General features: G+C 62.7%; 59 protein-coding genes (1 of these 59 cut by a window edge). 26 read left to right on the forward strand and 33 right to left on the reverse strand.

The window, feature by feature from the left end; translation table 11 throughout:
* Positions 1–6: 6 nt before the first annotated feature.
* From AC3YOG_RS10615 to AC3YOG_RS10635, 5 genes are all read right to left on the reverse strand, one after another.
* On the reverse strand, positions 7–318 hold the full coding sequence (locus tag AC3YOG_RS10615) for an integration host factor subunit alpha (protein ID WP_127752532.1): 312 nt from the start codon (positions 316–318) through the stop codon (positions 7–9).
* A 222-nt stretch (positions 319–540) separates the two neighbouring features.
* Positions 541–1518, reverse strand: coding sequence for a beta-ketoacyl-ACP synthase III (locus AC3YOG_RS10620; RefSeq protein ID WP_489935040.1), 978 nt, complete (start codon positions 1516–1518; stop codon positions 541–543).
* Positions 1515–2585, reverse strand: a complete 1071-nt coding sequence (plsX, locus tag AC3YOG_RS10625; protein ID WP_127752530.1) for a phosphate acyltransferase PlsX — start codon at positions 2583–2585, stop codon at positions 1515–1517. Before plsX ends, AC3YOG_RS10620 begins: the two co-directional genes overlap by 4 nt.
* 86 nt (positions 2586–2671) lie before the next feature.
* Positions 2672–3217: a YceD family protein gene (locus AC3YOG_RS10630; protein WP_489935041.1), complete on the reverse strand. Its 546-nt coding sequence runs from the start codon at positions 3215–3217 to the stop codon at positions 2672–2674.
* Complete coding sequence (locus tag AC3YOG_RS10635) at positions 3214–3741, reverse strand: ubiquinol-cytochrome C chaperone family protein (RefSeq protein ID WP_489935042.1); 528 nt, start codon at positions 3739–3741, stop codon at positions 3214–3216. The genes AC3YOG_RS10630 and AC3YOG_RS10635 overlap by 4 nt, the downstream gene beginning before the upstream one ends.
* Positions 3742–3907: 166 nt before the next feature.
* On the opposite strand from AC3YOG_RS10635, the gene AC3YOG_RS10640 reads away from it, so the two are divergent.
* Positions 3908–4360: an outer membrane protein assembly factor BamE gene (locus AC3YOG_RS10640; protein WP_127752527.1), complete on the forward strand. Its 453-nt coding sequence runs from the start codon at positions 3908–3910 to the stop codon at positions 4358–4360.
* 54 nt (positions 4361–4414) lie between these two features.
* Here AC3YOG_RS10640 and nusB read toward each other — a convergent pair whose 3' ends face one another.
* From nusB to glyA, 3 genes are all read right to left on the reverse strand, one after another.
* Entirely contained in the window at positions 4415–4909 is a 495-nt protein-coding gene (nusB, locus tag AC3YOG_RS10645; RefSeq protein ID WP_127752526.1) for a transcription antitermination factor NusB, read from the reverse strand.
* A 72-nt stretch (positions 4910–4981) separates the two neighbouring features.
* Positions 4982–5461 carry a transcriptional regulator NrdR gene (nrdR, locus tag AC3YOG_RS10650; RefSeq protein WP_127752525.1) on the reverse strand — a complete coding sequence of 160 codons (480 nt, stop codon included), beginning with the start codon at positions 5459–5461 and terminating at the stop codon, positions 4982–4984.
* Between the two features lie 9 nt (positions 5462–5470).
* On the reverse strand, positions 5471–6772 hold the full coding sequence (gene glyA / locus AC3YOG_RS10655; RefSeq protein ID WP_127752524.1) for a serine hydroxymethyltransferase: 1302 nt from the start codon (positions 6770–6772) through the stop codon (positions 5471–5473).
* Between the two features lie 184 nt (positions 6773–6956).
* Between glyA and AC3YOG_RS10660 the strand changes: the two genes are divergently transcribed.
* Positions 6957–7373, forward strand: a complete 417-nt coding sequence (locus tag AC3YOG_RS10660) for a BA14K family protein (RefSeq protein ID WP_127752523.1) — start codon at positions 6957–6959, stop codon at positions 7371–7373.
* 42 nt (positions 7374–7415) lie between these two features.
* Here the strand turns inward: AC3YOG_RS10660 and AC3YOG_RS10665 are convergent, their stop codons facing one another.
* The 6 genes from AC3YOG_RS10665 to AC3YOG_RS10690 all read right to left on the reverse strand — a co-directional run bounded on the left by AC3YOG_RS10665 (position 7416) and on the right by AC3YOG_RS10690 (position 11646).
* Positions 7416–7622, reverse strand: coding sequence for a DUF6898 family protein (locus AC3YOG_RS10665; protein WP_489935043.1), 207 nt, complete (start codon positions 7620–7622; stop codon positions 7416–7418).
* A 94-nt stretch (positions 7623–7716) separates the two neighbouring features.
* On the reverse strand, positions 7717–8883 hold the full coding sequence (locus AC3YOG_RS10670) for a L,D-transpeptidase family protein (RefSeq protein WP_172122898.1): 1167 nt from the start codon (positions 8881–8883) through the stop codon (positions 7717–7719).
* A 341-nt stretch (positions 8884–9224) separates the two neighbouring features.
* Positions 9225–9734, reverse strand: a complete 510-nt coding sequence (ldtR, locus tag AC3YOG_RS10675) for a transcriptional regulator LdtR (protein WP_127752520.1) — start codon at positions 9732–9734, stop codon at positions 9225–9227.
* Positions 9735–9974: 240 nt separating this feature from the next.
* A complete protein-coding gene (gene blaOXA / locus AC3YOG_RS10680) occupies positions 9975–10787 on the reverse strand; it encodes a class D beta-lactamase (protein ID WP_489935044.1) in 813 nt (270 codons plus the stop codon).
* A 38-nt stretch (positions 10788–10825) separates the two neighbouring features.
* The gene (locus AC3YOG_RS10685; RefSeq protein WP_489935045.1) at positions 10826–11164 is read right to left on the reverse strand and encodes a DUF4440 domain-containing protein; all 339 of its coding nucleotides are present in this window, start codon (positions 11162–11164) and stop codon (positions 10826–10828) included.
* Positions 11165–11256: 92 nt separating this feature from the next.
* Positions 11257–11646, reverse strand: coding sequence for a DUF6163 family protein (locus tag AC3YOG_RS10690; protein ID WP_127752517.1), 390 nt, complete (start codon positions 11644–11646; stop codon positions 11257–11259).
* A gap of 98 nt (positions 11647–11744) precedes the next feature.
* Here AC3YOG_RS10690 and hemB point away from each other — a divergent pair, with 98 nt between their 5' ends.
* The 3 genes from hemB to AC3YOG_RS10705 all read left to right on the forward strand — a co-directional run bounded on the left by hemB (position 11745) and on the right by AC3YOG_RS10705 (position 14144).
* Positions 11745–12758, forward strand: coding sequence for a porphobilinogen synthase (gene hemB / locus AC3YOG_RS10695; protein WP_210258525.1), 1014 nt, complete (start codon positions 11745–11747; stop codon positions 12756–12758).
* Between the two features lie 68 nt (positions 12759–12826).
* Entirely contained in the window at positions 12827–13345 is a 519-nt protein-coding gene (locus tag AC3YOG_RS10700) for an RDD family protein (protein WP_489935046.1), read from the forward strand.
* 61 nt (positions 13346–13406) lie between these two features.
* On the forward strand, positions 13407–14144 hold the full coding sequence (locus AC3YOG_RS10705; protein WP_489890420.1) for an arginyltransferase: 738 nt from the start codon (positions 13407–13409) through the stop codon (positions 14142–14144).
* A 3-nt stretch (positions 14145–14147) separates the two neighbouring features.
* On the opposite strand, the gene AC3YOG_RS10710 is transcribed toward AC3YOG_RS10705, so the two are convergent.
* The 11 genes from AC3YOG_RS10710 to dapA all read right to left on the reverse strand — a co-directional run bounded on the left by AC3YOG_RS10710 (position 14148) and on the right by dapA (position 25143).
* Entirely contained in the window at positions 14148–14459 is a 312-nt protein-coding gene (locus AC3YOG_RS10710) for a Dabb family protein (RefSeq protein ID WP_489935047.1), read from the reverse strand.
* 29 nt (positions 14460–14488) lie between these two features.
* Entirely contained in the window at positions 14489–16786 is a 2298-nt protein-coding gene (gene parC / locus AC3YOG_RS10715) for a DNA topoisomerase IV subunit A (RefSeq protein WP_489935048.1), read from the reverse strand.
* A 113-nt stretch (positions 16787–16899) separates the two neighbouring features.
* On the reverse strand, positions 16900–17610 hold the full coding sequence (gene recO, locus AC3YOG_RS10720; RefSeq protein WP_172122885.1) for a DNA repair protein RecO: 711 nt from the start codon (positions 17608–17610) through the stop codon (positions 16900–16902).
* 290 nt (positions 17611–17900) lie between these two features.
* Complete coding sequence (gene era / locus AC3YOG_RS10725; protein ID WP_127752511.1) at positions 17901–18821, reverse strand: GTPase Era; 921 nt, start codon at positions 18819–18821, stop codon at positions 17901–17903.
* Positions 18818–19525, reverse strand: a complete 708-nt coding sequence (gene rnc / locus AC3YOG_RS10730; protein WP_127752510.1) for a ribonuclease III — start codon at positions 19523–19525, stop codon at positions 18818–18820. The genes era and rnc overlap by 4 nt, the downstream gene beginning before the upstream one ends.
* Positions 19522–20316: a signal peptidase I gene (gene lepB / locus AC3YOG_RS10735; protein ID WP_127752509.1), complete on the reverse strand. Its 795-nt coding sequence runs from the start codon at positions 20314–20316 to the stop codon at positions 19522–19524. Before lepB ends, rnc begins: the two co-directional genes overlap by 4 nt.
* A 29-nt stretch (positions 20317–20345) precedes the next feature.
* Positions 20346–20765 (reverse strand): holo-ACP synthase, encoded by a 420-nt coding sequence (acpS, locus tag AC3YOG_RS10740; RefSeq protein WP_489890416.1) that lies wholly within the window; start codon positions 20763–20765, stop codon positions 20346–20348.
* A 39-nt stretch (positions 20766–20804) separates the two neighbouring features.
* Positions 20805–23096 (reverse strand): RelA/SpoT family protein, encoded by a 2292-nt coding sequence (locus AC3YOG_RS10745; RefSeq protein WP_127752507.1) that lies wholly within the window; start codon positions 23094–23096, stop codon positions 20805–20807.
* A gap of 144 nt (positions 23097–23240) precedes the next feature.
* Positions 23241–23606 (reverse strand): DNA-directed RNA polymerase subunit omega, encoded by a 366-nt coding sequence (gene rpoZ / locus AC3YOG_RS10750; RefSeq protein ID WP_127752506.1) that lies wholly within the window; start codon positions 23604–23606, stop codon positions 23241–23243.
* 157 nt (positions 23607–23763) lie between these two features.
* Positions 23764–24261 carry an SsrA-binding protein SmpB gene (gene smpB / locus AC3YOG_RS10755; protein ID WP_127752505.1) on the reverse strand — a complete coding sequence of 166 codons (498 nt, stop codon included), beginning with the start codon at positions 24259–24261 and terminating at the stop codon, positions 23764–23766.
* 6 nt (positions 24262–24267) lie between these two features.
* A complete protein-coding gene (gene dapA / locus AC3YOG_RS10760) occupies positions 24268–25143 on the reverse strand; it encodes a 4-hydroxy-tetrahydrodipicolinate synthase (protein WP_489935049.1) in 876 nt (291 codons plus the stop codon).
* A gap of 240 nt (positions 25144–25383) precedes the next feature.
* Here dapA and AC3YOG_RS10765 point away from each other — a divergent pair, with 240 nt between their 5' ends.
* Positions 25384–27489, forward strand: a complete 2106-nt coding sequence (locus tag AC3YOG_RS10765) for a lytic transglycosylase domain-containing protein (protein ID WP_489935050.1) — start codon at positions 25384–25386, stop codon at positions 27487–27489.
* A gap of 68 nt (positions 27490–27557) precedes the next feature.
* Positions 27558–28493: an alpha/beta fold hydrolase gene (locus tag AC3YOG_RS10770; protein WP_489935051.1), complete on the forward strand. Its 936-nt coding sequence runs from the start codon at positions 27558–27560 to the stop codon at positions 28491–28493.
* A gap of 9 nt (positions 28494–28502) precedes the next feature.
* Here AC3YOG_RS10770 and AC3YOG_RS10775 read toward each other — a convergent pair whose 3' ends face one another.
* Positions 28503–29939, reverse strand: a complete 1437-nt coding sequence (locus AC3YOG_RS10775) for an OmpA family protein (protein WP_489935052.1) — start codon at positions 29937–29939, stop codon at positions 28503–28505.
* Positions 29940–30268: 329 nt separating this feature from the next.
* Positions 30269–31696, reverse strand: coding sequence for a porin (locus AC3YOG_RS10780; protein WP_489935053.1), 1428 nt, complete (start codon positions 31694–31696; stop codon positions 30269–30271).
* Between the two features lie 409 nt (positions 31697–32105).
* Here AC3YOG_RS10780 and AC3YOG_RS10785 point away from each other — a divergent pair, with 409 nt between their 5' ends.
* The gene (locus AC3YOG_RS10785; RefSeq protein WP_489935054.1) at positions 32106–32840 is read left to right on the forward strand and encodes an SDR family oxidoreductase; all 735 of its coding nucleotides are present in this window, start codon (positions 32106–32108) and stop codon (positions 32838–32840) included.
* Here AC3YOG_RS10785 and nagA read toward each other — a convergent pair whose 3' ends face one another.
* Positions 32841–34001 carry an N-acetylglucosamine-6-phosphate deacetylase gene (nagA, locus tag AC3YOG_RS10790; RefSeq protein WP_489935055.1) on the reverse strand — a complete coding sequence of 387 codons (1161 nt, stop codon included), beginning with the start codon at positions 33999–34001 and terminating at the stop codon, positions 32841–32843.
* Positions 34002–34304: 303 nt separating this feature from the next.
* On the opposite strand from nagA, the gene AC3YOG_RS10795 reads away from it, so the two are divergent.
* The 3 genes from AC3YOG_RS10795 to AC3YOG_RS10805 all read left to right on the forward strand — a co-directional run bounded on the left by AC3YOG_RS10795 (position 34305) and on the right by AC3YOG_RS10805 (position 35481).
* Entirely contained in the window at positions 34305–34811 is a 507-nt protein-coding gene (locus tag AC3YOG_RS10795; RefSeq protein ID WP_127752497.1) for a ferritin-like domain-containing protein, read from the forward strand.
* Positions 34812–34841: 30 nt separating this feature from the next.
* Positions 34842–35009: a hypothetical protein gene (locus AC3YOG_RS10800; protein WP_489890410.1), complete on the forward strand. Its 168-nt coding sequence runs from the start codon at positions 34842–34844 to the stop codon at positions 35007–35009.
* A 61-nt stretch (positions 35010–35070) separates the two neighbouring features.
* On the forward strand, positions 35071–35481 hold the full coding sequence (locus AC3YOG_RS10805; protein WP_127752496.1) for a VOC family protein: 411 nt from the start codon (positions 35071–35073) through the stop codon (positions 35479–35481).
* 21 nt (positions 35482–35502) lie between these two features.
* On the opposite strand, the gene AC3YOG_RS10810 is transcribed toward AC3YOG_RS10805, so the two are convergent.
* The gene (locus tag AC3YOG_RS10810; RefSeq protein WP_489935056.1) at positions 35503–36327 is read right to left on the reverse strand and encodes an MBL fold metallo-hydrolase; all 825 of its coding nucleotides are present in this window, start codon (positions 36325–36327) and stop codon (positions 35503–35505) included.
* 46 nt (positions 36328–36373) lie between these two features.
* Entirely contained in the window at positions 36374–36568 is a 195-nt protein-coding gene (locus AC3YOG_RS10815; RefSeq protein WP_489935057.1) for a hypothetical protein, read from the reverse strand.
* A gap of 114 nt (positions 36569–36682) precedes the next feature.
* Here AC3YOG_RS10815 and AC3YOG_RS10820 point away from each other — a divergent pair, with 114 nt between their 5' ends.
* The 4 genes from AC3YOG_RS10820 (at position 36683) to AC3YOG_RS10835 (ending at position 37984) form a co-directional block, all read left to right on the forward strand.
* Positions 36683–36874: a hypothetical protein gene (locus AC3YOG_RS10820; RefSeq protein WP_127752493.1), complete on the forward strand. Its 192-nt coding sequence runs from the start codon at positions 36683–36685 to the stop codon at positions 36872–36874.
* A 110-nt stretch (positions 36875–36984) separates the two neighbouring features.
* On the forward strand, positions 36985–37230 hold the full coding sequence (locus AC3YOG_RS10825; protein WP_489935058.1) for a DUF378 domain-containing protein: 246 nt from the start codon (positions 36985–36987) through the stop codon (positions 37228–37230).
* 66 nt (positions 37231–37296) lie between these two features.
* Positions 37297–37593, forward strand: coding sequence for a hypothetical protein (locus tag AC3YOG_RS10830; RefSeq protein WP_127752491.1), 297 nt, complete (start codon positions 37297–37299; stop codon positions 37591–37593).
* A gap of 10 nt (positions 37594–37603) precedes the next feature.
* On the forward strand, positions 37604–37984 hold the full coding sequence (locus AC3YOG_RS10835; RefSeq protein ID WP_489935059.1) for a hypothetical protein: 381 nt from the start codon (positions 37604–37606) through the stop codon (positions 37982–37984).
* A 3-nt stretch (positions 37985–37987) separates the two neighbouring features.
* Here AC3YOG_RS10835 and AC3YOG_RS10840 read toward each other — a convergent pair whose 3' ends face one another.
* On the reverse strand, positions 37988–38269 hold the full coding sequence (locus AC3YOG_RS10840) for a hypothetical protein (RefSeq protein ID WP_489935060.1): 282 nt from the start codon (positions 38267–38269) through the stop codon (positions 37988–37990).
* Between the two features lie 107 nt (positions 38270–38376).
* Here AC3YOG_RS10840 and AC3YOG_RS10845 point away from each other — a divergent pair, with 107 nt between their 5' ends.
* From AC3YOG_RS10845 to AC3YOG_RS10865, 5 genes are all read left to right on the forward strand, one after another.
* Positions 38377–38967, forward strand: a complete 591-nt coding sequence (locus AC3YOG_RS10845) for a cysteine hydrolase family protein (protein ID WP_489935061.1) — start codon at positions 38377–38379, stop codon at positions 38965–38967.
* A 3-nt stretch (positions 38968–38970) separates the two neighbouring features.
* Positions 38971–39948: a TIGR03885 family FMN-dependent LLM class oxidoreductase gene (locus AC3YOG_RS10850; RefSeq protein WP_489935062.1), complete on the forward strand. Its 978-nt coding sequence runs from the start codon at positions 38971–38973 to the stop codon at positions 39946–39948.
* 102 nt (positions 39949–40050) lie between these two features.
* Positions 40051–41229, forward strand: a complete 1179-nt coding sequence (locus tag AC3YOG_RS10855; RefSeq protein ID WP_489935063.1) for a zinc-dependent alcohol dehydrogenase — start codon at positions 40051–40053, stop codon at positions 41227–41229.
* Between the two features lie 133 nt (positions 41230–41362).
* Entirely contained in the window at positions 41363–43180 is a 1818-nt protein-coding gene (locus tag AC3YOG_RS10860) for a YbhB/YbcL family Raf kinase inhibitor-like protein (protein WP_489935064.1), read from the forward strand.
* Positions 43181–43239: 59 nt separating this feature from the next.
* Positions 43240–43491 carry a helix-turn-helix domain-containing protein gene (locus AC3YOG_RS10865; RefSeq protein ID WP_489935065.1) on the forward strand — a complete coding sequence of 84 codons (252 nt, stop codon included), beginning with the start codon at positions 43240–43242 and terminating at the stop codon, positions 43489–43491.
* Here AC3YOG_RS10865 and AC3YOG_RS10870 read toward each other — a convergent pair.
* The gene (locus AC3YOG_RS10870) at positions 43488–44573 is read right to left on the reverse strand and encodes an NAD(P)-binding domain-containing protein (RefSeq protein ID WP_489935066.1); all 1086 of its coding nucleotides are present in this window, start codon (positions 44571–44573) and stop codon (positions 43488–43490) included. The genes AC3YOG_RS10865 and AC3YOG_RS10870 overlap by 4 nt on opposite strands.
* Positions 44574–44800: 227 nt before the next feature.
* Here AC3YOG_RS10870 and AC3YOG_RS10875 point away from each other — a divergent pair, with 227 nt between their 5' ends.
* The 5 genes from AC3YOG_RS10875 to AC3YOG_RS10895 all read left to right on the forward strand — a co-directional run bounded on the left by AC3YOG_RS10875 (position 44801) and on the right by AC3YOG_RS10895 (position 51308).
* Positions 44801–47092 carry an FdhF/YdeP family oxidoreductase gene (locus AC3YOG_RS10875; RefSeq protein WP_489935067.1) on the forward strand — a complete coding sequence of 764 codons (2292 nt, stop codon included), beginning with the start codon at positions 44801–44803 and terminating at the stop codon, positions 47090–47092.
* Positions 47089–47880 (forward strand): formate dehydrogenase accessory sulfurtransferase FdhD, encoded by a 792-nt coding sequence (fdhD, locus tag AC3YOG_RS10880; protein ID WP_489935068.1) that lies wholly within the window; start codon positions 47089–47091, stop codon positions 47878–47880. The genes AC3YOG_RS10875 and fdhD overlap by 4 nt, the downstream gene beginning before the upstream one ends.
* 130 nt (positions 47881–48010) lie before the next feature.
* Positions 48011–48805 carry a galactosyl transferase gene (locus AC3YOG_RS10885; RefSeq protein ID WP_489935069.1) on the forward strand — a complete coding sequence of 265 codons (795 nt, stop codon included), beginning with the start codon at positions 48011–48013 and terminating at the stop codon, positions 48803–48805.
* A 116-nt stretch (positions 48806–48921) separates the two neighbouring features.
* Positions 48922–50397, forward strand: a complete 1476-nt coding sequence (locus AC3YOG_RS10890) for a lipopolysaccharide biosynthesis protein (protein WP_489935070.1) — start codon at positions 48922–48924, stop codon at positions 50395–50397.
* Positions 50394–51308, forward strand: coding sequence for a polysaccharide pyruvyl transferase family protein (locus AC3YOG_RS10895; protein ID WP_489935071.1), 915 nt, complete (start codon positions 50394–50396; stop codon positions 51306–51308). Before AC3YOG_RS10890 ends, AC3YOG_RS10895 begins: the two co-directional genes overlap by 4 nt.
* A 17-nt stretch (positions 51309–51325) precedes the next feature.
* Here AC3YOG_RS10895 and AC3YOG_RS10900 read toward each other — a convergent pair whose 3' ends face one another.
* Positions 51326–53596 carry an NADP-dependent malic enzyme gene (locus AC3YOG_RS10900; RefSeq protein WP_489935072.1) on the reverse strand — a complete coding sequence of 757 codons (2271 nt, stop codon included), beginning with the start codon at positions 53594–53596 and terminating at the stop codon, positions 51326–51328.
* Positions 53597–53936: 340 nt separating this feature from the next.
* On the opposite strand from AC3YOG_RS10900, the gene AC3YOG_RS10905 reads away from it, so the two are divergent.
* On the forward strand, positions 53937–54551 hold the 5' end (the start) of the coding sequence (locus AC3YOG_RS10905) for an FAD/NAD(P)-binding protein (RefSeq protein ID WP_489935073.1). 726 nt of this gene lie beyond the right edge of the window; 615 of the gene's 1341 nt are visible here — the first part of the coding sequence; the start codon lies at positions 53937–53939; its stop codon lies beyond the right edge, outside the window.

Consider the following 54551-nt stretch of genomic DNA (forward strand, 5'->3'; position numbering starts at 1 on the left):
AACGCCTTACTTTTCAGCGGTGACCATAGATTTGTTGATCTTGGATTTCAATACGTTGCTGGGTTTGAACACAAGAACCTGCCGCGGCAGGATCGGCACTTCCTCACCAGTCTTGGGATTGCGCCCGATCCGCTCGTTCTTGGAGCGTACCTGGAAGGAGCCAAACGAGGAGAGCTTCACATTGGAGCCCGAAATCAGCGCCTCCGAGATCAGATCGAGCACGCGCTCGACCAATTCCGCCGATTCGGTTCGGGACAGACCTACCGAGCCATAAACGGCCTCCGCCAGGTCAGCCCGCGTTACTGTCTTCTGAGTCATTCGCACCCCCGTTTGGACGTCAGGGCCGGCCCATGCAAACAGGCCGATTGCTTGCCTGCTTGTGGCGGCAGCACCCAGCGCGTTTCGCCCGGGCAGCGGCCACAGAACAGTGTTGCCACCCGCTCAGTTCACATGCTTCCAGCGATTGCCGCACCGGGCTCCTCCGGCCCGCCGTTAACACTAACGCCTTGAAACACCTCAGGTCAATGCAGCCAAAAAGGCTTACCAGCGAATAAGCGAAGCACCCCAGGTGAAGCCGCCGCCCATGGCTTCGAGCATCACCAGGTCACCCTCTTTGATGCGGCCATCGGCCACCGCAACGCTGAGCGCGAGGGGAACTGAGGCGGCCGAAGTGTTGGCGTGGCGATCGACGGTGATCACCACCTTTTCGGGGGGCAAGCCGAGCTTGGCCCCTGCCCCATCGATGATGCGGCGGTTGGCCTGGTGGGGCACGAACCAGTCGAGGTCGTCCACGGTGTAGCCGGCCTTGTCGAGCGTGTCGTAGACCACATCGGTGATCTTGCCGACGGCATGGCGGAACACTTCCGGCCCCTGCATGCGCACATGGCCGACGCCCTTGGTGGAAGACGGGCCGCCATCCACATAGAGCTTGTCCCAATGGTGGCCATCGGAGCGCAGGGCGGAGGCAAGAACGCCGCGATCGGGTGCGCCATCGGCGATTTCCACCCGCTCCATGATCACCGCACCGGCGCCGTCGCCGAACAGGACGCAGGTGCCGCGATCGGTCCAGTCCAGCAGGCGCGAAAAGGTTTCGGCACCAATCACGAGGGCGCGGCTGGCAAGGCCGTTCTGCAGGTAGCTGTCGGCAGTGGCGACCGCATACACAAAGCCCGAGCATACCGCCTGCAGGTCAAAGGCCATGCCGTGATGCATGCCCAGCTTCATCTGGACAAGGGTTGCCGCGGCCGGGAATGTGTAGTCGGGCGTCGTGGTCGCCACGATAATGAGGTCGATATCGTGCGGAGTCATGCCCGCAGCGGCCAACGCCTGCTGCGCGGCAGCAACGGCCAGATCAGAGGTGAACTGACCTTCGGCGGCGATGTGGCGCTCCTTGATGCCGACCCGCTGCTGGATCCACTCGTCGGAGGTATCCACCATCTTGGCCAGTTCGGCATTGGTCAGGATTTTTTCGGGCAGATAGGCGCCCACGCCGCGAATAATAGAACGAGTCTTGGTCACGCCGGGTTCGCCTCGGATGGTGGAGGTGGAGTTTCGGCAACGGCACTGACGGGGAAACGCTTCATGCTGTCGCCGATCTTATCGATCAGGCGGTTACGCCCCATTTCATAGGCAAGGCCCAGGGCACTCTTGTAGCCGATTTCATCGGTGCCGCCATGGGACTTGATGACAACGCCATTGAGGCCCAGGAACACGCCGCCATTGACGGTGCGAGGATCCATCCTATGGCGTAGCTGCTTGAGGGCCGACATGGCAAAGAGCGCGCCGATTCGGCTCATCAGATTGGCCTTGAGGGCGTTGGAGAGGTATTTGCCAACCTGGCGGGCGGTGCCTTCGGCGGTTTTGAGGGCGATATTGCCAACAAAGCCTTCAGTGACGACCACATCAACCGTGCCCTTGCCGATATCATCGCCTTCGACAAAGCCGTGATAGGTGAAACCGGCGCCGCTGGCATCGGCGAGGATGCGGCCGGCTTCCTTGATGGAATCGAGGCCCTTCACTTCCTCGGTGCCCACATTGAGCAGCCCGATGGTGGGGGATTCATGGTTGAATAGCGCCCGAGCGAGCGCCGAGCCCAGAATGGCGTAGTCCACCAGTTGGCGCGCATCGGCGCCAATAGTGGCGCCCATATCGAGCACGATGATGTCGGTGCGCAGCGTAGGCCAGATCGCCGCAATGCCGGGGCGCGCAATGCCTTCCATGGGCCGGAGGCAAAAAGTTGCCATGGCCATCAGGGCGCCGGTGTTGCCGCCCGAGATTGCCACATCGGCCTGGCCATCCTTGACCGCCTGGATGGCCATCCACATGGACGACGTGCCCTTGCCCTTGCGCAGGGCCTGGCTCGGCTTTTCATCCATGGCGATCACCGCTTCGCAGTGATTGACGGTGCTGACCGGCTTGAGCTCGGAGAACTCATCGAGCAAGGGGCTGATCTGTTCCTGGCGGCCATGGAAGATGAAGCGGCTATCGGGGTGCTCGCGCCAGGCCAAAAGCGCACCGTGGATCACGGCTCGGGGGGCGTTGTCGCCACCCATTGCGTCCACTGAGATGGTTATCGTGTCAGTCATTTCGGCCTATGGTTGGTCCCCGGAAGGCTCGGCGGCACCATACCCCACCATGGGGTCGGCGCAAGCCCGGCCAAGAGGGCAAGTTCTTATTTATCGTCGCCAGTCTTGAGCTGGCGCAGGCTCGCGAACGGCCCCTGATCTTCGGGGGGCGCCACAATACCCAAGGCGTCGAGGCTTTCGCCGGGCAAGCGCGGATAGGGGTCGATGGCCAAGGCCAGGGTCTCGATCAGCAAGGCGCTGAGGTCAACCTCGGGCCCGTCGATGTGATCGGGAAAATCATCATCCTCGAGGTCGATGAACAGTTCCGAGCCGGGCGTGGCCTTGTGGGCCTGATCGGGCTCAGGCAGGAAGACGCGGTCCACCGGCTCGTCGATCTCCTGCACCACTGGCTCGAAGGTCACGACGGAAGGCTGCACGATGCGCGCGGTCAGCCGTCCGAGCACCCGGATGCCGCCGCGCAGTGGGGTCGCCACCAGTTTGGCGGCGAATTGCTCCACGGCAGATAGCTTGAGTTGCTCGGCCAGCGCAGCGAGTGCTGCGGCTTGGGGGTGAACCTCGATCTCGCGGCCCGTTGCAGGCAACCGAACCACCCGGATCACTGCGTCGATAATGGGTGCATCAGTATGCTTCATGCCGCATCCTCAAAGGAAATCTTGCCGGTAGTGATCGCCTGCGTCGACTGGCCCGCGAGAGCCGCATCCTGGGCCAGCACGTAATCGGCGAGCGCCGCTACCTGTGCCGGCTCGGCGCCATCGAGCACATTGCGCGTCAGCACCGATTCCAGTTCCGCACGATCCTTGCTGTCGATGGCAACATTAAGGGCAGCCAGCAAGCCAAAGAAGATATTGCCCATTTTCTGGATTTTCTTGGGGACAGCCATGTCGCCGACGCCCATTTCGCGCAGGGAGCGGTCCATGTCCTTAAAGAACAGGTCAAACACTGCCTGGCTGAATTCCCTGGTGGGCGCATCTTCCGAGCGCAGGCGGCGAAACAACAGCGCCAGATGCAGGCTGATCATGTCGAAACGCCCGGTGACGGTATCGGGCACGCCCCAGTCGCGATAGAACAGCGGCTGCCGGGATTGAGACACAATGGCGCTATAAACGGCGTAAACGGGCTCGGCAGCAGGGTTCTTGCGGAACAGGGAGAGGATCATGGATTGCGCTCAGCGTCTTGATCGGTCAAACACGAAGCAGGACCTGCGGACGGGTGATTGCCACCTTGCCAGATTGGCGCCTTGGCAGGTACACATTTCGGCGGCCGGAAAGACCACGAATTCGTGGGGACGGCTATAATCGAGTGCCATCTGGAAAGTCAAATTCATGCCTGTGCGTTTCGCCCTCGGACCGATGATGCCGTTTGCTGCCGCCGCTGTGATTGCCGTGGCACTTGCTGGCTGTACCGGTAGCAGCACTGCCTTTGTCAAAAACCGGACCCAGGGCTATGAAATTTCGGAAAGCGCGCTGGCGCAGATCCGCGTCGGCCAAAGCAAGGAGCTGGTGACGCTGGTGCTGGGATCGCCCCAGACCACCAATACCTTTGGCGACCAGTCGGCCTTCTACTATGTCGAAACCAAGGTGCAGCAGACCAATTTCGGGCTGACCAACATCAAGTCCCGCACGGTGCTGGTGGTGTATTTCGACAAGAACAACAAGGTGGTCGACAAGGCGGTGTATTCGCTGGCCGACGGCAAGACGGTGACCATCGAGAGCCGCCGTACCCCGTCGTTTGGCGAGGATCGCTCGTTTGTGGATTCGATCCTCAATTCGTTCTGAGGCAAGGCTGCCCCAGTGACACAAAAGCCCCGGGAGACCGGGGCTTTTTATTGGCTAGAGCGTTTCGCTGAGGTTGTTGCCATGCTCGCGCGCCATGGCATCAAGCGTGGCATTGACCAGCCCGCTGGCATCGTCCTCGTAGAAGGCCTTGGCCACATCCACATATTCAGTGATGACGACGCGGGGCGGAATATCGCGGCGGCGCAGCAGTTCAAAGGCGGCGGCGCGCAGGATGGCGCGCAGCGTGGCATCGACGCGCTCCATGGGCCAGCCTTCGGCCAGCGCCCGATCAACGGCAGGATCGACCTCAAGCTGGTGCTTGGCGACGCCAACTACGATCTGGCGGAAAAAATCGGCGTCCGCGGGCAGATACTGCTCGCCCTCGATCTCGCGGCCGAGATGAAAGGCGCCGAACTGCGCGAGGGTGTCTTCCAGGCTCTGGTGCCCGACATCCATCTGATAAAGCGCCTGCACCGCTGCCAGCCGGGCAGCACCACGCTGATTGGCGGGTCGGTCGGTTTGCGGGTCGCGTTTGGGGGCTTGGGCCATGAGGGGGTAACTCGAATGGGGGGTGGCCGGTTCATTGCGCGTCGGAAAAGCGCGACCGGGTGAAACACGGGATCAGTCTTCAGGCAGTGGCGGGCTGCTGTTGGCCTGCGCCAATTCGGACAGAAACGAGCGGAAGTCGTCGGCAGCCGAGAAGTTCTTGTAGACCGAGGCGAAGCGGACAAAGGCCACGTCGTCGAGCCCCTTGAGCCCTTCCATAACATATTCGCCGATCTGGTCGGAGGTGACTTCCACATCGCCGAGCGATTCGAGCTGGCGCACGATGCCCGAGATCATGCGCTCGATGCGCTCGGGATCCACCGAGCGCTTGCGCAGGGCGGTGTAAACGGAGCGGGCCAGCTTTTCGCGGTCGAAGGGGACCTTGCGGCCACTCTTTTTGACCACGGTTAGGTCGCGCAGTTGCACGCGTTCGAAAGTGGTGAAGCGGCCGCCGCAGCCGGTGCAGATGCGCCGGCGCCGGATGGCGCCGGAATCTTCGGTCGGGCGGCTGTCCTTGACCTGCGTATCGTCGTCGCCGCAATAGGGACAGCGCATGCCTAAGCCTTACTGGTAGATCGGGAAGCGGTTGGTGAGGGCGACGACCTTGTCGCGCACCGCGGCTTCGACCATGGCATTGCCCTCTTCGGAATTGGCTTCACGCAAACCATCGAGAACCTCAACGATGAGATTGCCTATTTCCTGGAATTCAGCGACGCCAAAGCCGCGGGTGGTGCCCGCAGGGGTGCCGAGGCGAATGCCCGAGGTCACGAACGGCTTTTCCGGATCGAAGGGGATGCCGTTCTTGTTGCAGGTGATATAGGCGCGGCCAAGCCCCTGCTCTGCCCGCTTGCCCGTGGCGTTCTTTTTGCGCAGATCAACCAGCATCAGGTGATTGTCAGTGCCGCCCGAGACAACATCGAGCCCGTGGGACTTGAGCGTTTCGGCCAAAGCACGGGCATTGGTGACGACTTGCTGCGCATAAGCGCGGAACTCGGGCTGCAGCGCTTCCTTGAAGGCGACAGCCTTGGCGGCGATCACATGCATCAGGGGCCCTCCCTGCAGGCCCGGGAACACGGCGGAGTTCACCTTCTTGGCGATGTCCGCGTCATTGGTGAGGATCATGCCGCCGCGCGGACCACGCAGCGATTTATGCGTGGTGGTGGTGACCACATGGGCATGCGGCACTGGGGAGGGATGGACACCGCCGGCAACGAGACCGGCGATATGGGCCATATCGACCATGAGGTAAGCGCCAACCGCGTCGGCGATTTGGCGGAAGCGCGCCCAATCCCAGAAGCGGGAATAGGCCGTGCCGCCGGCCAGGATCAGCTTGGGCTTGTGCTCGTGGGCCAGGCGCTCAACTTCGTCCATATCGAGGAGGTGATCGTCGGGGCGCACGCCATAGGACACGACGTTGAACCACTTGCCGCTCATGTTGACGGGCGAACCATGCGTCAGGTGCCCGCCCGAATTGAGGTCGAGGCCCATAAAGGTGTCGCCGGGCTGCAGCAGCGCCAGGAACACCGCCTGGTTCATCTGCGAGCCGGAATTGGGCTGCACATTGGCAAAGCCGGCGCCGAACAGCTGCTTGGCGCGCTCGATGGCGAGGTTTTCGGCAATGTCGACAAATTGGCAGCCGCCATAGTAGCGCTTGCCCGGATAGCCCTCGGCATATTTGTTGGTCATGATCGAGCCCTGGGCTTCAAGCACAGCGCGCGAGACGATGTTTTCCGAAGCAATCAGCTCGATTTCGTGCTGCTGCCGACCCAGTTCGCTGCTGATAGCGCCCGCGATTTCAGGATCGGTTTCTGCCAGACCGGCGGAGAAGAACCGAGGAAAGAGCGGAAGAGAGGCAGCAGCGCTCATGGCGTACTCCAGAATCCAAGATATTGGGTTGTGGTGGGTGGTATGGCGCAGCCTGTAGCACAAAGCGCGGGCTCAATCCAAGGGCGCGTTAGCTATTCGCTTATGTGACGCAACTTGCGGGCCGCTGGATCATTTTAGCAGTTGGAGACCGGATAGGCCGGCCACGTGGGGGCAGGAGTTTATCATGAAAACCATCTTCAATACCGTAGGCGCCGTAGCTATGGCCGGCTTGCTGGCCTTTTCCGGATCGGTCCCCGCCGAGGCGCAGGGCCTGTTCAGTCGCCATGATCGCGGCTGGCACGATCGCGACTGGCATGATCGGGGCGACTGGCGCCCGCGTCGGCATCATCATCGCGGCTGGCGCGGTAATGGCGGTGGCGCAGTTGCCGCCGGTGTGCTGGGCTTTGGCCTTGGCGCAATCGTGGGCGGAGCGATCGCCAACGACAATCGCCGGGGTGATCGCCTGATTGGCCCAGTATATGATTACGGGCCGTCCTATAGTGCCCATGTGCGGGCCTGCTATGCGCGCTATCGCTCCTATGATGCGCGCACCGATACGTTCCTCGGCTATGACGGCTATCGTCACCGCTGCAATCTCTAGCAGCTAGCTCCTCCAAAAAGCCCGGGTTTGCCGGGCTTTTTACTAGAACAGACGTGGTGCTGCGGCGGGCGCCGGCGTTTCGGCGAGGCGCCGGCGAAGTTTGGCGAGCGCGACTTGCTGCATCTGGGTGCGGGTTGCGGCGGCCGGTGTGATCACCACGACCTCGGTCCCAGTGGCGCTGTCGATGGCCGCGACGCGCATCTGGGCGCCAACCTGAACGAATTCAAACAGAACCTGAACGTCGTTCATCTTGTCTCCGGGCGGATGCTACTCCCGCCCTGCCCTCAATTGTGGACCATACAAAAAAGGCCCTCCCGAAGGAGGGCCTCGATAAGTGCGTCGCTTAAGCTTCGAAGGTCGTCTTGCCCTGCGCGTCGAAGTTGTAAACGTCATCGCGGAAGCTGACCGTGCCCTGCCGGTTGGCCCAGGCGGTGATGTAGGTGGTGTGGATCGGCACCTGACCCTCGCACTTGACGTCGAGACGTTCGAGCGACTCGAAGGTGGCGTTGACCCGGTCCTGGGTCCAGTCACCATTGTCCCGCAACAGCCAGCTCACCAGCTGATGCACGCTTTCGACGCGCACGCAGCCCGAAGAGTGGAACCGTGCATTTTCGCCGAACAGGGCCTTGGTCGGGGTGTCGTGCAGGTAGCAGTCATAGGGGTTGTAGAAGTTGATCTTGCAGTGGCCCATGGAGTTCGCGGCGCCTGGCTCCTGGCGATACATGTAGTTCACTTCTGCATCGCTGATATTGGCCCAGTTGATCGTGGCAGGATCGATCTTGTTGCCCGAGCCATCATAGATGAAGATGTTCTGCTCGGCCAAGTAGTTGGGGTTTTCCTGCATGTACTTGGTCAGGTCCTTGCGGACCAGCGACTTGGGCACGTGCCAATAGGGATTGAAGTTGATCTGGCTGATCTTGCTGGCCATGATGGGGGTGGCGCGATCGACACGGCCGACCACGGCGACGTGGCGCTGCTCGACCATGCCGCCAGCAACCGCCTCGATGGTGGCGGCGGGGATGTTGACCACCACATAGCGCTCGGACAGGTTGGGCGCGAGGTTCTGCACCCGCTGGAAGTTCAGGTAGAGCTGGTTGAGGCGCGTCTGGGCGGGAACGTTGAGGGCGTACCAGGTGGGCTCGTCGATCTTGCCGTTGACGATGAGGCCGTGGCGCGCCTGGAAGGTGCGGATGCCGCGATCGGTGACTTCATCGACCACATCATCGACATTTTCCACCAGCGCCATATCGCCTGACGAGATCAGGCGGCGCTTGAGCGCGATGGCCGGCTTGCCTTTCTTGCCGCTGGACAGGCCATAGGCTTCCTGCGGGACTTCTTCCCAGCCGCCGGCGGCGACAAAGGGCTCATACTGGGAGATCGCCAGTTGCAGATTATAGGCCGTATCAAAGGACAGGATCGGCTCATTGGTCGCAATCAAGGCTTCGGCGGCGGCCGTGTTGCCGTCGGAGTCGATTTCGCGCAGGGTCCGATTGCCCGAGAACAGATCCAAGATGCTGCCGTCCTGCGCCCAAACGGCGGAAGGAAGGGCAGCGCTGGCTCCGGCAACGGCCATGGACCGGAGGAGTGAACGTCGATTCAACCGCATCTAAACACATCCAATTTTCCCGTCGCGAGTTGCGAGGGGTCTTACCATCGTGTTCCGCAGCCCACCGCCAGGGTCACCCGAACGGGCGAGCTTTAGAATTCAGGAACCATCATTACGCGGGAAATGGTTTCAACCGCGTAACCAGCGCTGTGTCGCCAGTTTGCGGCACAAATAAGTAAACGCCGGCCGAGGCCAGCGTTTCACTTGGTGTGTGGCACCATTGCTACAGTTTTACTAAGACGAGCCTAGAGCTTGTAGAGGATCTGATCGACCCAGAAGCGTTCGAGGCGCGCAAGGGCCTTGTTGAGGCCGTCAAACTCGTCATCCCCCAGACCACCGACCTTGTCGATGGATTTGAGATGACGGTCATAAAGTTCGTCGATCACCTCGGCCACTTCCTCACCCTTGGGTGAAAGCTTGATGCGCACCGAGCGGCGGTCCGAACGCGAGCGTTCCTGGAAGATATAGCCGCTTTCGACGAGTTTCTTGAGGTTATAGGAAACGTTGGATCCCAGGTAATAGCCCCGCGAGCGCAGCTCCCCTGCAGTCAGTTCCGCATCGCCGATGTTGAACATCAGCAGCGCCTGAACCGGGTTGATGTCGTCCCAACCCATGCGGTCAAACTCGTCCTTGATCAGGTCGAGCAGGCGGCGATGCAGCCGTTCAACGCGTGAAACGGCTTCCAGATAGAGTGGCTTCAGCCGCTTGGGCTGCTCGGGTACCATGGCCTCGCTGGCGTTCGATTTGCCTACCATTTGAGCCTCGCTGTTGCTGTCCGTGCGACTTTTCGCATCTCATGAGAGGAAAATATGGCGTCCCCCGCTAACATGCGCCTAAGCCACACGCTTAAAACTATCTTACGGGAAAACAACGAGAATTTGGCTTTATTCTTCGTTACACCCACCAACACAATTGTAACCTAAAGAGGGAGTTAAGGAGGAAAACCTCCTGAAAACGTCGGGTGGCAGTGGCTTCATGTGTCGGCTCGGCGAGCTCTACTGAGCAAGCCTCACGACAAGTTCATCCCAGTGCTCCAATACGTCGTTGCGCGCCCGGATTCCCCCTGAACTGCGCTGCCGCTCCTCGTCCTGCAGGAGGCGTGCGAAGACCAGGCGCCGAGTGTTGTGCTCGGCCCAGCCGACGAACCATCCCCAGCCCCTGGCGCGGTCGAACGAGCCATCAGCCCGGCGCGGATAGGCCGATCCGGTCTTGCCAGAAACCGTCCAGCCAGCGGAGGTCGGCCAACTCTCGACAATGGCCATGGTCATGTCGATTGCGTGCCGCTCCACCGGCAGAGTGCCATTGACGAGGTGGCGCAAGAACGCCACCTGCTCGACCGGGGCGATCTGGAGGGACGAGCTGATCCAGGCGCGCTCAAGGGCATTGTCCTGCCCGGGATCGCCGGCGAAGTCGGCATTGCCGTAGCCGAAATCCTGGGCGTAGCCCTGCAGGCGCTCGACGCCAAGCTTTGCGGCGATCTGCTGGGAGAACCAGACCACCGAATGCTTCATCCAGCGCAGCGGGTTGGTGGGCTGCTGCCACTCCGGCCCACCCCAATCGGGGTAGCCGGGCTGGAACGGGAGGGTAGGCGTAGTGGCATTGGAGAGAACGCCGGCGTCATAGCCCATCGCGCTCAAGGCTAGCTTGAAGGTCGATGCCGGGGTGACGCGGGTGCGGCAATCCCCCTCTTCCAGCAGGATGGTGCCACTCTCCGCATCGGCCACAACAGTGCAGATGGTCTTGGCCTGAGTTGCCTGCAGTGGCAGCAGCAGGAAAGCAGCGGCAAGGACAAAAACGGCGGGCTGCATGAACACTCCAGGAGATCGGGTGAAAGTTTTGGGCAGGCTCAGGAGAGCTGGGTTTGCTGATGCTGCACGATCTTCCAGCCCTGGGGCTGGCGAAGGTAAGTCGAGGTGCAGAGAGCGCGGTAAGGCGGGGCGCCGGCGCGCTCGGCCAGCGCTTCATAGGACAAAACAGCCAGAACGTCGCCAGGTTGGATGGCGATTTGACTGGCAAAGGCAACGCTGGACCAGCGCGGCGCGTGCTCGAGACTGGAAAGGATTGCCGCGTTAGCCATGGTCCCCACCGGGCCGAAGGCCATCAGGCACTGGCCGGCCATATGGGCCCGGTAAGCCTCAACGCCATCGAGCCAGAGGCTACGCTCGATCTGCCAAAGGTCATCCACTGGAAACCTCCCCCGGTTGATTGCGGTCTCGGTGCCATGGTTTCGCAACAGCGTGGCAGGAGCGCGGCATTGCCGATGGGGCGTTGCGGGCGTCAGTCGGCGGCCTGGGCGCGGCGGTGGCGCCAGTTGAGCGCAAAGAGCACGATGATGGCGGCGACGAGGAACAGGCGCACGGCAAAGCCGGGTGCGGTCATGGTGACATCGGGGTTGCCGAGCAGGTAGAGCACGAGCTCGACGCCGGTGGCGCCGACGAGGAGCACCGCGCCCCAGCTCGCCTTGATCCAAAGGCCCACTGCGGCAAAGAGCCGGGCGCCGGCGAAAATGGCGAGATAGACAAAGCCAGTGACGCCCCAGGCTTCGATCGGGCTTTGTGCCCCCAGCTGCACGCCAAGGAGGCGTGCCGCATCGTTGAGGCCGAGCATCAGGCTCACCAGGGCAATGACGCGGACATAAAGGGCGGTGGAGCGGGCGTTGAATTCCATGCGCGCAGTTCTAACCCTCTGCAAAGCACTGGACAAGGCAATGTCTTTCGGGGGAGCGCGGGCGCTGCTATGGATATGGGCGCAAAGGAGTTTTAGTGATGGCCGAGTATTGGCAGAAGCACGATATGGGGTTCCTTGACGGGCGGCGGCTGCGCCGGACAAGGCAATCGGCGTGGAGCCGGGCAATGGTGCGCGAGACCATGCTTACCCCCGCCGACCTGATCTGGCCCCTGTTCGTGATCGAGGGCAGCAATGAGCGCTCGAGCATCGAGACGATGCCGGGTGTGGAGCGGTTGAGCGTGGATTTGTGCGTGGCGGCAGCGCGCGAAGCGCGCGATGCGGGCATTCCGGCGCTGGCGCTGTTCCCCAATACGCCCGACCATCTGCGCAGCGAAGGGGCCGAAGAGGCGTATAACTCGGGCAATCTGATGTGCCAGGCGCTGAGCGCCATCAAGAGCGCGGTGCCCGAGATCGGGCTCATCGCCGATGTGGCCCTAGATGAATATTCCAGCGACGGCCAGGACGGGCTGGTGCAGGACGGCCGCGTACTCAATGACGAGACCGTATCGGTGATGATCCGCTCGGCGCTGGTGCAGGTGCAGGCGGGCGCCGACATCATTGCGCCCTCCGACATGATGGACGGGCGCGTGGGCGCAATCCGGCAGGTGCTCGATGCCGAAGGGTTCGACGACACCCAGATCATGGCTTATTCGGCCAAATATGCCTCGTGCTTTTACGGGCCGTTCCGGGAAGCGGTGGGTTCGGGCAGCCGGCTCAAGGGCGACAAGCTGACCTATCAGATGGATTACGCCAATTCGGACGAGGCGCTGCGCGAAATCGAGCAGGATATCGCCGAAGGCGCCGATAGCGTGATGGTCAAGCCGGGCATGCCCTATCTCGACATCATCCGGCGCGCCAAGGACAGTTTCAACATCCCCATCTATGCCTATCAGGTGAGCGGGGAATACGCGATGATCGAGATGGCCGCCGCGGCGGGCGCGATTGATCGGGGGGCCGCCATTCTTGAGAGCCTCCATGGCTTCAAGCGCGCAGGCGCCAATGGCGTTTTGACCTATTATGCGCTGGAAGTGGCGCGGGCGCTGGGGGACTAGGGTCCCGTCTGCGCATTCCTTGCGCCGGGGGTCTTGCACAGAGGCGCGGCTATGACAATTTGTTGGTCATGAGCCAAACTTATTCTGCCGCCCCTGCCCTGCCTGATCCCGAGACGGCCCCGGAACTGTTCCAGGGCCTCTTCACCCGGCGCGTGTCGGCTTATCTGATCGATCTGGTGCTGATGGGCGTTATCGTGCTGGTGCTGAGCTTTGTCGGGCTGATCGCGGGGTTTTTGACCTTCGGGCTGGCCTGGGGTGCCCTGGCGCTGGTCGTGCCGCTGTCCGTCATCCTGTATTATGCCGTCACCCTGGGTTCGGCCCGGCGGGCGACCGTGGGCATGCAGCTGATGGATCTGGTGCTGACGCCAGCGCGCGGGCAGCCGCTCAATGGTGGCATGGCGATCCTGCATGCCGCGGTTTTCTGGGTCACGGTGTGGATCTCCTGGCCCGTGTCGTTGCTGTTTGCGCTGTTCACGCCGCGCCGGCAGATGATCCACGATTTGTTGACCGGCACGCTGATGCTGCGTCGCTCCCCCATGGAGCGGCACTGGCGGATGCAGCGCGCGCGCATGAACCAAGCATATTGAACGATTGCAGGGCGGACGGGAGCGGATTACAGTTCCCGTCTTGGCAGCTAAAGGTCCCGCGTTGACCGACCAGACACCAGAAACGACCCAGCTCTTTTTGACCGCAGCGATGCCGTGCCCGTATTTGCCCGGCAAGCAGGAGCGCAAGCTCTTTACCCATTTGTCGGGGCGGCGGGCAGCGAGCCTGCATCACCTGCTCAGCGAGAACGGGTTCCGGCGCAGCCAGAACCTGATCTATCGCCCCGCCTGCGAGAATTGCTGCGCCTGCCAATCAGTGCGGATCGTGGCCGATGCGTTCGAGCCCTCCAAACGCTTCCGCCGCGTGTTGCGCAACAATGACGACCTCGCGATCGAAGTGCGCCCGACCACGGCGACCTCCGAGCAATACGACCTCTTCAAGCGCTATCTCGATTCCCGCCATGCCGGGGGCGGCATGACGCAGATGAGCTTTGTCGACTATGAATACATGGTCGAGGACACGCCCGTGCAATCGGTTCTGGTAGAATACCGGCTGCGCAACCACCCGGATATGCCGCTGGTGGCGGTGGCGCTGACCGATGTGATGCCCGATGGGCTCTCGATGGTCTACAGCTTTTACGATCCAGACCTGGCCCATCGCAGCATGGGCACCTTCCTGATCCTTGATCACATCGCCCAGGTGCGCGCCGCCGGGCTCGATTATGTGTATCTAGGCTATTGGGTGAAGAACTCGCCCAAGATGGCCTACAAGGCGCAGTTCCAGCCGCTGGAAGTGCAAAAAGGCACACTGGGCTGGTGCCGGCTCGAGGAAGCGGCCTAGGCCTCAGTTCATCTCCAGATCAAAGACGATGAGGCCGTCAGGGCCGCCCTGCAGGGCGGCAACGAGGCGGGCACCGGCTTGCGCGTGGTCGGGATCGACGAGGTAATGATCACGCGCCGCCTTATCGGCGAAATCCATGATGAAGCCGTCATTAAACCCCTGCCCCAGGCCTTCGGGCGAGGCATTGGGGCCGAACTGGGCGGACAAGAGGCCCGAAAGGCGGCCGACCAGCGCATTGAGCCCGGCATAGATGGCATCGCGCTCATCCTGGGGCACTTCGGGGCGGAAGCGGAAGAAGACGCAATGGCGGATCATGACCGGGCTTTCGGGTGCGGGTCGGTGTGCTAGCCGACGAACTTGTTGTTACGGGGGAAGCCGTTGGGGGGCTGGCGGCCGGCGGCGGCGCGATCGCCCATCCAGTCGGTCAGCTCTTCGGCTGGTTTGGTGAAAGTGCGCCCGGAGCTATCGGTCCAGGTCAGCCCATCGGCGATGAAGAAGCATTTGAGATCGGAAATGCCGCCATCCTTGTAGCGCTGCAGGCGCACGCCGCGACCGCGGTTCATGGTGGCGAGCTGGCTCAGGGGGAAGACGAGGAGCTTGCGGTTCTGCCCGATCACGGCGACACGGTCGCCCTCGCAGGGCACAAGGAGGCGCGCTTCATCGGGGGCGGTGACATTAAGGATCTGCTTGCCCTTGCGGGTATTGGCGATCATCTCGTCCTCACCCACGACAAAGCCATAGCCATTGGACGAGGCGATGATGCGCTTGGCGCCGGGGCGATGCACGAAGAGGGACACGATGTCCTGGTCCTCGTCCATATCCACCATGATGCGGACGGGCTCGCCCTGACCACGCCCGCCCGGCAGCTTGTCGCCGAAGAGGGTATAAACCTTGCCCCCGGTGGTCAGCATCAGGAGCTTGTCGGTGGTTTCGGCGTTGAAGGCGAGCTTGAGGCGGTCGCCGGCCTTGAAGCCCTTTTCGTCGATGGCGGCGTCATGACCCTTGAGGCTGCGGATCCAGCCTTTTTCCGACAGAACCACGGTGATCGGCTCGCGCTCGATAAAGGCGGTGGTGATTTCGGCGTGATCGGCATTGGGGGCAGCGCCATGGATGGAGCGGCGGGCGCCCAGCGGATGGGGCGAGCCGTCCTCGGAAAACAAGGGGTAAGCCTTTTTAAGCGCTTCGACCTGCTTGGCGATTTCGCCCCACTGGCGCTTGTCGGAAGCGAGCAGCGCTTCAAGGCGGCCCTTTTCGGCCGTCAGGTTCTTGTGCTCCTGGCGCAGTTCCAGTTCCTCGAGCTTGCGCAAGGAGCGCAGGCGCATGTTGAGGATGGCTTCGGCCTGGTTGTCAGTGAGCGAGAAGGTCGCCATCAACGAGGCTTTGGCATCGTCCTCCTCGCGGATGATGCGGATCACCTCGTCGAGGTTGAGATAGGCAATGATGTAGCCTTCGAGCACTTCGAGGCGGTTGGCGATCTGCTGCAGCCGGTGCTGCGAGCGGCGCACGAGCACGATCTTGCGGTGGTCGAGCCAGGCCTTGAGCGCATCGGCCAGGCTCATCACGCGCGGCAGCGTGCCGCGATCGAGCACGTTGAGATTGAGCGGGAAGCGGACCTCAAGATCGGTGACGCGGAACAGCTGCTCCATGAGGATCACGGCATCGACGGTGCCCGCGCGCGGCTCAAGGACGAGGCGAATATCGTCCGAGCTTTCGTCGCGCACATCCTTGAGCAGCGGCAGTTTCTTGGCGAGCAGCAGCTCGGCAATCTTTTCGACCAGCCGCGACTTTTGCACGCCATAGGGGATCTGGGTGACGACGATGTTGTAAACGCCGCGGCCCTTTTCTTCCTTGCTCCATTGCGCGCGCAGGCGGAACGAGCCACGGCCCGTTTCATAGGCATGCACAATGGCGGAGCGGGTTTCCACCAGCTGACCGCCGGTGGGGAAATCGGGGCCGCGCACCAGATCTTCGTTGCTGGGGGGAGCCGCGAAATCGCGATGGATCAGTTCGTCAACGGTGGCCGCCGGATTGTGGATCAGCTTGAGCGCGGCATTGCACAGCTCGACGAGGTTATGGGGCGGCACGGAGGTCGCCATGCCCACGGCGATGCCGGTGGAGCCATTGGCGAGAAGATTGGGGAAATTGGCGGGGAGCACCACCGGCTCTTCGTCTTCGCCGTCATAGGTGGGGCGGAAGTCGATGGCGTCTTCGGTAATGCCTTCAAGGAGGCGCGTCGCCACCTCCGTCATGCGCGATTCGGTGTAACGCATGGCGGCGGCGGAATCGCCGTCGATATTGCCGAAGTTCCCCTGTCCGTCGACCAGCGGGTAGCGCAGGGCAAAGTCCTGGGCGAGACGCACCAGCGCGTCGTAGATCGACTGGTCGCCGTGCGGGTGGAACTTACCGATGACGTCGCCGACGATACGGGCCGATTTCTTGTAGCCCTGATTGGGATCGAGCTTGAGCAGGCGCATGGCGTGGATGATGCGGCGGTGAACGGGCTTGAGCCCGTCACGCGCATCGGGCAGCGCGCGCTGGGTGATCGTGGACAGCGCATAGCTGAGATAGCGTTCTTCCAGCGCCTGCCGCAGATCGACAACGCGCTGGTTGTCGGCGGGCGGGAGTGTATCGGCGTCTGACATCACAGCACTTTCAGGAGAACGAATCGGGAAACACTATAGCCGCAAAGCCCCCAATGCGCAGGGTTTCTGGGGTTTTTGCCCAGACATTGCGGTGCTGCGGCCCCGCTTGGCCGCTAAGCGGCGGTGGTGAGGATTGCAACCAGGGTTTCACGAGTCGCAGGTGGCGCCAGCTGGCGGGGATACCAGACATGCAGATCGAGGAAATGGGCCGAAAGGCGAAAGGCGGCGGCGAGATCGGCAGGAGAGGCAGTGTCGTCTTCGTTCAGCAGGAAGGAGGGCAAGGGCAACAGGCGATCGAGATAGGGTTGAGCGGCGGCGCTGGAAACGGCGCGACCCGTACGCGGGGACACATGGGTCAGATTGTCCGTAACGCCGGTGGCAGCGCAGGCCGATAGGTCAAGACCGAAACCCAGTTCGTCGAGCACCGCGATCTCGAAGCGGGCGAGCGCCATGCCATCGAGCGGGCGATCGAGCAGGCGCAGCGCCATGGCGAGGAGGCGATCATGGGGGTCGCGTTCGGGCAGCAGGCGCAGCAGTTCACAGACAAGCTGGCTGAGGTAGAGCCGGGCCTTGTCGGCCATGAGGATGGCGGCGCGGCCGGTTAACAGTTCAACGGCAAAGATGCCGAGGTGATCTTCAAGACGGGCACGCCAGACCAGCTGGACGGTGTTGCCGGGCTGAAGGGCGGCGGCGAGCTTGGAGGAACGGCCCCCGCGCACGAGGCCCAAATGGCGGCCGCGCCCGGCCACCATGGCTTCAGCCACAAGGCTGGTTTCGCCGTGGCGGCGCACTCCGATCAGCAGGCCTTCGCCGGTCCATTCCATTTCAGGGGGTGGCCCGCAAGCTCTGATGAGATACTGAGGGACCCCCTCCCTTCATCCCTCCCCACAAGGGGGAGGGTGTCGACTGCGGGGCTGGTGACAAGAGAGCTTTCGCCCGACTGGGCCGTGGAAGGGCGCCGGGAACGCACTGGGCCAGCACTTCCCCCTTGATGGGAGAGGACGGGAGGGGGTGCAAGAGCCCCGGCACACTGGCCAGCCGCCCCCCACCCTTGATCCCTCCCCGCGAGGGGGAGGGTGTCGACTGAGAGCTCAGATGCAGAAAGGCGAAGCGCTCAGTTTTTCCCATGGGGGAATTCCAGGCCCATTTCGCGGTAGCGCTCGGGGTCGTCGGCCCATTTTTCGCGCACCTTGACGAAGAGGAAGAGGTGGATGGGGACTTCGTACATCGCCATCAGCTCCTTGCGGGATTCCGCGCCGATGGCCTTGATGGTTTGCCCGCCCGCGCCCAGCACGATCTTCTTGTGGCTGTCGCGGGTGACATAGACCACCTGGTCGATCTTGTAGGAGCCGTCCTTCTGGATCTTGAAGCTCTCGGTTTCCACGGTGGCGTTGTAGGGGATCTCGTCATGGACGCGCAGGAACAGCTTTTCGCGCGTGATTTCGGCGGCCGTGATCGCCATGGTCAGATCGGTCAGGTGATCCTCGGGGAAGTGCCAGGGCCCGGGGGGAATGTGCTTGATGCACCAATCCATGAAGTCGCTGACGCCATAACCCTTGAGGGCCGAAATCATGAAGGTTGCCTCAAAGCGCACCTTCTCGTTGATCGCCTGGCTGAGGGCCAGAAGAGCTTCGTTCTTGATGGTGTCGATCTTGTTGAGGATCAGGATCTTGGGATGGGTGACGTTGGCCAGCCCTTCCAGCAAGGTTTCGATCTCGGACGTCAGCCCCTTTTCGGCATCAACGATGAAGGCGACCAGATCGGCATCCCCTGCCCCGCCCCAGGCACTGTCGACCATGGCGCGCTCAAGGCGCCGCTTGGGGGTGAAGATGCCGGGCGTGTCGATAAAGACCAGCTGCGCCTTGTCGATGGTGACGACGCCGCGCACCTGGGAGCGCGTGGTTTGGGCCTTGTGGGTAACGATCGAGACCTTGGTGCCGACAAGGGCATTGAGGAGCGTCGACTTGCCGGCGTTAGGGGCGCCAACCAAGGCGATGAAGCCGCAGGAGGTGTCAGTGGGGGTAATGTCGGTCATGCGGGATCCTTCCAGACCTGCTGGCGCACCAGGAAGAGTTCGGCGGCCTTGTGCTCGGCGATCTTCTTGGAAGGGCCGGTGGCGCTGAGGGGTTCAAAATCCCCAAGGGAAACGGTGATGGTGAATTCGGGCGCGTGGTCGGGGCCGGTGCGCTCGGTCTGGGTATAGGCGGGTGGCTCGAGCCCGCGCGCCTGGGCCCATTCCTGCAGCGTCGTTTTGGCATCGGCGCGGCCGGCATTGCCTTCGCTCAGGAATTCCTCGAACAAGCGCTCGACGAATTCATAGGCCTTGCCGAGACCCCCATCGCAAAAAATGGCGCCGATCACCGCTTCGGTGACATCGCCGAGAATGGCTTCCTTGTGGGCGCCGCCGGTGCGCGCCTCGCTTTCGCCCAGCCGCAGCTCGGAGCCGAGATCGAGTTGGCGCGCGATGACGGCGCAAGTTTCCTTGCGCACCAGGGTATTGAGCGTGCGCGAAAGCTCGCCCTCATTGGCCTTGGGATAGCGCCGGTAAAGCATATCGGCCACAACGAGGCCAAGCACCCGATCGCCCAGGAATTCGAGGCGCTGATAGGAACGCTCAATCCGTCGCGAGGGGGACACGGCGCTGGAATGAGTCAGCGCCCGTTCAAGCAGGTCTTCGTCGGCAAACTGATAGCCCAGTCGAAACTGCAGCTTTTCGTGAGAACGGGCCCGCCGGCTCATTTGTCGATTTGCTGGAACATCCGGTCCCAGCGCACATTGGCAGGCCACTGCCAAAGCTGCCAGGGTGGGATATTGTCCTTGATGGAGAAGAAGCGCGCTTCAGCCTTGCCGATCAGGTTCACTGCCGGCACATAGCCGACCGAAGACAGGACGCGGCTATCGGCGGAGCGGTCGCGGTTGTCACCCATCATGAAATAGTGGCTGGCGGGAACGACATATTCCGGGGTGTTGTCGAGCGGGCCGTTATCGCCGATTTCCTGGATGGTGTGGACGTTACCATCGGGAAAAGTTTCGCGATAAACGGCAACTTCGCGCGTATCGCCTTCGCTATCGGTATCCATGGCAGTGCCGATGAACTCGCGCTCGACCATGGTGCCATTGATGTAAAGCCGCCCTTCACGCATCTGGATGCGATCGCCGGGCAGCCCGACAATGCGCTTGATGTATTCCATGTTTTGCGGCACCGGGCGGAACACCGCGACGTCGCCCCGATTGGGATCACGCCCCAGGATGCGACTGTTGATAGGCAGCTCGAAATCGAGCAGCGTGAAATCGCCGTAGCGTCCCAGCGAGAAGGAATGCTTGCCATAACCCCAGACGAATTTGTTGGCGACGAAGTAGTCGCCGATCATCAGCGTCTGCTGCATGGAGGCGGTGGGGATGGAAAAGGGCTGATACAAAAACGAGCGCAGCACGATGGCGATCAGCAGGGCCTCGACCACAACGACAATGGTATCCCACCACTCGTTGGTTTCGGCCTTCTTGACAGTTTTTCCGGCGGGCTGGCTCATGAATAATCCCGTTAAGCTACGCCGAAGCGTTAAGGCGTCGTGGTGGGTTGGTCAACCGGCACCGCTTCGATGATCACGAAGGCTTGGGCCAAGCCGGCATCATCGGTGATGGTCAGGTGGATCAGCGGCTCGTGGCCGGGGGGAACCAGACGCTCCAGCGCCCGCGCCGCTCCATTGGTGAGCTGCATTGTGGGTTTGCCCGAGGGAAGGTTCACTACGCCCATGTCGCGCCAATAGACGCCGAAATTAAGGCCGGTGCCCAGAGCCTTGGAGCAGGCCTCCTTGGCGGCGAAGCGCTTGGCGTAGGAAGCGGCACGCTCGGCGCGGCGATCGGACTTGCGCTGCTCGATTTCAGTGAAGCAGCGCTGGGTGAAGCGGTCGCCAAAGCGCGCAAGGGTTTGCTCGACGCGGTTGATCTGGCAGAGGTCCGAGCCCAAGCCGATGATCATGGCGTGGCTCCGGCGGCGACAGGGTTTGGCAAGGCGGGTTTACTCCAGGTCTTCGTCATTGCCCCTCCGTTCAACCCGGCCATCCCATTCGAGGGTCGAGATCATGCCGGCTTCGCGCATGCCGGCGCGCTGCACCGAAGACAGGCCCGGGCTGCGCTTGAGCGTGGCCAGAACATCGGTGAGCTGGGCCAGGTCGCGCACTTCGATTTCAAAGATCATCTGGTGGAAGTCGGGCGAAATCATCCGCATCACCAGATTGTTGATGTTGGCGTCGCAGGCGGCAATGGCGGAGGAAATCTGCGCCAGCGAGCCTGGGCGGTTGACCGATTCCATGGTTACCACGGTGGGGTAAAGCCGCTCTTCACCGCCACCATCGAGGTTCCAGCGCACATCCACCCAGGCCACGTCGCTGTCGTGCAGGTCGACCAGGGCTTCGGAATGGATGGGGTAAACGGTGATCGGCACATCGGGCTGCAGGATGCCGACCAAGCGATCGCCAGGCACGACCCCCTCCCCCGAAATAGTCACAGGCATGTGGAAGTCGAGCTGGGCAAGAGCGGCGCGGGCGCGGGCGCCGGCGCGCTGGCCGCCCGGGACGCGAAAGCGGAAGAGGTCAGTGGCGCGCAGAGCGAACCAGCCATCGGCAGTATCGGCGACGGGCAGATCAAGCTTGCGGCGGCGTTTGCGCAGGCCCTTAAGCGCGGCGAGTTCGGTTCCCAGCTGCTCGCTGCCGATCTTGCCTTCGCCCACCGCGATCAGCAGTTCGCGCTTGCTCGGCATATGCAGGGCTTCGGCCAGCGCCTTGGCTTCGCTTTCCTCGAGGGATACGCCTTCGCGATCGAGGAGCATGTTGAGAACGCTCTCGCCAAGCGCCAGGGCGCGCTGGGCGGCGGCGTTGCGCACGGAACGGCGAATGGCCGAGCGGGCCTTACCCGTCGCGGCAATGCCGATCCAGTTGGCGGGCGGCAGGTGGTTGCGGTCGCGGATGATCTCGACTTCATCGCCACTGCGCAGCTGCGTAACAAGCGGCAGGATGGCGCCGTTGATCTTGGCGCCTACGCAGGTGTCGCCGATATCGGTGTGGAGCGCATAGGCGAAATCGATGGGGGTGGCGCCGCGCGGCAGCGCGATCAGCCGGCCGCGCGGGGTGAAGCAGAACACCTGATCCTGGAACAGCTCCAGCTTGGTGGATTCCAGGAAATCCTCGGTGGTGGCGCCGGCGGTCAGATGCTCAATGGTGGAGCGCAGCGAGCCATAGGCCTGCGATTCCTGCTCGAGCCGGCCCATATCGGCGGAGGCGCCATCCTTGTAGAGGCTATGGGCGGCGATACCGAATTCGGCGATCCGGTCCATTTCCTCGGTGCGGATCTGCAGCTCGGCGCGCTGCCGGCCGGGACCCACGATCGTGGTGTGGATGGAGCGGTAGTCGTTGTGCTTGGGGACGGAGATATAGTCCTTGAAGCGACCGGGCACGAGCTTCCAGCGGGTGTGGACCACGCCCAGCGTATGGTAGCACTCGTCGATCGAGCCCACGATCACCCGGAAGCCGATCATGTCCGAGAGCTGCTCGAGGGCGATGGATTTGCGCTCGATCTTGGTGAAGATCGAAAAGGGCGACTTGACCCGGGCCTTGACGCGCGCGGTGATCCCTTCGCTGGCGAGGCGCTCGGTCAGCTCGGTCGAGATCGTATCGATGGCTTCGCGGTAATGGACCTTCATCTGGTCCAGCCGCTCGGTGATGGCCTTGTAATGTTCGGGCTGCAGGATCTTGAAGGAGATGTCCTCAAGCTCGTTGCGCATGTCCTGCATACCCATGCGGCCCGCGAGGGGAGCATAGATATCCATGGTTTCCTGGGCGATGCGCTCGCGCTTGTTGGCCGGCATATATTGCAGCGTGCGCATATTGTGCAGGCGATCGGCCAGCTTGACGAGGAGGACGCGCACATCCTGGCTGATGGCCAGCAGGAGCTTGCGCAGGTTTTCGGCCTGGGCTTCTTCGCGCGAGACGAGGTTGAGGCGCTCGATCTTGGTCAGGCCATCGACAATGGCGCCGATTTCGGGGCCAAAGAGCTGGTCGATCTCGGCGCGGGTGGCGTCGGTGTCCTCGATGGTGTCGTGCAGCAGCGCCACGGCAACCGAGGCATCATCGAGCTTGAGGTCGGTGAGGATCGCGGCGACTTCGAGGGGATGGGCAAAATAGGGGTCGCCCGAGGCGCGCTTTTGCGTGCCATGCTTTTGCATGGCATAGACATAGGCCTTGTTCAAAAGCTGCTCGTCGACGTTCGGGTTATACGCCTGAACGCGTTCGACGAGCTCGTATTGCCGCATCATATCAGGGCCGCCCCGCCAGCGGTGAGCTTAGTGCATTGAAACCAAATGAGAAGAGGCGTCCGACAGCTGCCGAACGCCTCCCAGTGATATAGGGATATTGCCAGATCGTGCAATCTGCAGATCCGGCTAATCGCCGCTAAATTCCTAGTCGTCTCGACGCTCGGGCGGAGCCAGGCTCTCGATGCCGCGCAGCAGCTCTTCTTCGCTGATGGTGTCGAAGTTGAGCGAATCTTCGTCGCCGCTTTCAATCAAGGGCGCAGCATGCTGCTCGGGCTCGTCGACCTCGACATATTTCTGCAGCGAATGGATCAAGTCCTCGCGCAAATCTTCTGGGGAGATTGCGCCATCGCCGATCTCGCGCAGGGCGACGACCGGGTTCTTGTCGTTGTCACGGGCGACGGTGATCTGCGCACCCGATGCGATCATGCGGGCGCGATGAGCGGCCATGAGAACCAGATCGAAACGGTTCTCGATCTTTTCAATGCAGTCTTCAACGGTGACGCGGGCCACGGACGTCTCCAAATTGGATGGGGATGAAGGGGTTGCTTACACCAATGCCGGCAACAGCACAAGGTTTGGTGCGACAGCAGAAATGCAGGTGGCGCCGAATGGTTCCGGCACCGAAAGAGCCAGCGGGGGAAAGGGACTGCCCCCCTGCCCCAGCCATTTAGCCGCGGCCGCCTTCCTTCATGATGCGGGCCTTGTCGCGGTTCCAGTCGCGATTGCGCTCGGTTTCGCGCTTGTCATAGTTCTTCTTGCCCTTGCCGAGGCCGATCAGCACCTTGGCGCGGCCCTGGTCATTGAAGAACAATTTCAAGGGCACGATGGTGTTGCCGGCGCGGGACACCTCGGCATCGAGGCGGGCCAACTGCTTGCGCGACACCAGCAATTTGCGGGGGCGGCGCTCTTCGTGATTGAAGCGATTGGCCTGGAGATATTCAGGAATATGGGCATTGATCAGCCACAGCTCGCCCCTTTCGGGCGAGGCATAGGCTTCGGTGATCTGGGCCTTGCCCAGGCGCAAGGATTTAACCTCGGTGCCGGTCAGCACCAAGCCTGCTTCAAGGGTGTCGACGATTTCATAGTCAAAGCGCGCGCGGCGGTTTTCAGCCACGAGGCCATGGCTGATCACGCCGTTCTTGGCTTTGTCATTTTTTGCGGACATAGGGGCCTAGATAAGACCTGCATGGGCCATTGCAAAGTCCATGGCCTCCTGAGCGGGCTTGCTGATCGGGCAGATCGGCAGGCGCATCTCATTGGCGCATAGATTGAGGCGATTGGCCGCATATTTGGCGGGAGCAGGACTTGGCTCGATGAACAGGTCCTTGTGGAGATAAGCCAGCTTGTCGTTGATCGCGAGCGCGGCCTTGAAGTCACCTGCTAGGGACAGCTCCTGCAGCTGCGAGCAAAGACGCGGCGCCACATTGGCGGACACCGAAATGCAGCCCCGGCCGCCATGGGCGTTGAAGCCCAGCGCCGAGCTGTCATCGCCCGAGAGCAAGATGAAGTCCTCACCGAGCTTGGCGCGCTGCATGGCCGCGCGCTCGAAGCTGCCAGTGGCATCCTTGACGCCGATGATATTGGCATGAGCTTCGCGCAGGCGCGCAATGGTATCGACGGTGAGATCGACGGTGGTGCGGCTGGGGACGCTATAAAGAATAACCGGAATGCCGATGGCGCTGGCAACAGCCGAGAAATGCTGGAACAGCCCTTCCTGGTTCGGCTTGTTGTAATAAGGCACAACCGAGAGCACCGCGTCGGCGCCGGTGGCTTCGGCAAAGCGCGCGAGCGAGACCGCCTCGGCAGTAGAGTTCGAGCCGGCGCCCGCGACCACGGGCACGCGCTTATTGGCGACCTCGACACAAATTTCGACCACACGCTGGTGTTCGGCATGGGTCACGGTCGGGCTTTCGCCGGTAGTGCCAACAGGAACCAGCCCATGCGTGCCTTCGGCAATCTGCCAGTCCACAAAGCTCGAGAAGGCTTTCTCATCCACCGCCCCGTTGAGCATGGGGGTGATGAGCGCCGTTATTGATCCTCGCAGCATTTGATGGAAATTTCCTCGTTGAGTGCCACACTTGTGACTTGGGCGAATGCAATAGACCCACTCATAGTGGGCTCCTGAGACTGGGCAGCATAGTTTTTGTCGCCAGCGACCACAAGGGAGCCTGCAAAGGCAAGCTAGCCGACAAGGCAGCAACACAGCGTTTACCCTCATAGGGCAAGCTGGCGCTTCTCGCAAGAAAGTGGCGCCGGCCAGATGTGGATCAACCAGCAAGGCACGACGATGACCGGCCATATTTATGCAAGCCTTCTGGCGATGACGCTGGCGCTGCTGCCGGCGACCCCCGTGTCACATCTGGCAGCCCACAAGGGGCAAGACCCGGTGATCACCGGCTCGGTGCCAAGTCCCCCTGCCCCCCTGCTCACGGCAGCCGCGCCACCGGTCATGGCCAGCATGGGCATGGCACCAGTTCGCCCAATGCCGAGCAGCGTGCCAGCAGCGGCTAAAGCTGACCCCAAAGGCTCAGCCGCGTTCCAGGAAACTTTAGCTGCGCTCGCCGATGGCGAGGCGCGCACTGCTTTCACGCAGGCCATGGCCCTGCCTAACCTCGCCGAGCGACGGGCGCTGCAATGGGCCGCGATCTATTTCCATCGCGGGGACGTCGGCTATAGCGACATTGCCGAATTCGCCGCGACCGCTCCGGCGTTTGCCGAGGGCAGCGTATTCAAGAGCCGGGTGGAACAAGCCCTGCTGGCGCAGAGACCCAAGGACGCGGACGTGATTGCCGCGCTCGGTGACGAGCCCGCGACGCTCGAAGCTCAAATCCGGCTGGCTCAGGCCCTGCTCGCAAGCGGCGACAAAGAACGCGGCGCGGCTCTCGCGCGGCGCGTGTGGAGTGAAAATGCGCTAACGCGCGAACAGGAATCGCGCGTGCTGGCCAAGTTGGGTTCGGCGCTGGATCGCGAGGCGCATTGGGCGCGCGCCACCTATTTGATGATGCATGACCGCGCCCAGGGCAGCGAAAGGCTGCTGCCCTATCTGAGCGAAGCCCAGAAAACCCTGGTGGTGGCGCGCGCCGCAGTTTCCCGCGATGCCCCCAATGCCAAGGCGCTGCTCGACAAGGTGGATCCTGCCGTGCGGGACCACCCGGTTTATCAGTTCTCACGGGCGCAACGGGCGCGGCAGTTCGAATTGTGGGACGATGCCGTCGCCTGGCTCAATCGCGCCAAGGGGGAAGTGCCCGAAGCAACGCTGTGGTGGGGCGAGCGGCGCGGGCTGATCCGGCAATTGCTGGCGGCTGGCAAGCCGGAGCTCGCCTTTGCGGCAGCGGCAGGGTTCACCCATGGCTCCGATGGTCGGCTCGTGGAGGCCAATTTCCATGCCGGCTGGATCGCATTGTCGTTCCTCAAGGACGCGGAACTAGCCAAGACCCATTTCAGCGAAATGGCTACTCATGCCACCCTGGCCGATAGCGTGTCGCAGGCCAAATACTGGCTTGCTCGCGCCGAAGGCCAGCTCGGCGACACGGAAGCGGCAAAAGCCGCCTTTGCCGCAGCAGCCGCTTATCCAACCGCCTATTATGGCCAATTGGCCCGGGCCGAACTTGGGCAGACCGGGGCAGGCATTCGCCCCCTGCCCAGTTGGCGCGACAGCGCTGCACTGTTTGAAGCCAATGAAGTGGTGCGTGCGATCCGGATGCTGGAAACCAATGGCCAGCACGGCATGGCCCTGACGCTGTTGCGTCAATTTGGCAGTGAACTCACTCAACCCAGCGACTTGTTGCTGGCCGGGCGTCTGGCGCAGGAACTTGGCGCACAGAATGTTGCCATCGCCATCGCTTCGGCCGCGGAGCAGCAGGGCATCGCCCTTGATCTCCTGGCCTTCCCCAAGGACGAGCGCATTGTCGAGGCCAAGCTCAAGGCCGACCCTGCGGCGGTGCTGGCGGTGGTGCGGCAGGAATCCATGTTCCAGATCGACGCCGTGTCGTCGGTGGGCGCGCGTGGGTTGATGCAGTTGATGCCGGGCACCGCCAAGGAAACCGCAGCCAAGGTGGGGGTGGAATATTCGCCCGAACGGTTGTTGAGCGATCCCGGCTATAATGCGCTTTTGGGCTCGTTCTACCTCGAGGCGCAGTTGAAGCGGTATGATGGCTCGCTGCTGCTGGCGGCGGCGGCTTACAATGCCGGGGCTGGCAATGCCAACAAGTGGATCAAGGCGTTTGGCGATCCGCGCGCCGACAATGTTGATCCGGTCTTGTGGGTGGAATTGATTCCGTTTCCCGAAACCCGCAAATATGTGCAGCGGGTTATGGGCAATTACCTCGTATATCGCGAGAGGCTCGGGCATGACGCCATTTCCGCGCAAGCAGCGCTGCGCAGCATTCGATGAGCCGCTATTTTGCTTGAGAACCGGAGGGCAGCTGGCGTAACTGGGGCCACCTCAACAGCAGAAGCTTAATGGCCCGCAAGCGCTTCGTTCCACCCGACCACCCGGCTTTTGCCGGCTTGCCGATCCAGACCATCACCGCACGCGACACGCCCATCGCCGTGCATGTGCAGGGGCAGTTGTCGAGCCGGCGGTTGCCGATCCTCTGCATCCCCGGCTTTCAGCGCAATATGAGCGATTTCACCGAGTTCGCGGCATTCTTCCGCGGGTTTGACGGGGGGCGCTGGCCAGTGGTGCTGCTCGATCTGCCGGGCCGCGGCCGCTCGGGCGATCCGCAACGCATTGCCGACTATGGCGCCGTGCGGGCGGCCGAGGACGTCGCGGGTGTTCTCGCCGCTCTTGGGATTGATCGCGCGGTGGTGCTTGGCCAGGGTTATGGCGGGCAAGTCGCCATGGCGCTGAGCGTGGCGCATCCATTACTGCTCGCGGGAACCGTACTGCTCGACGCGGGGCCGGTAACCGACGCGCGCGGGATCGTGCGGCTGCGCAACAATATGGGCCATGTGGAAGGCCTGCGCGGGACGAAGAATCTAACGGCCAGCTTCCGGCGCATGCTGGCCGGGGACTATCCCGGGCTGGGCGACGCACGGCTCGAAGCACTGATGGGCCGCACGCATTTCGTGGATCGGCGGGGCCGCGCGAAGCCCCTTTATCACGCCAAGCTGCTCGAGGCGCTCAATAGCATCAGCATCGATGATGAACTGGAGCCGCAATGGCCGATGTTCGACGCCCTGCGCTGTGCGCCGCTGCTGTTGCTGGGCACCCAGCTTACCGACCAGTTGCGCCCGCAAATCTTTCGCGAAATGGCCCGCCGCCGGCCGGACGCCCAGGCACTGACCATTGCCGGGCAAGGCTCCCCGGCCCTGTTCGACCAGAAGGAAGAGATGGAGGCCATCTGCGCCTTTCTGGTCGGGATCAGCAAACAAGCGCTCGGCAAGGCGGCCTAGGCAGCCCCGCTATTCGGGAATGGTGACGACGATACGGCGATTAAGCCGGCGGCCTTCGGCCGTGGCATTGTCGGCGATGGGGTTGGATTCCCCATAACCGACGGCATAAAGCCGATCGGGGCTGATCCGGCGCAGGATCAGTGCATCAACCACAGCCTCGGCGCGGGCGACAGACAGGGCCAGATTGGCGCGATCGTCGCCCTCTGAATCGGTATAACCCTCGATATGCACCACGGCCTCCGGACAGGCGGCGAGGTCGCCAGCCAGCTCGTCGAGCGCGCCCTCGGATTCCGGCGCGATCCGCGCGGCTCCAGATGAAAAGAGAATGGAATTGCGGGCAGAGAACTCCGCCAGCGTCGCGCGGCAAGCGGTGAGGTCTGCCTTGGTGGACGAGGGGGCGGGAGTTGGGGCGGCTGCAGCTGGTTTTGCGGCCGGTGGCGGCGTGGGCGCTGCGGGGGCTTTGGCTGGCGCAGGTGGTGGGGCGGCGGGCGCCTGCGCCGGTGCGGGCACACTCGTCGCGGGCGCTGGGCCTTGGGCCGGGGCCACTGCCCGTGCGGCAGGCGCTGGAGGGGTGGCGGGCTCCTCGACAGGCTCGGGAGCGCTGGGCGCTTTGGCTGGTGGGGGAGTTGACGGCATGGCCGTTGGTGCGGGGCGTGGCTCGGCGGGCGCAGCAGCCGCAGGCGTGGGAGACTGGGGCCTTGGTGCGGGCGCCTGAGCCAGCTTGAGTGACCAAGCCGCGGGCGGAATGCGGCCGGCATCGAGCGCCTCGGTCACTGCGGTCTCATCACGATCCAAGGGCAGTTCGCCCGTAAGGCTCCAGCCAGTGCCGTCAAACCGAACGGTGCCCGAGCGCAGCAATTGGAGGGCATCAAGCCCAGCCAGGATATTCTCGCCAAAGCCCGACGGGGCGCCTGGCGCGATGCTGGTTTGGTCAACTGCCGAGGGACCGGCATGCGACAAGGCTTCAAGACCCAGATCCCTCGTGGGCAAGGAACCCGATAGCAGCACTTCCCCGGTAGCGGACTTGCTGGCCGACCAGCTATAGGCGGCGGGTTCAGGAAGCGCGATCTCCGCCCGGGCGAGCACCAGGCCCGCCGGAAGGCCCGCAAGGCTCTGCATGATCAGATCATGATCATAGCCGGAGCGGGCCACGCCGCTCAGCGTCACAATGTTCTGGCGGAGCGCGAAGCGCCCCTCCCCTAGCCGCTCCAGCACCTTGATCCCGAATTGCAGGCCCGCGTCATAAAGCTCGGGCGCACCACTGCCAAGCTTGAGCCAGTTCACATCGGCACCGGGCACCTCAGCCAAGCGATCGCGAGTGGCCTCATCGGGAGCATAGCCATCAAAGACCAGCGCTCCACCGGGTTGCCGCGTCGCCGAGATCCAATAGTCCTCTACCCGCGGCGCGGGGAGGTCGATAATGGATTGCGAGGTTCGCGGGGCCACTTGCGCCTGAGCCAAAACGGCGGAGCTGGCCGCTATCCCGATTGGCAACGAAACAACGGTCACCAGCAGCAACGCCGATTGAAGGACCTGTTGAAGGGGAACGGATCTGCTCACGGCTGGTGCTCGCTTCCTGATAGCTCAATGCTTGCCGGTAATTACGGCCTTTTTCTGCAGCAATGGTGGGATTGGCGACTTTGTCGCGCCTGCCGCTGTCCGAATGCTGGGGGCAGCATCGGCGACACGAGTGAAGCCCCGATTAATGCGGCAGGCAAAAAAGAAAGGCCCGGCAATGCCGGGCCTTCCAAACGACTAGCCGAAGCTAGCTCAGCTTATTCGAAGGTCTTCTGTGCACGAACGGTCAGGCGGTAAGCCTCGTTCGAGTAAACTTCAGCCTGAACGCCCGAGGTGAAGTCGGTGCTCGGGGACCAATCGAGACGAGCAGCGCCGTAGTAGACATTGTCGTCTGCATCGGCAGTGACCAGCGGCAGGGTATCTTCGCCGAAGTAGCCACCGATTTCGCCGGTGAGCTTCAGGGTCTCGGTGACCGCGAAGATCAACTGAGCAGCAACCTGGAGAGCTTCGTTCTCGGTGATGCCGACGAACGGACCATCGATTGGAGGAAGCTCGAAGTCGGCGGAGAAGTAACGAGCGCCGAGGTTGATCGAGACGCCTTCGGTGACATTGGCACCAACGGAGCCGGCAATGCCGTACCCGTCATTAACCAGGCCGTCGCTCTCCGCACGCTGATATTCACCGGTCAGAGCCAGAGTGAACATGTCGAAGGTGGCAGCACCCGACACCAGGCCGTGGAACTTATCGAGGTCGATGATGTCGTTGTTGTAATAACCAGCAGCGGCGGTAACGCGGAAGGCGTCGAACTTGCCGGTGACGCCAGCATGAGCGCCCCACTCGTCGATTTCACCATCCAGCACACCGATACCGAAACCGGTCAGGTGAGCCGTGATGTTTTCGCCAGCATAGCTGACAACGCCGACCAGCGAACCGGTACGCGAAGGATCGGTATCCTGGAAGCCAGAGTCGTCCAGGCCGTCGAGGTTTTCGAGACCAACGCCAACCTTGACGCCGTTGCCGACATCCGAGGTAACCTGGATGACATGGCCGCCGAGCACGTCGAGCTCGTCGTCATTGTCGAACATCACGCCGTTATCGACGCCGCTATAGCCGAAGGTGCCCAGGAAGTTGAGCGGCTGGCTGTCGCCAAAGAAGGCGATCGAGGACTTGCGGCCGGCCATGATGGTGGTGGTGTCGCCGATCGAGACATAGGCCTCGTCGATGTGCAGAGGCTCGTTGTCGCCCCAGGTGTCGCGAGCTTCGTTGCGGTAACGAACAGCTTCAACCTGCTTCAGCGTCAGGACGGCCTTGGCAGGACCGAAGTCGCTCGAAGCGGTGCCAACGAACTTCAGCCATGCAGTGACCTTGGTCTGCCAGTCATTCGAGCCGAGCGGGCCGGAATCGGGACCGATGAAGTCAGGGCTACCGAAAATGGGCAGGTTGTAGTCGTTGCCAACTGGGGTCAGGACGATGTCGTCAGCAGCGCGGTAATCGCCAAAGCGGAACTCGTAAGCAACGCCGCCCGAGATCTGCAGGCAGTTGGTGTCGGACGAGATCGTCAGGCCGGACAGGCCAAGCGAGTCACAAACGTCGAGCGAAGTGAGAACGCCCAGGTCGGCGGCGAAGCCAGCGGTCGAGAGACCGGCAGCAGCAACAGAACCGAGGATAAGGCTCTTGAGTTTCATTGTTGTTGACCTCCAAAGTCAATTCTTGGTGCCGGTTGCCCAGCGGTGCCGTAACGCGACCACACTATCGTGGTGCAGTGTGTTGCCGTCGCGTCGCGACCGACAAACGATCCCATGCATGGATTCGCAAGACCCACTCTACGCATACGCCCAGAGTACGCAATCACAGACAGGCCGTTTTGCCGCCGCAGCAATATGGTTGCGAAGTGGATGTTGCAGATTCAGCACAGGAACGTGAACTTCCTGTTAATAGTCGTTAACATCGGGTTAAATTGCTTGCCGCGCGAGCCACTTAGCAGGGGATCGGGATAGATTTAACGAGTTGAAGCGGTGGTTTTGACTGCTTGGTGTGGCATCATGCTTTGGCAAAAGATGGCGGCATTGTGCTGGGAACTGGGCGAGGGTGAGCATGAGCAAGGTTGCGGTAGTAACGGGTGGGAGTTCGGGAATCGGCCTTGCGGCCGCCCGGGGTTTGGCAGAAGCAGGCTATCAGGTGGCGATCTGCGGACGAAACGCGGAAGCGCTGGAGAGCGTAGCCAATTCGATTGAGGGCCATTGGGGACGCTGCGATGTCACCGATGACCGGGCGGTCGCGGCCTTCTTTGCCGGCGTAGTGGAGCGTTACGGGCGGATCGACCTCGTCTTCAACAATGCGGGGCGGTTTGCGCCCACCACCAATTTCGGTGACCTGCCCGTGGAAACCTGGCGGGAAATGATCGACACCAATCTCAATGGCGCGTTCTACGTTGCGCGCGAAGCCTTTCGGCAGATGCGCAGCCAAACGCCGCAGGGTGGGCGCATCATCAACAATGGTTCGATCTCAGCCTATACGCCGCGCCCGGGCGCTGCCTCTTACACTGCATCCAAGCACGCGATTACCGGGTTGACCAAGGCGATCTCGCTGGACGGGAGAGCGTTCAACATTGCCTGTGGCCAGCTCGACATCGGCAACGCCGCCACTGACATGACGAGCGGGATGAACGGCGGAGCGCTGCAGGCCAACGGGACGATCGCGCCCGAGCCCACTTTCGATCTACGATATGTGGTGGAGGGCTTGCTCTATATGGCGAGTTTACCGCTGGAGGCCAATGTGCAGTTCATGACGGTGATGGCAACCACCATGCCGTATATTGGGCGCGGCTAGTTAAGCTCGATATTGCTCGGTGCCGTTGATCCAGGTGGCCATCACTTCTCGCGACGCGGAGAGATGGACAAAGCTGGCAACGGCGCCGGGGCGTAGATGGCCGTGCTCGGCTTCGGCCCCAATAGCTTCGGCTGGATAAAGCGAGGCCATCCGCAATGCTTCCTCCCAGGTCAGCCCGATCTCGGCATGCATGAAGCCGACGGCATCGATCATGTCGAGATCGGCGCCAGCGAGGGTGCCGTCAGCCAGGCGCAGCGCGCCATCGGCGCGATAGATGGTGCGGCCATTAAGTGTCAGCGTGCGCAGGTCGGTACCAGTCTGCGACATCGCGTCGGTCACGAGGAAGATGCGCCCCGGACCGGCCTTGCCGCGCAGCGCAACGGAAATGGCGGCGGGATGGACGTGGATCCCGTCGGCGATGAGACCCGCGAACACTGCGCCATGCATGAGCGTGGCACCGACCACTCCCGGCTCCCGATGGCCCAACTGGCTCATGGCATTAAACAGGTGCGTGGCCATGGTAGCTCCTGCCGCAAAGGCGCGCGCAGCGGTGGCATAGTCGGCATCGGAATGGCCGATGCTGACGGTGACGCCAGCCTCGGCCAGCGCGGCAATCTGCTCTGGAGTGACGGTTTCAGCGGCCACCGTGCAAATCAGATTCGGGAGAAGTGTTGCAGCGGCTTGCAGTCGCGCGAGATCGGCAGGGGTCATCGGCCGGATCAGGCTGGGATCGTGCGTGCCCTTGCGCGCCACTGCGAGGTGCGGGCCTTCCAGATGCAGCCCGAAAAAACCAGGCACCCCAGCAGAGGCGGCCTGCGCGCCGGCCGCAATGGCGCGTTCGTTGACCTCGGGAGTGTCCGTGATCAAGGTCGGCAACAGCGCCGTGGTGCCGAACTGGGCATGGGCGGCGCAGATCGTGCGGATGGCCTCAAGGGAGGGATCATTGTTGAAAAGCACGCCACCGCCGCCATTGACCTGGAGATCAACGAACCCAGGCACGACGCTGCCGCCCTCCAGCACGACGCGCTCGGCATTGCCGGGAATCTGATGTGCATCCACGATCGCGGAGACGTGGCCGAACTCCACCAGCAATGCTGCATTCTCATGCCAGCGCTCGCCATCAAAGATCGGAGCGCCGGAAATGGCCAGAAGATCGCTCATGGGCGGAGGTCCCTGTTGTTGAGCCGAGATCCACGGCTGATTGTTCGGGCAGACCGGGCTGCATCGCGGCTCATATAGCAAACAAATGGGCCGGAGCGAGCCTGCTGTAAGCAAAGCGGCGACTGCGGGAGGAGGTGGCGGCGGAAGCCGCCTTCAGCAAGCCACGAGTTGTTGCGCCCCGCCTTGATGCACTTTCGGTCGGCGGGTCACGAGCGAGGATGACTAGCCAGGGCGCCGATACGGGAACCCTCACCCCAGGCGAGAGTTGGTGTTTCGACCCTGCCATAACCTGAGGACAACATCATGAATGAAGTATCTTCCATCTTCCTGAGCGGCCTTCGGAATGCGCATGCCATGGAGAACCAGGCCCTTTCCATCATGAAGCCGCAGGTGAGCCGCATCGAGAACTATCCCGAGGTGGCACGCCGGCTGGAGCAGCATATCGCCGAGACTGAAGTGCAGCTCTCACGCCTTGACCAGTTGCTCGAGGGCATGGGTGGCGACAATTCAACACTCAAGGACATGGCATTGTCCTTCACTGGCGCGATGGCGGCCCTTGGCCACACGGTCGCGCCCGACGAGATCGTCAAGAACTCGTTTGCCAACTACGCGTTCGAGCATTTCGAAATCGCCGCCTACAAGTCGCTGCTGGCGCTGGCCAACCATATCGGCGACACGCGCGCCGTTGAGTTGCTGACGCAAAACCTGCGCGAAGAGCAGGACATGGCGGCATGGCTCGACCAGCATATCGAGCCAGTCACCCTGCAATATGCAGCGCTGCGCGAAGTGGGCGAAACGGCCAAGAGGTAATCGAGCCGGATCGCCGGCAAGGAGAAGCAAATGAGCAAAACTCCCGTAAGCCACAGCAAGACCGATGACGTCCCCGCTAAAGGGGCGGACCAGAAGCCCAAAAAAGACAAGCCCAGCGAGGGCAAGACTTCAGACCATCACGTGCCGGGGGCCGATGGCCCGATCGGTGCCGAGGCCGAAGACGACAACAATCCATGACGGCATCCGGGAGGAGCAGGCACCCTGCCCCTCCCCTTTTTCTGCCCAACAAGAGGTTTTCATGCCCATAGCGCAGCGTATTTCGATCAATTTGCTGACCCGCAATATCGCCGACAACATCGCGTTCTACCAAGCCCTTTGTGGCTTTCAGATCGTGCACCAGGAAGCCTGGTATGTGGTGCTGGCGGCAAGCCCGGACAGCCAGTTTCAACTTGGGCTGATCGACTGGGTCAGCGAGTTCGTGCCCCGCGCCGCGCGGGGTGAGCCGCAAGGCGCCTATCTCGAAGTGGTCGTCGAGGACGTGGCGGGAGCCGTCGAGGCCATTCGCCCGTTCGGTACCGAGATCATCGAGGAGCCCACCACCTTTGGCCCGCTGACGCGCGCGGTGCTGCGCGATCTCGATGGCCATGTGATCGATGTGGTTTCGCCAGGTGCACGGTACACGATCCCACCCCGCCGCACCGTCGCCTGATCTGATCCCCTGCCGCGCAGCCTATTTCTGGCTGCGCGGTACGGCAATTTCCCGGAAGTTCTCGGCAAGCTGATGCAAGGCCGCTCGCGTTTCAGAACCGCTCATGGCGCGGCCGTGCCCGGTGACCACGAGCTCGGGCTCAAGCGCCGCCAGGAGGCGCACCGATTGTTCCGCCGCGATCCAGTCCGGGGTGAAGTAACGCGGTGGCCCGTGCATTTCGGGCTCCTGCACCATGACTTCATAGGCGGATTCCTGCCCGGTGGTGATGATGGCGTCGCCGGCGATCAAGGTCCGGTCCGCCTCGCGCCAAAGCGAGATGTGGCCTTGCGTGTGCCCTGGAGTATGCAGCCAGCGCCAATCGGGCAGCATTGGAATAGCGCCACTGGGCGGCAGGAGCTGCAGCCACTGACTGACATTGACGGGATCGCGCGGGAACAGCGGTGCCAGCTTGGGCATGATGCCGCCATCGGCTGCCGCATCTGGCGGTGGATAGGCCTCTTGCCCGGAAAGGAACGGTGCTTCGAGGGCATGGGCGTATACGGGCACATTCCAGTGCCGGGCCAGATCTTCCAGCACTCCGACATGATCGAAATGGCCGTGGGTCTGGATGATGGCCGAAGGCGGCACGGCGCCAAAGCGCGACTCTGCGGCGTCCAGGATCTTGTTGCGCGAGCCGGGCAGCCCGCTATCCACCAGCACCCAGGGTCCAGTCGGGGCGCCGATGAACACCACATTGACCATGACGATGCGCAGGTAAGCTAGATCGGGCGCCAGTTCGCGCAAATGCTCGTCCTGCTTGGTTTCGTCGGCTCGAGCGTCCTGGCTCAGGGGGATCTGAACAGCCATGGTGGTTCCTTTGTGCTGCGGATGGTCAAGGCAGAGCAGTGGGCGACTAGGCGCCCCGTGTTTTCTGACCGCCCGAGGCAAAGGGCGTTCCCTCAGTCAGTTTCTGACGAGCGCGTTCCACGTCCTCGTCGCTGACATCGACCGGCAAGGAGGTATCGTCAGGAAGGCCTGCGCCGGTCTGGGCAATGGTTTCGTCCTTGGGACGGTCGTTGGCGCCGGTAGTCACTTTACTGCTGCTCATCGCTGTTCTCCCAGTTAACGCACGTTATCGGGACCCGGTGAGGCTGGTTTCCCAATGCAGAGTGGAACTGCCTAGGCCCACGGCGGTTGCAGTAGCAGCAACATGGGAGTTGAAATGGAACAGGACGGGACCCCCAGCGACCAGCCGCAGTCCGAGACTTCGGCGACCGTGACCGACCGCGGACGTGGCCCGGCGGAACGCGCCGTATTGGGCGAGGACCCACGCGGCAGCATTGTGCGCATCGTGGTGGCGGTAATCGTCTTTATCGTTGTTGCGGGGACGATCTTTTACATGTCGATGGGCTGACAAAGCCATCACGCCCCGTATTTAGCGTAATACTAAAGAGCTGCGCGGTTTTACGGAACCCAAAGGGTCCGGGCGAGCTTGTTTGTTCATAACTTGCCCAGGAGGCACTTATGAAGGCTCTCAATCTGATTACTCTACTGTTAATCATCATCGGCGGCATCAACTGGCTGTTGGTTGGCGCCTTCCAGGTCGATCTGGTGGCACAACTGTTTGGCGGCCAGGACGGGGCAATCGCCCGTATCGTTTACGTGCTTGTCGGCCTTTCGGCACTTTACCAATTGGTGCCGTTCTTCCGGGCCATGTCCACGGACGAAGTGATCGCCGAGCGCGGCACCACCACGACGACGCGCCTGTAGTTTTATGCGCCGGCGGCCGGAGCCACGCTCTGCCGCCGGTTTTTTGTGTCTAGCATGGAGGGGAAATTGAATACGGCCAATCTACAGCTCGAAGGGCTTTACCTGGCGCTTGCCGCGGTGAACCGCGCCCTGATCGATGCCGGCGTTGTCAGCACCGAGCAGCTCGACCTGGCGTTCCGCAAGACCGAAGCCATGGCCATGGGTGCCGAGCGGATGAACAGCCTGTCTCCAGCCGAGCGCGATGCCGTGTGTTTCCCCATCCGTTTGTTGCAGACTGCCCTTGAGTCTCCCGAGACGGCTGACTTCACCGAACTGGCTCGTACCGTGGGGATGACCAAGCCGCGCTACAACGATCAACAATAGGGTGGGCGAGATGGCGGGCGAACAAGGCTCTTATCGGCGGATCGCTGTTGGGGAAGACGCCGGCAATGCGGTAACGATCGGGATCGAAGCGGGTCCGGATGGGCGTCCATTTGCTGCGGTCTGGTGGCCAGCTAGCGGCGATGTGGACGGCGACGAAGCACAACATGACGATGTCGCGAGCGCCTTTGCCGCTGCCGAGGCAGCCCGGCAGTTGCATGGCTTTGCCGAAGTCGTCGTGGTGCTGCAGGACGATCTGCTTTGGAACCCGGCATGGGGCGAGATCGCGGCCGACCGAAATCGGGAACCGATTGGCGATGTTTCCGACACGGACCTTAATTCGCGCGAGGTTTACAACCTCGCGCGCGGGATTGAAGGCGAACGCGACGCCTAAGGCTCAGCCCATGGTGCCAAGCAGCGTGGCGCCGACCACCACGGCCGCACCGATCGCTACAAAGATCGCATAAAGCGCAGTGCCCGGCATCTTGGGTCCCGGGCGGTATTTCGGCCGGTTGGCGGCGTCCAGCTTGCGCTCCGAGGCGGTTGGGGGACTTCCACCTGCTTCAGCATCGGTCCCGAGCGGGGCCGCGGCGGGATCGGGGAAGCCGATTTTCTCCCCGGTCGCTCCGCTGTCGATTTCCTGGCGCAACTGGTCGGTGGTGGGTGCGTCTTTGGCCATTTGCCGTCTCCGTTTGCAACGATAATGCCGGGGGTGGAGGTGTGTTCCGTCCGGGAACAATCGCCATGGGGTGGCGTTGACGCGGCACTTACTTGTGCGGATCAACCATGAATTTCACCAATTGTGTGCATCTCTGCGTGGACATGCAACGCATGTTCGCGGAGGAGACCGACTGGCATGTCGAAACGCTTGCCGGCGTGCTGCCCGCGATCGAGGCACTGACCGAGCCTCACGCGGCGCGGACGGTATTCACCCGCTTTGTGCCGCCGGAACGGGCTGAAGACGCGCAGGGGAGCTGGCAAGAATATTACGAGGCCTGGCCCAATATGCTGCGCGAGCAAATGGCGCCTGAGATGGTGGACCTGGTCCCCTCGCTGCAGCGCTTTGTTCCGCCGGCCGCAGTGATCGACAAACCGGTTTATTCACCCTGGTGGTCAGGCGCGCTGCACCAGCAGTTGCAAGCCAAAGGGGTCGACACGCTGGTGATTACCGGCGGCGAAACCGAGGTGTGCGTGCTGTCCACCCTGATGGGCGCGATCGATCTGGGATACCACGTCGTGTTGCCCAAGGATGCGGTGTGCAGCTCGGCGGCCGAAACTCACGCCGCAATGCTTTCCATCTATGACAGCCGCTTTGGCATCCAGCTGACGGCCTGCACCACGCAGGACGTGCTCGATCAATGGCGACGCGAGGGATAATCCATGCAGATCGGCTACCACGCTTCCCACGAACAGTTTGCTCCCTCGAGCCTGCTCAAGCTGGTGCAGCAGGCGCAAGAAGCGGGTTTTTCCTGCGCCAAATCGTCGGACCATATTCATCCCTGGAGCGAGCGGCAGGGTCACTCGGGCTTTGCTTGGTCGTGGCTGGGGGCCGCCATGGCAGTGACCGATTTTCCGATCGGCTCCATTTCGGCCCCGGGATATCGCTATCACCCGGCCATCGTCGCGCAGGCCGCGGCAACGCTGGGGGAAATGTTTCCCAACCGGTTCTGGCTGGCTCTCGGCAGCGGGGAAGCGCTCAATGAATCGATCACCGGCACCTATTGGCCCGACAAACCCGAGCGCAATGCCGTGCTGGCCGAGTGTGCCGCGGTCATCCGGGCGCTGTTTGCCGGGGAAACCGTCACCCATCGCGGCAGGGTCACAGTGGTGGAGGCCAAGCTTTATTCCCGCCCCGCCCAGCCGGTGCCGCTGTTTGGCGCCGCCATTACCCCCAAGACCGCAGCGTTTGTTGCCGAATGGGCTGATGGTTTGTTGATCACCGGCGGCGATGTCGAGGAGATCCGTCCGACTATTGAGGCCTTCCGCGACAATGGCGGTGCGAACAAGCCCGTTCATATCCAGCACGCGCTGTGCTGGGCGACGACCGAGGACGAGGCGTTCGAGCAGGCGCTGGATCAATGGTCGGCCAATGCCATTGGCGGCGAGGTCAACTGGGATCTGCGCCGGCCCAGTGACTTTGATGCGGCCACGCGCTTTGTGCGACGCGAAGACATCGCCAAAGCAGTGTTCGTGTCGGCCGATCTTGGGCGGCACCGCGCCGCTATCGAGGCTTACGGCGAATTGGGGGCGACCGCAGTGCATCTGCACCAGGTTGGGCGCAACCAGGCGGAGTTTATCGAGGCATTTGGCACCAAGGTGTTGCCGGGACTGGATCGGATCACGGCGAGCGCGCGTTAACCACGCAGCAAAGGCCAGCGGGAACGAGCATCGGCTCGGTTCCGAGGCTTATTCCTGCGGAAGGCGCGACTGGCGCTGGCCGCACCAACCCTGGAGAACCCAATGAAAGCGTTGTGCTGGCACGGCAAAGGCGATGTTCGCTACGATACCGTCGATGACCCCAAGATCGTCCATGGCCAGGACGCCATCATCAAGGTGACCTCCTGCGCGATCTGCGGCTCGGATTTGCATCTTTATGATGGGTTCATGCCCACGATGGAGTCAGGGGACGTGCTCGGCCACGAAACCATGGGCGAAGTGGTGGAGGTCGGCAAGGACAACACCAAGCTCAAGGTCGGCGACCGCGTCGTCGTGCCCTTCAACATTGCCTGCGGGCAGTGCTGGTTCTGCCAGAACCAGATGTTCTCTCTGTGCGATCGCTCCAATCCCAATGCGGCGATCGCTCGCGCCGCGATGGGCTATTCGCCCTCGGGCCTGTTTGGCTATTCGCACATGCTGGGCGGCTATGCCGGCGGGCAGGCCGAATATCTGCGCGTGCCCTTTGCCGATGTCGGCCCGATCAAGGTGCCTGAGGAACTCACCGACGAACAGGTGCTGTTCCTCAGCGACATTTTCCCCACGGGCTATATGGCCGCGGAAAATGCCGAGATTGAGCCGGGCGACACGGTCGCCATCTGGGGCTGCGGCCCTGTCGGGCAGTTCGCCATCCAGAGCGCGTGGCTGATGGGTGCGGGCCGCGTCATCGCCATCGACAATGTCCCCGAGCGGCTCAAGATGGCCGAGGTGCATGGCAAGGCCGAAACCATCAATTTCGACGACGCCAGCCCCTATGACGTGCTGTTCCAGATGACCAATGGGCGCGGCCCGGACCGGGTGATCGATTGCGTGGGCACCGAGGCCCATGCGAGCGGCGCACCGGATTCGGTGATCGACAACGTCAAGCAGAAGGTGGGTCTCGGCACCGACCGGGCACATGTGCTGCGCGAGGCCATCATGTGTTGCCGGAAGGGCGGCACCATCTCGATGCCCGGCGTTTATATCGGCATGCTCGACAAAGTGCCCATGGGCGCCTTCATGAACAAGGGTCTCACCCTCAAGACGGGGCAGACCCACACCCATCGCTATCTGGCGCCGCTGCTGCAGCTGGTGGTGGACCGCAAAATCGATCCGACCTTCGTGATCACCCACCAGGCCGATCTATCGGAAGGGCCCGAGCTTTATCGCAAGTTCCGGGACAAAGAAGATGGCTGCATCAAGGTGGTGATGAAGCCCGGCGCTTAACCCAGGTTGGCGCCCTATCGGGCGCCCGCCTGCCTTCTCTTATGCCTCTGGTGCCAGCAAATTCTTGCTGGCGGGGATCGGGAACCGGGCCTGAGGAGTTGGATTAACCAAACCCCTCAGGAACGAAACCCCGATGACCCGAGCTTCTTCCGCCCTCGCCACCTCCGCAACCGTGTTGCTGGCCTTGGCCACTCCGGCCGCCGCCCAGCCGCAGGGCACTGTTGGACAATATTCCGATGTGACTATCGAGGGGTCGATCCTCGAGCCCAGCCCGGTCGAGATTGAAGACGACGCCGAGCTAGCCGGGAAGATCACGGTGCCCGAGGGTTTCACCGTCGAGGTGGTGGGCCGGGATCTCGGCAATACCCGCATGCTGGCGGTGCACGAGGACGGGCATGTTTATGCCACCCGCCGCCAGGAAAGCGACATCATTCGGCTGATCGATGCGGATGGCGACGGTAAGTTCGAGGATTTCGCCAAGCTTGCTGGCCGCCCCGGCATGCATGGCATCTTCATTGATGGCGATACCGCCTATCTCGCGACCGCGACGGAAGTTTTTACCGCTCCGATCCAGGACGATGGCAGCTTTGGCGAACTGACGCGGATCATCGACGATCTGCCCGATGCCGGCCAGCACCCCAACCGCACCCTGGCGATCGGCCCGGACGGGATGCTCTATATAACTGTAGGCTCGACCTGCAATGCTTGTGACGAGTCCAACCCGGAAAGCGCCACAATTCTGCGCGCGACCCCTGATGGCAAGACCCGCACCATCTTTGCTTCGGGTCTGCGCAATACGATCGGCTTTGGCTGGGAGCCCGGCACGGGCAAGCTTTACGGCGCCGATCACGGCACCGACTGGCTGGGCGACGAGGAGCAAAAGGAAGAGTTCAACCTCGTCGAGCAGGGCAAGCAATATGGCTGGCCCTACATCTACGACTTCTCCAACTTCAACCCGCAGGACAATCCGCCCGAGGGCATTACGCTCGAGGAATGGGCCGAGGCCAGCGAGGAACCGCTGCTCGGCTATACGGCCCATGCCGCGCCCATGCAGATGACCTTTTACGAGGGCGAGGCCTTCCCTGAGGAATATCGCGGCGACGCCTTTATCGCCATGCGCGGCTCCTGGAACCGCCGCCCGCCGAGCGGCTATGAAATCACCCGGGTCGATTTCGAGGACGGCGAGCCCAAGGACTGGACCTCCTTTGCCACTGGTTGGCTGATCGAGAACGATGATCAAAGCTATGACTTCCTCGCCCGGCTTGCCGGATTGACCGAGGATATCGATGGCTCGCTGCTGCTGGCCGATGATTTCAACGGCATCCTCTACCGCATCAGCTATGAGGGCGAGGATGGGGCAGGCAGCGATGCGGCTGCCGCGTCCAGCACGCCCAATCTGGTCGAAACACCCGCGCCTTCCGACACCGCGATCAATCTCGTGGAGGCCGATGGCACGCTTGCTGTCAGCAGCTCGAGCTTTGCGGATAATGGTGCGATCCCCATCGCCCATGCCGCCGAAGGGCATAATGCCTCCCCGGCCCTCTCCTGGGACGAGGCGCCCGAAGGCACAAAGTCCTTCGCCGTGATCATGGATGATCCCGATGCCGACGAGCCCAAGCCCTTCGTGCACTGGGTGCTTTTCGACATCCCCGCTGACGTCACGACCCTGCGCGAGGGCATCAACACCGATCCGGTGCTGCAGGACCCCGAAGGGGCCAAGCAGGGCAGCAATAGCCGCGGCCAGACCGGCTATTACGGCCCCCGCCCGCCGCTCGAGGATCCCGCCCACAACTACCATTTCCAGGTCTTTGCGCTCGATCTGGCCGAGTTGCCGGTGGAACTGGGGGCCAAACGCGAGGACGTGCTGGCGGCGATGGAAGGCCATGTGCTGGCCAAGGGCGAAGTGGTGGGCACCTATCAGCGCCCCACCGAAGAAAAACCCAAGAACTAGCTAGCTCGGATCACGCGGGAGCGCGCCCGGGCGCGTTCCACGCCAGCAAGGATCAAGCCATGACCACGCCCGACACCCTGAGCGATGCGGCCCTCGCAGTATTCGCCTTTGCCATTTATCACCAGCTCGAAAGCGGCGATCCCGTCACCAAAGTGATCGCGGATGACGGCAAGGGCCACCACGCCGATCCAAAGGCCGTTGCCGAACTCGAAGAGCTGGGCCTGGCCACGCGCGAAGACAATTCGGTCAGCTTCACGCCCCAGGGCATGGAGATGATTACCCTCTTGATCGGCCGCCTGCGCGGGCGCTAGCCCATGGCTTTGCCGAGGCCAAGCGTCGCGATTAATTCGGCCGCGGCCGCGGCGCCCGCGCGGTTGGCGCCGATGGTGGACGCCGACGGGCCGTAGCCGACCAGATGAACCCGCGGATCCCACAAGACCTGGGTGGCCAGCCGCCCGCCCATGCGGATGCCACCGCCCTCTTCGCGCAAGTCGAGGGGGGCAAGATGATCTAGCGACGAGCGAAAGCCGGTGCACCAGAGGATGACATCGGCCCGCTCTTGCCTTCCATCGCTCCAGCGCACGCCGGTTTCGGTGATCTCGCTGAACATCGGACGGCGCTGCAACACGCCACGCGCCCGCATCGCTGATATCGCTGGCGTTTCGGGCAGCCCCGTGACCGACACGACCGAAAGCGGCGGCAGGCCGGCCCGCACGCGTTGCTCCACCATAGCGACGGCGGCCCGGCCGGCTTCGATGTCGAAGGGTCCGGTGCGGAACTGCGGCTCACGCCGGGTTACCCAAAGCGTCGTGGTCACTTGCGAGATTTCGTCCAGCAGTTGGATTGCCGAAATGCCGCCGCCGACCACGACGACATGCTTGCCGCGGAAGTGCTCGGCCCCCTGATAGTCGGCGGTGTGCAATTGCTCGCCGCCGAACGTCTCGGCCCCCGGATAATGCGGCACGAAGGGCGCCGTCCAGGTGCCGGTGGCGTTGATGATGCCCCGGGCCGAGAACACGCCCCGGTCCGTTTCGATCCGCAGCCGCTCGCCACGGCTGACCACGCAGCGCGCGCTGACCGGCCGCAGCACCGGCAGCTCGAACCTGCGTTCATATTCAGCGAAATATTGCGGCACCGCCACCCGGGCCTGCACCTGCGGATCATCCAGCGCGATCGCGTCGCCAAAAGCCAGCCCCGGCAGATCATGGACGCGATTGACCGTGCTCAGGGTCAACGAGGGCCAGCGGAACTGCCAGGCGCCTCCTGGGGCCTCGGCACTGTCGAGCACGACAAAGCCGCGGCCCGCGACAATGCCGCGCTGGCGCAGGTGATAGGCGGCAGACAAACCCGCCTGCCCGGCCCCAATCACGACAATATCGGCCTTCCGAGCCACTCGGACGGAGGCGTCACCCAGTTGTGTTTGCTTGTCGGACAGTGGCCAAGCTCCAGAATTGAATCAATCAACTGCGCCAAGTGACTGCACTTGTTGGCTTCTATTCTTGATCGGCGCAAGGGAGAAAGCCGATTTTCCGTTGCGGGCAGTCTTTCCGCTCGCGCCGCAACCGGTTAGCGTCGGGGGTGTTTGAACTTAACCAAGCTGTCGATGAAAGCGAGCGTCTCATGGCCAGAAAAATCACCATCGCGCCCTATAGCGGACCGGCTGGCGGCTGGGGTTCAATCAAGTCCGTCAGTAAATATCTCGACAGCGAAGGCATTCTGGCGACGGGCCCCCTGGCGCTGCGCAAGCAGAACAAGCCCGAGGGCTTTGCCTGTGTCAGCTGCGCCTGGGCCAAGCCGGTGCCATCCCATCCCGCCGAGTTCTGCGAAAACGGCGCCAAGGCGACCGCCTGGGAGCTGACGCGCAAGCGGGTGACGCCCAGTTTCTTTGCCGAACACACGGTGAGCGAGCTCAAGACCTGGCCCGACCATGACCTCGAGGCCATCGGCCGGCTAACGACGCCGCTGCGCTACAACGCCCAGACCGATAAATACGAAGCCGTGGACTGGACCGAAGCCTTTGCCAGCATCGGGCGCGAGCTGGCCGCCATTCGCGACAGCGATCCCAAGCGCACGGTGTTCTATGCATCTGGCCGGGCGTCGCTTGAAACCTCCTATATGTATCAGCTGCTGGCGCGCCTTTATGGCAACAACAACCTGCCCGACAGCTCCAATATGTGCCACGAATCCACTTCGGTGGGCTTGGCCGAAAGCATCGGGGTGCCGGTGGGAACGGTGGTGCTGGACGATTTCAAATCCGCCGATGCCCTATTCTTTTTCGGCCAGAATGTGGGCTCCAACAGCCCGCGCATGCTGCACCAGTTGCAGGAAGCCAGCGACCGCGGCGCGACCATTGTCAGCTTCAACCCGCTCAAGGAGCGCGGGCTCGAGCGGTTCGTCAATCCGCAGAACCCGGTGCAGATGCTGACGCAGCACGAAACCCGCATCAGCCGCGAATACTACCAGGTGCGCCCGGGCGGCGATATTTCGGTGGTGATCGGCATGTGCAAATGGCTGTTCGAGGCCGATGCCAAGGCGCAGGCGGAACAGCGCCATCCGGTGCTCGACCACGCCTTTATTGCCGAACACACCCATGGCATGGAGGAGTTCCGCGCCTTTGCCGAAGCGCAGGATTGGGCTGATCTCGAGCGCGAAACGGGGCTCACCCGCGCCCAGATCGAGCGCGCTGCCGCCATCTATGCCGCCGCCCCGGCCGCCATGGTGGTTTATGGCATGGGCATCACCCAGCATAAGCTGGGGGTCGAAGCGGTGCAGATGCTGGTCAATCTGGCGCTGCTGCGCGGCAATATCGGCCGGCCCGGCGCCGGCATCTGCCCGGTGCGCGGCCATTCCAATGTGCAGGGCCAGCGCACGGTCGGGATCGCTGAAAAACCCGAACTCGTGCCGCTCGACCGGATGGAGGAACTCTACCAGTTCAAGGCGCCGCGAGAAAAAGGCACGACCACGGTGGAAGCCTGCGAGGGCATCATCAATGGCACGATCGAAGCCTTTATTGGGCTTGGCGGCAATTTCCTGCGCGCCGTGCCCGATCATGGGCCGATGGAAGAGCACTGGCCCAAGATGCGCCTGACCGTGCAAGTCGCCACCAAGCTCAATCGCGGCCAGCTGTTCTGCGGCAAGACGGCGTTCCTGCTGCCCTGCCTTGGGCGGATCGAATATGACCGGCAGGCCACCGGCAAGCAGGTGGTGACGGTGGAGGATTCCACCGCCGTGATCCACCAGTCACGCGCCATCAACGAGCCCGCCAGCCCCGATCTGCTGTCGGAGCCGCGCATCGTGGCCGAGATCGCCAAGGCCACCCTGCCCCCCAATCCCAATGTCCCCTGGGACCAGTGGGTGGGCGATTATAGCCTCGTGCGCGACGCCATCGAGCGCACCTGGCCCGAAATGTTCAAGGACTTCAACCAGCGCATCAAAAAGCCCGAAGGCTTCCGCCGCCCGATTGCCGCCAGCCACCGCCAATGGAAAACCAATACGGGCAAGGCCAATTTCAAGGTGCCCTCGGCTCTGGGCGGCAGCTTTGATGATGGCAAGGATCCCGATGTGCTGCGCCTCATCACCTTGCGCAGCAATGACCAGTTCAACACCACCGTTTATGGCTATCACGACCGCTTCCGCGGCGTGGAAGGCACCCGCGACGTGCTGTTCCTCAATGGCGAGGACATGGCGCGCTTCGGCATTGCCGATGGCAGCACTGTCGCCCTCGAAACGGTGGCCGATGATGGCGTGCCACGTCGTCTCGGCGGGCTGCGCGCCATCAAATACGACATGCCCAAAGGCAGCTGCGGCGGCTATTATCCCGAATGCAATGTGCTAATCCCGGTCTACCAGCACGCCGAGCAAAGCCATGTGCCGGCCGCCAAGTCGGTGCCGGTGCGGATCGTGCCGGCGTGATCCCGACCCATCAGTTTGTGCAGCATCAGCGCTGGGCCGGGCAGTTTGACCCGGCCGGGCGCGACATTGCCACTGAAGCGGCCGTGGCCGTGGTGGTCAATGGCTCGACCTATGCCGTGATGATGGCGACGCCGGCCGATCTCGAAGACTTCGCGATCGGCTTCGCGCTAACCGAGGGGATGATTGCCGAGTTCGGCGAAATCGAGCGCTTCGAAATCGTCGAGCACGCCGCGGGGATGGAAGCACGCCTCTGGGTCGCCGAAGAACGGGCGCGCGCCCTCGCCGCCCGCCGCCGCGCCATGGCCGGCCCCACTGGGTGCGGGTTATGCGGCATCGAGAGCCTCGAACAGGCGCTGCGCACCACGCCGCGGGTGACGAGCGAACTCACCCTGTCACCCGACCAGATCATGGCGGCGGTAGCAGCGCTCCGGCCCGCCCAGTCACTCAACGCCCTCACCCACGCCGTGCATGCCGCCGCGCTCTGGCAGCCCTCTGCGGGGCTCCTGGCGCTGCGCGAAGACGTCGGCCGCCACAACGCCCTCGATAAACTCGCCGGCGCCGCCCGCCGCCAGCACCTCCCCGCTACGAACGCGACCCTCCTCCTCACCAGCCGCATTTCGGTGGAACTCGTGCAAAAAGCTGCCGTGCTCGGCACTGGCATCCTCCTCGCCATCTCCGCCCCCACCACCCTCGCCATCCAAACCGCCCAAGCCGCCAACATCACCCTCCTCGGCGTGGCGCGAGACGATGGCTTCGAGGTGTTCACGCATGGATGGCGGGTGGGATAGCTGGAGGGGCAGCCCTCCCGATACATAAGGTGGGCATTGCGTAAGTAGTTGTGCGCTGAGTTGGTGGCAATGCGCCTGCTAAAACCGGGAAACGGGTGCGGGCACCCGGCTTTGTAACCCCGGCCAGCATATGCCAGCTCTGAGCTTCGTCATCCCAATTCGCGACCATGCCGGTGTGGCCGACTGGCCTGCAGCCATGCGCAATCTGCAGGCTACCGCAGCCTCGATCGCGGCACAAACCAGCTCGAGCTGGCGATGCATTGTCGTGGCGAGCCGCCATTCTCCCCTGCCGCACTTGCCCGGCAAGATCGAAGTGCATCGCCTCGATCTGCCCACACCGGCGCCGTTGCCGCCCCTCGCCAATCTGGAGCAGCGGTTCGAGGCGATCCGGGCAGACAAAGGCCGCCGGGTGCTTGCGGGCATTCTTTCCATCGCTCCAGACGATTATGTGATGACAGTCGACTATGATGATCTGGTCAGCAATCGCCTCGCCGCCTTCGCCGAAGCTCACCCTGCCCAGCCAGGCTGGTTTGTAGATAGCGGCTATCTTTATGACGGCTCATCAACCCTGATGCGGCTGGGGTCAGGCTTTGACGAGCTGTGCGGCACGTCCCTGATCATCCATGCCGATCGGCTGGTGCTGCCGCCCACGCTGGAAGCCGCCGACGAAACCTATCTGCGCCAGTGGTTCGGCAGCCACAAATTTGCCAAGCGGCGTCTCGCCCAAGCCGGCACTCCCCTCGCACCACTACCATTCCCCGGAGCCATCTACCGAGTAGGGCATGACAATGCCGTCAGCGCATCGAGCGCGATATGGCGCCAGTTCCTGCCGCGTCGACAGAGGCTTTTCCCGCAGTTGCGCTCCCTCACCCGCCTTCGCCTCCTCACCCCCAAACTGCGGAGCGAGTATTTTGCCCGATCGTAAAAGGCGCTTCACCTTGCTGATTTTTGCCGCCGTGGCCACGGCGCGCCGCGACACTGCCAATTGGTAACGTTGCGCCGCATTGTGGCGCCGCAAGCTCGGCCGGAAAACTGGTCCTGATGGCCTATGATACTCAGATAGGCCAACATGTTGGAGGCTCCCGCAGCCAGAGGGCTGTTGCGGGCGTATTATGGTCCGTTTTCAGCAGTTTGATGCCCGGCCTGATCAGTGCCGGCGTGTTCCTGGCGACCTCGCGCGCCCTTGGTCCCGATGATTTTGGTATCGTTGCTCTCGCCAGCACGATTGTCGCCTTGGTTGGCGCTGTGGCCCCTGCTGGCTTCGGGCAAGCACTCGTCCAGCGCACCAACATCAATACAGCGCATCTGAACGCCGTCTTTTGGCTCTGCGCCGGGCTGGCAGCCCTCCTTTATGGCCTAGTGTGCGTGCTCGCTTGGCCGCTGGCGGACGCCATGGGGCAGCCACTGCTCGCCGCGCTGATGCCGGTTCTCGGCAGCAAGATCGTGCTCGATCTTCTCGCCATCGTGCCCAACGCCTTGCTCGTTCGAACCATGTCGTTCCACAAGCTGGCCGTGCGCACCGTGCTGGCCTCGCTTGCGGGTGCCGCGGTTTGCCTTGCCGTGTTGTTTGCGGGTTATGGGCTCTGGGCACTGGCATTGTCCCAGCTTGCTTCGTCAGCGGCTGCCGCGATAGGTTCGCTGGTCAGCGTCCGGTGGCTGCCCCGCTTTTCGTTCGAGCAAGCCGCCTTTCGAGAGCTATCGAGGTTTGGCGGCTTCGCCACTGGGGCCAACCTGATCAACTCGATCAATCTTGATCAATTGCTGATCGGGAGCCTGCTTGGTCCCTATGCGCTTGGTCTGTTCGGCTTTTCGCGGCGAATCTTCCAATTGCTGAGCGACGTCATGGCCGGACCGTTGAACGCGGTCTCGTTCTCCCTGTTGTCCACCATGCAGGGGGAGGCGGAGTTGCGGCGCAAGGCTTTCCTGACCGCAACGTTCCTATCTGCCTTGGTGTCGTTCCCGGTGTTTACGGGCGTGGCGCTCATTGCGGGCGATTTGGTGCCGCTCTTTTTTGGCTCGCACTGGACGGAGGCGGTGTCCGTCCTACAGGCCTTTTGCGCAATTGGGCTTCTGGCCTGTATCGGCGTGCTGCAAGCCTCACTGATGAACAGCAATGGCAACGCTAATCTTTGGCTCTACTATCTGGTGGGCCGCCAGCTTGCGACCGGAATTTGCATCATCCTGCTTTACCGCTACGGCGTTGCCGAACTGAGCATCGGCTTGGCTATTCAGACCTATCTGATGTGGCTACCTTCGGTGCACATGGTGGCGCGCATTCTGAACATGCCGATGCGCCAGTATCTCTGGAGTTTTCGGGTGCCCTTCCTGGCGACGCTGGCAATGGCAGCGTCAGTTTATTGGATGCTCACCTTCTGGCCATTCAGCACACCTCTAGCGCGAGTTACAGTGGCTGTTGCGACAGGCGCCTTCGTGTACGGCAGCGTGATGTGGTTGCTGGCGCACCGGCAACTTCGCGCAATCTGGCATATGCTCTCGAAGCGGAGAAGCATGCCGTGAAGCTTACTTACTATCGCGGGGAAACGCCCAATTTCGGAGATGAGCTGAACACATATTTATGGCCCAGGCTTTTGCCGGGCGGGTTTCTCGACGAGGATGAAAGCGAGCTCTTCCTCGGAATTGGTTCGATCATCTGGGATTTTCTGCCTGCCACTGCGCACAAGTTCATCATGGGCTCAGGCTTTGGCGGCTATAGCGCCCTACCCGATCTGCACGATGGCAGCTGGACCCCGGTTTTCGTGAGAGGGCCGAGAACGGCACAACTGCTCGGATTGCCCGTCCAGCTCGCCATCTGCGACAGCGCCGTCTTGCTGCGCAACGTTTACCCGCTGCAGCAATCCTTCCGGTCCGGCGTCGGCTTCATGCCGCACTTCGAAAGTGTGAGCCGGGGCTACTGGCAGGAGGCCTGCGCCTTGGCCGGGGTCAAGTTCATTGACCCAACCGCCCCGGTTCAGCAGACCCTCGCCGGCATCGCTGGGCTCGAACGCCTCATTACCGAAGCCATGCACGGTGCCATTGTCGCCGACGCGCTACGAACGCCGTGGAGCGCGGTGAGACCCATCCATCCCCAGCACCACGCCAAATGGCTGGACTGGTCAGAGGCCCTGAGTACGCGGGTCCGCTGGCAGGAGCTCTTGCCCAGCAGTCTGCTGGAGGTTGCGGTTAAGCTTACGCAGGGCAGGAGGTACTATGACGGCCGCGCCACTATCTTGCGGGACCACCCGGCCCTCGCAGTGCCGAACAGGCTGTTCACGCAGCTTGCGGCGGCGCGGCTCTCGGCGGTTGCCCGGGCCGAGCCGCAACTGAGTTCGGATCGGGTGATTGCCGAGGTCACCGAGCGGGCGACCGCGGCGCTGTATGGGTTTGTCGAAGCGCGCCGGCAAAGCACGATGCTTCCTAGCCGACGCTGACTCGGTTTCGGAGCCCCCTACCCCACCCCCACTTCGCTGGCCGCGACTGCGGCCATGTTCACGATGCCGCGGCTCGTCACCGAGGGGGCGAGGATGTGGGCGGGTTGGTTGGTGCCCATGAGGATGGGACCGATCGGGAGGGCGTTGTTGAGTTCCTTGAGCAGGGTCATGGAAAGGTTGGCCGCTTCCAGATTGGGGAAGATCAGCAGATTGGCTTCGCCGCGCAGCAGCGAGTTCGGGACATAGCGCTCGCGCAGGTTTTCGTTGATCGCCAGATCCCCCTGCATTTCGCCATCGACCACGAGGTCAGGCGCGACCTCTTGCAGCTTTTCGAACACTTCGCGCATCTTGAGGCTCGTGGCGCCGTCGCGCGAGCCAAAATTGGAATAGCTCAGCAGCGCCGCCCGCGCCTCGATATTGAAGCGCTTGAGGTGGTCGCGCGCCTGCAGCGTGATGGCCACGATCTCGTCGGCGCTGGGATCGATGTTGACATAGGTGTCGGCGAGGAAAAACACGCCGCGGCTCATTACCAGCATGGAAAGCGCCGAAAGCTGGCGCGACTGCGGCGCGAGGCCAATGATCGACTGGATATCACGCGCATGCTTGATGAAGCGCCCCTGCAATCCGCAGATCAGCGCATCGGCTTCGCCGCGCTTGACGGCCAAGGCGCCAATGACGGTGGTGTTGGTGCGCACAATGGTGCGGGCCGTGTCGGGGGTAACGCCCTTGCGGCCCACCAGCGAGTGGAACAGGTCCACATAGTCGCGATAGCGCGGATCGTCCTCGGGGTTGATGACGTCAAAATCGCGCCCGGCCTGCAGCGTCAGGCCGAAGCGGGCGATGCGCTGCTCGATCACCGAAGGGCGGCCGATCAGGATCGCGCGGCCCATCTTGTCTTCCAGCAGCACCTGGGTGGCGCGCAGCACGCGCTCGTCCTCGCCATCGGCAAAGGCGATGCGCTTGAGGCTTTCCTGCGCCCGCTCGATCATGGGCTTCATGACGAGGCCCGAGCGATACACAAAGCGATGCAGCGTATCGCGATAAGCGGCCCAGTCCTCGATGGGGCGCTGGGCGACGCCGGTGTCCATCGCCGCCTTGGCGACAGCGGGGGCGATGCGCAGGATCAAGCGCTGATCGAAGGGATTGGGAATGAGATAGTCCGGCCCAAAGATGGCGGGCACGCCATGGCTGCTCGCCTCGAGACCCGGCTCATGGGCAAGCTGGGCAATGGCTTCGGCCGCGGCTGCCTTCATCGCCTCATTGATGACGGTCGCGCCGCAATCGAGCGCCCCGCGGAACAGGAACGGGAAGCAGAGGACATTGTTGACCTGGTTGGGATAATCCGAACGCCCGGTGCAGATCATCGCGTCCGGCCGCGCTTCGCGGGCGAGTTCGGGCATGATCTCGGGGATGGGGTTGGATAGCGCCAGGATCAGCGGATTGGGCGCCATGTCGCGCATCATTTCGGGCTTGAGCGCGCCGGCCTTGGACAGGCCGACATAGATATCGGCCCCGGCCATGACTTCGCTGAGCTCGGTCTTGTCGGTATCCTGCGCGAAGGCACCGCGCCAGCGATCGACGGAGTTGTCGCGCTTGCGGGTGACGAGGCCCTTGCTGTCGGCGATCCAGATGTTTTCGCGCTTGGCACCAACGGCGATCAGCATGTTCATGCAGGCAATGGCGGCAGCGCCCGCGCCAGAGGTCACGATCTTGGCCTTGGCGATGTCCTTGCCCACAAGGCGCATGGCGTTGATCACGGCGGCGGCCACGATGATGGCGGTACCGTGCTGGTCGTCATGGAACACGGGGATGTTCATGCGCTCGCGCAGCGCTTCCTCGATCTCGAAGCACTCGGGGGCCTTGATGTCCTCGAGATTGATGCCGCCAAAGCTGGGCTCGAGCGGGGCCACGATCTCGATGAAACGCTTGGGGTCCTGCTCGTTGACCTCCAGATCGATGGAATCGATGCCGGCGAACTTCTTGAACAGCACCGCCTTGCCTTCCATCACCGGCTTGGAGGCCAGCGCGCCGATATTGCCTAGGCCCAGCACGGCGGTGCCGTTGGAAATCACGGCAACCAGATTGCCCTTGGAGGTGTATTTGTAGGCGGCTTGCGGGTCGGCAGCGATTTCCTCGCAAGGGATCGCGACCCCAGGGGAATAGGCCAGCGACAGATCACGGGTGTTGGCGAGGGGCTTGGTCGCCACGATCTCGAGCTTGCCGGGCTTGGGATATTCGTGGAAATGCAGCGCGGCGTCGCGCAGGCTCGTGGTGTTGTCGTCGGCCATGGGTGGTTTCCTTTTCGGCAGCAGTTCGGGCGAGCCGTTCCGCCGTTAACATGCACGCGCAGCCAGGGCATGGCAAAACACCTCTGGTGTTGCCGCTGCGCAAGCGCAGCTTCTTGAGACCAGTTGCCGCGCGGCGTGAAAAGCTATGCTTTGGTCGTATGGCCCTGAGGTTTAGAGCTCTTGAGGTTAATGTCAGAAGGCCCCTCGGGAACAGTGAGGTGGCAACGTCGATGCTTCAATGGACGTTCCCCTCGGCAGCATCCCTGCGTGGCTTGTCTGTGCGCGCTTGGGTCGCTAGAGGCTACAGGTCCATAGCCGGGCATAGTTAGGGAGGCTCTCGATGAGCAACAGAGAGCTGGCAGTGACTATCATCGGCGGGGGTGCCAGCGGCGTGTTGCTGGCCGCCCATTTGCTGCGCGATCCGGCCGCCGATATCCGCGTGACCCTTTTGGAGCGCCGGGGACAGGTTGGGCAAGGCGTCGCTTATTCCGCGACCCAGCGCGACCACAAGGTCAATGTGCCGGCCCGCGGCATGAGCGCCTTTGCCGATGATCCCGACCATTTCTGGCGCTGGCTGCAGGCGAGGAACTACCCCACCGAGAGCGGCTCCTGGGTGTTCGTGCCGCGTCGGCTTTATGGCGCCTATCTTGAGGATGTGCTGGCGGAAGCCGCTCGCGCGCGGCCGGGGCGGCTCGTGGTGCAGAGCGAAGAAGTTGTGCGCCTCACCGAAGGGCGCCACGAGGTGGAAACGCTGCTCGCCAATGGGTCGAGCATTACCAGCCGCTTTGCCGTGCTGGCGGTGGGTCACGAAACCCAGCCGGCCCGGGGACGCGGCATTGCCGTGCGCGTCGGTTCGGAGGCCGATACGCCGCTTGATCCAGATGCGCCGGTGATGATCCTGGGCTCGGGTCTTTCCATGGTAGATGCCTGGCTGTCCCTAGCGAAAGCCGAGCAT

It is taken from the genome of Devosia sp. Z6_126 (assembly GCF_058133495.1).

Excerpts from the sequence above, each read along its gene's own strand:
- AC3YOG_RS10820 (WP_127752493.1), top strand. The coding sequence starts at position 36,683 with ATGGAACAGGACGGGACCCCCAGCGACCAGCCGCAGTCCGAGACTTCG.
- AC3YOG_RS10665 (WP_489935043.1), bottom strand. The coding sequence starts at position 7,622 with ATGAACGACGTTCAGGTTCTGTTTGAATTCGTTCAGGTTGGCGCCCAG.
- AC3YOG_RS10765 (WP_489935050.1), top strand. The coding sequence starts at position 25,384 with ATGACCGGCCATATTTATGCAAGCCTTCTGGCGATGACGCTGGCGCTG.
- AC3YOG_RS10615 (WP_127752532.1), bottom strand. The coding sequence starts at position 318 with ATGACTCAGAAGACAGTAACGCGGGCTGACCTGGCGGAGGCCGTTTAT.
- AC3YOG_RS10875 (WP_489935067.1), top strand. The coding sequence starts at position 44,801 with ATGGCCAGAAAAATCACCATCGCGCCCTATAGCGGACCGGCTGGCGGC.
- parC (WP_489935048.1), bottom strand. The coding sequence starts at position 16,786 with ATGTCAGACGCCGATACACTCCCGCCCGCCGACAACCAGCGCGTTGTC.
- acpS (WP_489890416.1), bottom strand. The coding sequence starts at position 20,765 with ATGATCATCGGCTTGGGCTCGGACCTCTGCCAGATCAACCGCGTCGAG.
- blaOXA (WP_489935044.1), bottom strand. The coding sequence starts at position 10,787 with ATGCAGCCCGCCGTTTTTGTCCTTGCCGCTGCTTTCCTGCTGCTGCCA.
- AC3YOG_RS10780 (WP_489935053.1), bottom strand. The coding sequence starts at position 31,696 with ATGAAACTCAAGAGCCTTATCCTCGGTTCTGTTGCTGCTGCCGGTCTC.
- smpB (WP_127752505.1), bottom strand. The coding sequence starts at position 24,261 with ATGTCCGCAAAAAATGACAAAGCCAAGAACGGCGTGATCAGCCATGGC.
- AC3YOG_RS10690 (WP_127752517.1), bottom strand. The coding sequence starts at position 11,646 with ATGGAATTCAACGCCCGCTCCACCGCCCTTTATGTCCGCGTCATTGCC.
- AC3YOG_RS10800 (WP_489890410.1), top strand. The coding sequence starts at position 34,842 with ATGAGCAAAACTCCCGTAAGCCACAGCAAGACCGATGACGTCCCCGCT.
- AC3YOG_RS10805 (WP_127752496.1), top strand. The coding sequence starts at position 35,071 with ATGCCCATAGCGCAGCGTATTTCGATCAATTTGCTGACCCGCAATATC.
- rnc (WP_127752510.1), bottom strand. The coding sequence starts at position 19,525 with ATGAGCCGGCGGGCCCGTTCTCACGAAAAGCTGCAGTTTCGACTGGGC.
- nagA (WP_489935055.1), bottom strand. The coding sequence starts at position 34,001 with ATGAGCGATCTTCTGGCCATTTCCGGCGCTCCGATCTTTGATGGCGAG.
- AC3YOG_RS10745 (WP_127752507.1), bottom strand. The coding sequence starts at position 23,096 with ATGATGCGGCAATACGAGCTCGTCGAACGCGTTCAGGCGTATAACCCG.
- AC3YOG_RS10900 (WP_489935072.1), bottom strand. The coding sequence starts at position 53,596 with ATGGCCGACGACAACACCACGAGCCTGCGCGACGCCGCGCTGCATTTC.
- AC3YOG_RS10630 (WP_489935041.1), bottom strand. The coding sequence starts at position 3,217 with ATGAAGCATACTGATGCACCCATTATCGACGCAGTGATCCGGGTGGTT.
- nrdR (WP_127752525.1), bottom strand. The coding sequence starts at position 5,461 with ATGCGCTGTCCCTATTGCGGCGACGACGATACGCAGGTCAAGGACAGC.
- AC3YOG_RS10890 (WP_489935070.1), top strand. The coding sequence starts at position 48,922 with ATGGCCTATGATACTCAGATAGGCCAACATGTTGGAGGCTCCCGCAGC.
- glyA (WP_127752524.1), bottom strand. The coding sequence starts at position 6,772 with ATGAGCGCTGCTGCCTCTCTTCCGCTCTTTCCTCGGTTCTTCTCCGCC.
- AC3YOG_RS10660 (WP_127752523.1), top strand. The coding sequence starts at position 6,957 with ATGAAAACCATCTTCAATACCGTAGGCGCCGTAGCTATGGCCGGCTTG.
- AC3YOG_RS10855 (WP_489935063.1), top strand. The coding sequence starts at position 40,051 with ATGAAAGCGTTGTGCTGGCACGGCAAAGGCGATGTTCGCTACGATACC.
- AC3YOG_RS10845 (WP_489935061.1), top strand. The coding sequence starts at position 38,377 with ATGAATTTCACCAATTGTGTGCATCTCTGCGTGGACATGCAACGCATG.
- plsX (WP_127752530.1), bottom strand. The coding sequence starts at position 2,585 with ATGACTGACACGATAACCATCTCAGTGGACGCAATGGGTGGCGACAAC.
- AC3YOG_RS10635 (WP_489935042.1), bottom strand. The coding sequence starts at position 3,741 with ATGATCCTCTCCCTGTTCCGCAAGAACCCTGCTGCCGAGCCCGTTTAC.
- AC3YOG_RS10785 (WP_489935054.1), top strand. The coding sequence starts at position 32,106 with ATGAGCAAGGTTGCGGTAGTAACGGGTGGGAGTTCGGGAATCGGCCTT.
- recO (WP_172122885.1), bottom strand. The coding sequence starts at position 17,610 with ATGGAATGGACCGGCGAAGGCCTGCTGATCGGAGTGCGCCGCCACGGC.
- AC3YOG_RS10860 (WP_489935064.1), top strand. The coding sequence starts at position 41,363 with ATGACCCGAGCTTCTTCCGCCCTCGCCACCTCCGCAACCGTGTTGCTG.
- AC3YOG_RS10770 (WP_489935051.1), top strand. The coding sequence starts at position 27,558 with ATGGCCCGCAAGCGCTTCGTTCCACCCGACCACCCGGCTTTTGCCGGC.
- AC3YOG_RS10850 (WP_489935062.1), top strand. The coding sequence starts at position 38,971 with ATGCAGATCGGCTACCACGCTTCCCACGAACAGTTTGCTCCCTCGAGC.
- AC3YOG_RS10795 (WP_127752497.1), top strand. The coding sequence starts at position 34,305 with ATGAATGAAGTATCTTCCATCTTCCTGAGCGGCCTTCGGAATGCGCAT.
- AC3YOG_RS10825 (WP_489935058.1), top strand. The coding sequence starts at position 36,985 with ATGAAGGCTCTCAATCTGATTACTCTACTGTTAATCATCATCGGCGGC.
- AC3YOG_RS10865 (WP_489935065.1), top strand. The coding sequence starts at position 43,240 with ATGACCACGCCCGACACCCTGAGCGATGCGGCCCTCGCAGTATTCGCC.
- AC3YOG_RS10810 (WP_489935056.1), bottom strand. The coding sequence starts at position 36,327 with ATGGCTGTTCAGATCCCCCTGAGCCAGGACGCTCGAGCCGACGAAACC.
- ldtR (WP_127752520.1), bottom strand. The coding sequence starts at position 9,734 with ATGGTAGGCAAATCGAACGCCAGCGAGGCCATGGTACCCGAGCAGCCC.
- era (WP_127752511.1), bottom strand. The coding sequence starts at position 18,821 with ATGACCGACATTACCCCCACTGACACCTCCTGCGGCTTCATCGCCTTG.
- AC3YOG_RS10640 (WP_127752527.1), top strand. The coding sequence starts at position 3,908 with ATGCCTGTGCGTTTCGCCCTCGGACCGATGATGCCGTTTGCTGCCGCC.
- dapA (WP_489935049.1), bottom strand. The coding sequence starts at position 25,143 with ATGCTGCGAGGATCAATAACGGCGCTCATCACCCCCATGCTCAACGGG.
- hemB (WP_210258525.1), top strand. The coding sequence starts at position 11,745 with ATGGCCGAGTATTGGCAGAAGCACGATATGGGGTTCCTTGACGGGCGG.
- lepB (WP_127752509.1), bottom strand. The coding sequence starts at position 20,316 with ATGAGCCAGCCCGCCGGAAAAACTGTCAAGAAGGCCGAAACCAACGAG.
- nusB (WP_127752526.1), bottom strand. The coding sequence starts at position 4,909 with ATGGCCCAAGCCCCCAAACGCGACCCGCAAACCGACCGACCCGCCAAT.
- AC3YOG_RS10835 (WP_489935059.1), top strand. The coding sequence starts at position 37,604 with ATGGCGGGCGAACAAGGCTCTTATCGGCGGATCGCTGTTGGGGAAGAC.
- AC3YOG_RS10815 (WP_489935057.1), bottom strand. The coding sequence starts at position 36,568 with ATGAGCAGCAGTAAAGTGACTACCGGCGCCAACGACCGTCCCAAGGAC.
- AC3YOG_RS10700 (WP_489935046.1), top strand. The coding sequence starts at position 12,827 with ATGAGCCAAACTTATTCTGCCGCCCCTGCCCTGCCTGATCCCGAGACG.
- AC3YOG_RS10885 (WP_489935069.1), top strand. The coding sequence starts at position 48,011 with ATGCCAGCTCTGAGCTTCGTCATCCCAATTCGCGACCATGCCGGTGTG.
- AC3YOG_RS10840 (WP_489935060.1), bottom strand. The coding sequence starts at position 38,269 with ATGGCCAAAGACGCACCCACCACCGACCAGTTGCGCCAGGAAATCGAC.
- AC3YOG_RS10710 (WP_489935047.1), bottom strand. The coding sequence starts at position 14,459 with ATGATCCGCCATTGCGTCTTCTTCCGCTTCCGCCCCGAAGTGCCCCAG.